General features: G+C 72.1%; 53 protein-coding genes, 1 pseudogene and 1 riboswitch (1 of these 55 running past the window's edge). Of the genes and pseudogenes, 33 read left to right on the forward strand and 21 right to left on the reverse strand.

The annotated features are described in order from the left end of the window. Nucleotides 1-90: 90 nt before the first annotated feature. Both ACWFR4_RS34535 and ACWFR4_RS34540 read right to left on the reverse strand, forming a co-directional pair. On the reverse strand, nt 91-1020 hold the full coding sequence (locus tag ACWFR4_RS34535) for an LLM class F420-dependent oxidoreductase (RefSeq protein WP_453466491.1): 930 nt from the start codon (nt 1018-1020) through the stop codon (nt 91-93). Between the two features lie 104 nt (nt 1021-1124). After that, on the reverse strand, nt 1125-1829 hold the full coding sequence (locus ACWFR4_RS34540) for a DUF5995 family protein (RefSeq protein ID WP_453466489.1): 705 nt from the start codon (nt 1827-1829) through the stop codon (nt 1125-1127). Nucleotides 1830-2009: 180 nt separating this feature from the next. On the opposite strand from ACWFR4_RS34540, the gene ACWFR4_RS34545 reads away from it, so the two are divergent. Continuing rightward, nucleotides 2010-3134 (forward strand): glycoside hydrolase family 6 protein, encoded by a 1125-nt coding sequence (locus ACWFR4_RS34545; RefSeq protein ID WP_453655998.1) that lies wholly within the window; start codon nt 2010-2012, stop codon nt 3132-3134. Here the strand turns inward: ACWFR4_RS34545 and ACWFR4_RS34550 are convergent. Then, nucleotides 3116-4522: a uracil-xanthine permease family protein gene (locus tag ACWFR4_RS34550; protein ID WP_453466487.1), complete on the reverse strand. Its 1407-nt coding sequence runs from the start codon at nt 4520-4522 to the stop codon at nt 3116-3118. The genes ACWFR4_RS34545 and ACWFR4_RS34550 overlap by 19 nt on opposite strands. 204 nt (nt 4523-4726) lie before the next feature. Here ACWFR4_RS34550 and ACWFR4_RS34555 point away from each other — a divergent pair, with 204 nt between their 5' ends. Both ACWFR4_RS34555 and ACWFR4_RS34560 read left to right on the forward strand, forming a co-directional pair. Continuing rightward, nucleotides 4727-6007: an alginate lyase family protein gene (locus ACWFR4_RS34555; protein ID WP_453655975.1), complete on the forward strand. Its 1281-nt coding sequence runs from the start codon at nt 4727-4729 to the stop codon at nt 6005-6007. 98 nt (nt 6008-6105) lie between these two features. Beyond that, a complete protein-coding gene (locus ACWFR4_RS34560; RefSeq protein WP_453466483.1) occupies nt 6106-6564 on the forward strand; it encodes an acyl-CoA thioesterase in 459 nt (152 codons plus the stop codon). Here the strand turns inward: ACWFR4_RS34560 and ACWFR4_RS34565 are convergent. Beyond that, nucleotides 6524-7744, reverse strand: coding sequence for an MFS transporter (locus tag ACWFR4_RS34565; protein WP_453466481.1), 1221 nt, complete (start codon nt 7742-7744; stop codon nt 6524-6526). The two genes, ACWFR4_RS34560 and ACWFR4_RS34565, sit on opposite strands and share 41 nt — an antisense overlap. A gap of 141 nt (nt 7745-7885) precedes the next feature. Between ACWFR4_RS34565 and ACWFR4_RS34570 the strand changes: the two genes are divergently transcribed. Further along, nucleotides 7886-9076: an ROK family transcriptional regulator gene (locus tag ACWFR4_RS34570; RefSeq protein WP_453655976.1), complete on the forward strand. Its 1191-nt coding sequence runs from the start codon at nt 7886-7888 to the stop codon at nt 9074-9076. A 19-nt stretch (nt 9077-9095) separates the two neighbouring features. Here the strand turns inward: ACWFR4_RS34570 and ACWFR4_RS34575 are convergent, their stop codons facing one another. After that, nucleotides 9096-9299, reverse strand: a complete 204-nt coding sequence (locus tag ACWFR4_RS34575) for a hypothetical protein (protein WP_453466477.1) — start codon at nt 9297-9299, stop codon at nt 9096-9098. Nucleotides 9300-9591: 292 nt separating this feature from the next. Further along, nucleotides 9592-9722: riboswitch (FMN riboswitch) on the forward strand. A 303-nt stretch (nt 9723-10025) separates the two neighbouring features. Between ACWFR4_RS34575 and ACWFR4_RS34580 the strand changes: the two genes are divergently transcribed. The 9 genes from ACWFR4_RS34580 to ACWFR4_RS34620 all read left to right on the forward strand — a co-directional run bounded on the left by ACWFR4_RS34580 (nt 10026) and on the right by ACWFR4_RS34620 (nt 17480). Beyond that, entirely contained in the window at nt 10026-10634 is a 609-nt protein-coding gene (locus ACWFR4_RS34580) for a riboflavin synthase (RefSeq protein ID WP_100597450.1), read from the forward strand. A gap of 2 nt (nt 10635-10636) precedes the next feature. Continuing rightward, nucleotides 10637-11281 carry a nicotinamide mononucleotide transporter family protein gene (locus tag ACWFR4_RS34585; RefSeq protein WP_326716168.1) on the forward strand — a complete coding sequence of 215 codons (645 nt, stop codon included), beginning with the start codon at nt 10637-10639 and terminating at the stop codon, nt 11279-11281. After that, nucleotides 11278-12576 carry a bifunctional 3,4-dihydroxy-2-butanone-4-phosphate synthase/GTP cyclohydrolase II gene (locus tag ACWFR4_RS34590; RefSeq protein WP_453466475.1) on the forward strand — a complete coding sequence of 433 codons (1299 nt, stop codon included), beginning with the start codon at nt 11278-11280 and terminating at the stop codon, nt 12574-12576. The genes ACWFR4_RS34585 and ACWFR4_RS34590 overlap by 4 nt, the downstream gene beginning before the upstream one ends. Before the next feature lie 66 nt (nt 12577-12642). Further along, nucleotides 12643-13128: a 6,7-dimethyl-8-ribityllumazine synthase gene (gene ribH, locus ACWFR4_RS34595; RefSeq protein ID WP_100597452.1), complete on the forward strand. Its 486-nt coding sequence runs from the start codon at nt 12643-12645 to the stop codon at nt 13126-13128. Between the two features lie 35 nt (nt 13129-13163). Continuing rightward, entirely contained in the window at nt 13164-13436 is a 273-nt protein-coding gene (locus ACWFR4_RS34600; RefSeq protein ID WP_453655977.1) for a phosphoribosyl-ATP diphosphatase, read from the forward strand. Nucleotides 13437-13498: 62 nt separating this feature from the next. After that, nucleotides 13499-14347: an ATP phosphoribosyltransferase gene (gene hisG, locus ACWFR4_RS34605; protein WP_453466473.1), complete on the forward strand. Its 849-nt coding sequence runs from the start codon at nt 13499-13501 to the stop codon at nt 14345-14347. An 11-nt stretch (nt 14348-14358) separates the two neighbouring features. Continuing rightward, a complete protein-coding gene (locus ACWFR4_RS34610) occupies nt 14359-14820 on the forward strand; it encodes a PH domain-containing protein (protein WP_453466471.1) in 462 nt (153 codons plus the stop codon). 231 nt (nt 14821-15051) lie between these two features. Continuing rightward, entirely contained in the window at nt 15052-16386 is a 1335-nt protein-coding gene (locus ACWFR4_RS34615) for a hemolysin family protein (RefSeq protein ID WP_453466469.1), read from the forward strand. After that, nucleotides 16383-17480, forward strand: coding sequence for a hemolysin family protein (locus ACWFR4_RS34620; RefSeq protein ID WP_327577027.1), 1098 nt, complete (start codon nt 16383-16385; stop codon nt 17478-17480). The genes ACWFR4_RS34615 and ACWFR4_RS34620 overlap by 4 nt, the downstream gene beginning before the upstream one ends. Before the next feature lie 54 nt (nt 17481-17534). Here the strand turns inward: ACWFR4_RS34620 and ACWFR4_RS34625 are convergent, their stop codons facing one another. Together ACWFR4_RS34625 and ACWFR4_RS34630 are read right to left on the reverse strand one after the other, a co-directional pair. Further along, nucleotides 17535-19409: an AAA family ATPase gene (locus ACWFR4_RS34625; RefSeq protein WP_453469045.1), complete on the reverse strand. Its 1875-nt coding sequence runs from the start codon at nt 19407-19409 to the stop codon at nt 17535-17537. Nucleotides 19410-19842: 433 nt separating this feature from the next. Beyond that, entirely contained in the window at nt 19843-20484 is a 642-nt protein-coding gene (locus ACWFR4_RS34630) for a uridine kinase family protein (RefSeq protein ID WP_453469044.1), read from the reverse strand. A gap of 201 nt (nt 20485-20685) precedes the next feature. Here ACWFR4_RS34630 and ACWFR4_RS34635 point away from each other — a divergent pair, with 201 nt between their 5' ends. Together ACWFR4_RS34635 and ACWFR4_RS34640 are read left to right on the forward strand one after the other, a co-directional pair. After that, nucleotides 20686-22047 carry a peptidase C39 family protein gene (locus ACWFR4_RS34635; RefSeq protein WP_453655978.1) on the forward strand — a complete coding sequence of 454 codons (1362 nt, stop codon included), beginning with the start codon at nt 20686-20688 and terminating at the stop codon, nt 22045-22047. A 281-nt stretch (nt 22048-22328) separates the two neighbouring features. Further along, nucleotides 22329-22475: an SCO1431 family membrane protein gene (locus ACWFR4_RS34640; RefSeq protein WP_116503494.1), complete on the forward strand. Its 147-nt coding sequence runs from the start codon at nt 22329-22331 to the stop codon at nt 22473-22475. Between the two features lie 138 nt (nt 22476-22613). Here the strand turns inward: ACWFR4_RS34640 and ACWFR4_RS34645 are convergent. After that, a pseudogene (locus ACWFR4_RS34645) lies at nt 22614-22754 on the reverse strand (DUF6230 family protein); the annotation flags it as partial. 268 nt (nt 22755-23022) lie between these two features. Between ACWFR4_RS34645 and ACWFR4_RS34650 the strand changes: the two are divergent. Beyond that, nucleotides 23023-23682 (forward strand): TetR/AcrR family transcriptional regulator, encoded by a 660-nt coding sequence (locus ACWFR4_RS34650; RefSeq protein WP_453655979.1) that lies wholly within the window; start codon nt 23023-23025, stop codon nt 23680-23682. Between the two features lie 61 nt (nt 23683-23743). On the opposite strand, the gene ACWFR4_RS34655 is transcribed toward ACWFR4_RS34650, so the two are convergent. Beyond that, nucleotides 23744-24985 carry a glycoside hydrolase family 18 protein gene (locus tag ACWFR4_RS34655; protein ID WP_453655980.1) on the reverse strand — a complete coding sequence of 414 codons (1242 nt, stop codon included), beginning with the start codon at nt 24983-24985 and terminating at the stop codon, nt 23744-23746. Nucleotides 24986-25452: 467 nt separating this feature from the next. Between ACWFR4_RS34655 and ACWFR4_RS34660 the strand changes: the two genes are divergently transcribed. From ACWFR4_RS34660 to ACWFR4_RS34670, 3 genes are all read left to right on the forward strand, one after another. Beyond that, complete coding sequence (locus ACWFR4_RS34660; RefSeq protein WP_453468065.1) at nt 25453-26625, forward strand: acyl-CoA dehydrogenase family protein; 1173 nt, start codon at nt 25453-25455, stop codon at nt 26623-26625. A gap of 469 nt (nt 26626-27094) precedes the next feature. After that, nucleotides 27095-28219 carry a hypothetical protein gene (locus ACWFR4_RS34665; protein ID WP_453468061.1) on the forward strand — a complete coding sequence of 375 codons (1125 nt, stop codon included), beginning with the start codon at nt 27095-27097 and terminating at the stop codon, nt 28217-28219. Nucleotides 28220-28231: 12 nt separating this feature from the next. Further along, complete coding sequence (locus ACWFR4_RS34670) at nt 28232-29326, forward strand: phosphotransferase family protein (protein ID WP_453655981.1); 1095 nt, start codon at nt 28232-28234, stop codon at nt 29324-29326. A gap of 7 nt (nt 29327-29333) precedes the next feature. Here the strand turns inward: ACWFR4_RS34670 and ACWFR4_RS34675 are convergent, their stop codons facing one another. Next, nucleotides 29334-29774 (reverse strand): hypothetical protein, encoded by a 441-nt coding sequence (locus ACWFR4_RS34675; protein ID WP_116503506.1) that lies wholly within the window; start codon nt 29772-29774, stop codon nt 29334-29336. A 245-nt stretch (nt 29775-30019) separates the two neighbouring features. Here ACWFR4_RS34675 and ACWFR4_RS34680 point away from each other — a divergent pair, with 245 nt between their 5' ends. The 4 genes from ACWFR4_RS34680 (at nt 30020) to fxsA (ending at nt 34101) form a co-directional block, all read left to right on the forward strand. Continuing rightward, nucleotides 30020-30460 (forward strand): Lrp/AsnC family transcriptional regulator, encoded by a 441-nt coding sequence (locus tag ACWFR4_RS34680; protein WP_100597468.1) that lies wholly within the window; start codon nt 30020-30022, stop codon nt 30458-30460. Nucleotides 30461-30529: 69 nt separating this feature from the next. Then, nucleotides 30530-32164: an amidohydrolase gene (locus ACWFR4_RS34685; protein ID WP_453468058.1), complete on the forward strand. Its 1635-nt coding sequence runs from the start codon at nt 30530-30532 to the stop codon at nt 32162-32164. A gap of 518 nt (nt 32165-32682) precedes the next feature. Next, a complete protein-coding gene (locus ACWFR4_RS34690; protein WP_227293592.1) occupies nt 32683-33450 on the forward strand; it encodes a polyprenol monophosphomannose synthase in 768 nt (255 codons plus the stop codon). Nucleotides 33451-33519: 69 nt separating this feature from the next. Then, a complete protein-coding gene (gene fxsA, locus ACWFR4_RS34695) occupies nt 33520-34101 on the forward strand; it encodes an FxsA family membrane protein (protein ID WP_453655982.1) in 582 nt (193 codons plus the stop codon). A 152-nt stretch (nt 34102-34253) separates the two neighbouring features. On the opposite strand, the gene ACWFR4_RS34700 is transcribed toward fxsA, so the two are convergent. The 4 genes from ACWFR4_RS34700 to yczE form a co-directional block, all read right to left on the reverse strand. Beyond that, entirely contained in the window at nt 34254-34628 is a 375-nt protein-coding gene (locus ACWFR4_RS34700; protein WP_003977404.1) for an RNA polymerase-binding protein RbpA, read from the reverse strand. Nucleotides 34629-34882: 254 nt separating this feature from the next. After that, nucleotides 34883-36241, reverse strand: a complete 1359-nt coding sequence (locus ACWFR4_RS34705; protein ID WP_453457512.1) for an MFS transporter — start codon at nt 36239-36241, stop codon at nt 34883-34885. Nucleotides 36242-36287: 46 nt separating this feature from the next. Further along, a complete protein-coding gene (locus ACWFR4_RS34710) occupies nt 36288-37055 on the reverse strand; it encodes a glycerophosphodiester phosphodiesterase (protein ID WP_453655983.1) in 768 nt (255 codons plus the stop codon). Continuing rightward, entirely contained in the window at nt 37052-37720 is a 669-nt protein-coding gene (gene yczE / locus ACWFR4_RS34715; protein ID WP_453655984.1) for a membrane protein YczE, read from the reverse strand. Before yczE ends, ACWFR4_RS34710 begins: the two co-directional genes overlap by 4 nt. A gap of 99 nt (nt 37721-37819) precedes the next feature. On the opposite strand from yczE, the gene ACWFR4_RS34720 reads away from it, so the two are divergent. Further along, the gene (locus ACWFR4_RS34720) at nt 37820-39319 is read left to right on the forward strand and encodes an SCO1417 family MocR-like transcription factor (protein ID WP_453457521.1); all 1500 of its coding nucleotides are present in this window, start codon (nt 37820-37822) and stop codon (nt 39317-39319) included. A gap of 18 nt (nt 39320-39337) precedes the next feature. Here ACWFR4_RS34720 and ACWFR4_RS34725 read toward each other — a convergent pair whose 3' ends face one another. Both ACWFR4_RS34725 and ACWFR4_RS34730 read right to left on the reverse strand, forming a co-directional pair. Next, nucleotides 39338-40960, reverse strand: a complete 1623-nt coding sequence (locus tag ACWFR4_RS34725) for a hypothetical protein (RefSeq protein WP_453457524.1) — start codon at nt 40958-40960, stop codon at nt 39338-39340. A gap of 36 nt (nt 40961-40996) precedes the next feature. Continuing rightward, nucleotides 40997-41191: a hypothetical protein gene (locus ACWFR4_RS34730; protein WP_372562330.1), complete on the reverse strand. Its 195-nt coding sequence runs from the start codon at nt 41189-41191 to the stop codon at nt 40997-40999. Nucleotides 41192-41473: 282 nt separating this feature from the next. On the opposite strand from ACWFR4_RS34730, the gene ACWFR4_RS34735 reads away from it, so the two are divergent. The 5 genes from ACWFR4_RS34735 (at nt 41474) to ACWFR4_RS34755 (ending at nt 46896) form a co-directional block, all read left to right on the forward strand. After that, the gene (locus ACWFR4_RS34735; protein ID WP_453457527.1) at nt 41474-41866 is read left to right on the forward strand and encodes an ankyrin repeat domain-containing protein; all 393 of its coding nucleotides are present in this window, start codon (nt 41474-41476) and stop codon (nt 41864-41866) included. Between the two features lie 278 nt (nt 41867-42144). Continuing rightward, on the forward strand, nt 42145-43563 hold the full coding sequence (locus ACWFR4_RS34740) for a HEAT repeat domain-containing protein (protein WP_453655985.1): 1419 nt from the start codon (nt 42145-42147) through the stop codon (nt 43561-43563). A 140-nt stretch (nt 43564-43703) separates the two neighbouring features. Next, nucleotides 43704-44828, forward strand: coding sequence for a glycosyltransferase family 4 protein (locus ACWFR4_RS34745; protein ID WP_453655986.1), 1125 nt, complete (start codon nt 43704-43706; stop codon nt 44826-44828). Beyond that, nucleotides 44825-46042, forward strand: a complete 1218-nt coding sequence (locus ACWFR4_RS34750) for a glycosyltransferase (protein WP_453457534.1) — start codon at nt 44825-44827, stop codon at nt 46040-46042. The genes ACWFR4_RS34745 and ACWFR4_RS34750 overlap by 4 nt, the downstream gene beginning before the upstream one ends. After that, nucleotides 46039-46896, forward strand: a complete 858-nt coding sequence (locus tag ACWFR4_RS34755; protein WP_453457536.1) for an SGNH/GDSL hydrolase family protein — start codon at nt 46039-46041, stop codon at nt 46894-46896. The genes ACWFR4_RS34750 and ACWFR4_RS34755 overlap by 4 nt, the downstream gene beginning before the upstream one ends. Nucleotides 46897-46975: 79 nt before the next feature. Here the strand turns inward: ACWFR4_RS34755 and ACWFR4_RS34760 are convergent, their stop codons facing one another. Genes ACWFR4_RS34760 through ACWFR4_RS34780 form a run of 5 tightly spaced genes read right to left on the reverse strand, consistent with a single transcriptional unit; the run spans nt 46976 to nt 51439 of the window. Beyond that, a complete protein-coding gene (locus ACWFR4_RS34760) occupies nt 46976-47845 on the reverse strand; it encodes a 5-oxoprolinase subunit C family protein (RefSeq protein WP_453457539.1) in 870 nt (289 codons plus the stop codon). After that, on the reverse strand, nt 47842-48462 hold the full coding sequence (locus ACWFR4_RS34765; RefSeq protein WP_453457542.1) for a 5-oxoprolinase subunit B family protein: 621 nt from the start codon (nt 48460-48462) through the stop codon (nt 47842-47844). Before ACWFR4_RS34765 ends, ACWFR4_RS34760 begins: the two co-directional genes overlap by 4 nt. Then, nucleotides 48459-49250 carry a LamB/YcsF family protein gene (locus ACWFR4_RS34770; RefSeq protein ID WP_453457544.1) on the reverse strand — a complete coding sequence of 264 codons (792 nt, stop codon included), beginning with the start codon at nt 49248-49250 and terminating at the stop codon, nt 48459-48461. The genes ACWFR4_RS34765 and ACWFR4_RS34770 overlap by 4 nt, the downstream gene beginning before the upstream one ends. Before the next feature lie 33 nt (nt 49251-49283). Next, nucleotides 49284-50141 carry a putative hydro-lyase gene (locus ACWFR4_RS34775; protein WP_453457547.1) on the reverse strand — a complete coding sequence of 286 codons (858 nt, stop codon included), beginning with the start codon at nt 50139-50141 and terminating at the stop codon, nt 49284-49286. Next, nucleotides 50138-51439 (reverse strand): MFS transporter, encoded by a 1302-nt coding sequence (locus ACWFR4_RS34780; protein ID WP_453457550.1) that lies wholly within the window; start codon nt 51437-51439, stop codon nt 50138-50140. The genes ACWFR4_RS34775 and ACWFR4_RS34780 overlap by 4 nt, the downstream gene beginning before the upstream one ends. Nucleotides 51440-51598: 159 nt before the next feature. Between ACWFR4_RS34780 and ACWFR4_RS34785 the strand changes: the two genes are divergently transcribed. The 4 genes from ACWFR4_RS34785 to ACWFR4_RS34800 form a co-directional block, all read left to right on the forward strand. Next, nucleotides 51599-52303 carry a GntR family transcriptional regulator gene (locus ACWFR4_RS34785; RefSeq protein WP_405482834.1) on the forward strand — a complete coding sequence of 235 codons (705 nt, stop codon included), beginning with the start codon at nt 51599-51601 and terminating at the stop codon, nt 52301-52303. A gap of 138 nt (nt 52304-52441) precedes the next feature. Then, nucleotides 52442-53968: a hypothetical protein gene (locus tag ACWFR4_RS34790; RefSeq protein ID WP_453457552.1), complete on the forward strand. Its 1527-nt coding sequence runs from the start codon at nt 52442-52444 to the stop codon at nt 53966-53968. A 91-nt stretch (nt 53969-54059) separates the two neighbouring features. Continuing rightward, entirely contained in the window at nt 54060-54953 is an 894-nt protein-coding gene (locus ACWFR4_RS34795; RefSeq protein ID WP_453457555.1) for a hypothetical protein, read from the forward strand. Between the two features lie 68 nt (nt 54954-55021). Continuing rightward, nucleotides 55022-56219, forward strand: the start of a protein-coding gene (locus ACWFR4_RS34800) for a hypothetical protein (RefSeq protein ID WP_453655987.1). Its footprint extends 3500 nt past the window's final position; 1198 of the gene's 4698 nt are visible here — the first part of the coding sequence; the start codon lies at nt 55022-55024; its stop codon lies off the right edge, out of view.

Genomic DNA, 56219 nt, shown 5'->3' on the forward strand with positions numbered 1-56219 from the left:
CCGGTCAGGTCAACCCCCTCCGCGCGCGGGTCGCGCCCCCCTACCACGGCCCGGCGGCCGGCCCCCGCCCCCCGCCGGGCCCCGCACGGCTCAGACTCCGGCCTCGCGCGCGGCCGTGAACACCTCGGCCGCGACATCCGTCAGCTCGTCCGCGTCGCGGACGAGACCCTGGAGGTCGATCAGGATCTCCTCGAGGCCCACCGCGTTGTGCGCGACCAGATCCTCGACGATCTGCGCGACGCTGCCCTGGAACGGGCGGCGGTCGTCGCCCTTGTACTCGTCCCGCGTGTAGATCGGGTTGACCCGCAGCACGCTCTGGATCGGCTCCTTGCGGCCGCGCTCCTCGGCCAGTTCCTGCAGATTCCGCCACTGCTCGGCGAGCTGCTCCGCGCCCGCGGCCCCCGGCATCCAGCCGTCCGCGCGGTCCACGAGCCGGCGCGCGGCCTTCGGGCTGTTCGCCGGCAGGAGCACCGGGATCGGCCCGGCGGGCTTCGGCCCCACCACGGACGGCGCGATGGTCGTCAGCTCGCCCTCGTAACTCACGGGGTCGGGGCCCCACACGGCCTCGAACACGTCGAGCAGCTCGTCCAGGACCTGGCCGCGCTTCTCGAACGGGGCCACGGAGGCGGCCGCGTACTCGTCGTGGGACCATCCCGTGCCGATGCCCGCGACGACGCGGCCGCCGCTGGCCGCGTCCAACGAGGCCAGCGCGCGCGCCAGTTGGAACGGTACGTGCAGCGGGGCGACAAGGACGCTCGTGCCGAGCCGGGCCCGCCCGGTGACGGCGGCGGCCAGGGTGAGGGAGACCAGCGGGTCGGCGACCGAGCGGTACTGGTCCGGCCAGGGGAGGCCGGGGACCCCGTACAGGCCCTGGCGGGCGGGCTCGGGGAACAGGATCCGCTCGAAGACCCACAGGCTCTCGTAACCGATCTCCTCGGCGGCGCGGGCCACCGCCGGGATGTCGCGCCCGATGTCGTACTGCTTCATCTGGGGGAGGCTGAGGCCGAGTCGGGTCGCCATGCCGGTGCTCCTTCGCGTTCGCATCAGGGATCGCTCGCGTAACTCCTCGTCAACGTACAGCGATCACACGGGAGTTCCGCGGCGAAGGCGGGCGCGTGGCCGGATCAGTCCGGCAGAGGTGTGAGCATCATGCGGCCGACCAGCCCGACAGAGGTGTCGAGGCGCCGGATGAACTCCTCGGTGACGTCCGGGAATTCACGCAGCACCCACAGGGCGCGGGCCGCCGCCCAGGCGCCGTCCCTGGCGCGCTCCAGGGTCCAGGAGCCGAGCAGATGGGTCAGCGGGTCGGCGATCTGGAGCAGATCGGGGCCCGGCATCAGATCTTCGCGGATGCGCTCCTCCAGCGAGACGAGGAGATCGCCCACGCGGTCGAACTCATCCTCCACGTCGGCCGGTTCGCAGCCGAGCGTACGGCAGGTGTCCACGACGGCGAGCGCAAGATCGTGGCCGATGTGCGCATTGATGCCCGAGAGGGCGAACTGCAGCGGGCGTACGCCTGGATGACGGCGGTACTGGAGCAGCGGACGCCAGCAGGCGGGCGGACGGTGGTCGGGGGAGCGGGATTCGACGGCCGCCAGATAGCGCCCGGCGAAGCGAACGTCCAGCGTGGTCGCGGCTTCGGCGTCGGCGAACCGGCCGCCGTCGATGTGCCGGTCGACCTCTTCCGTGACGGACAGATAGACCCGGTTGAAGACGGCCACACCGTCGCAGGCGGGCCAGGACGCGGCCAGCTCACGCATCCGGGCCACCACGGAGTCGACCCCGCGCGCGGCGGGCGTGCACTTCGCGAACCGTTCCAACTGCGCCATGGGGGCAGGTTCTCAAGCCTAGGCTGGCGCGGGTGCCGCCTGGCCGGGGGCTTCCCCAGAACGGGGGAACGGGCCGGGCGCCGTGAGTGGGGGGAAGGGGAGAACAGCGTGTCAGGCTTACGTGCGCAGCGACTGGCCGAGCGTCGCGCCGAACGCAGGGTCGCCGCCCGCCGGGGGGCCTTGGCGGCGGCCGCGTCACTGGTCGCAGCGGTCGGCACGGTCGCCGGGATGGTGTCGGCGCTCGACGGGTCCGAGGGCGGCGATGTGGCGCGGCCCCGCGTGACGCGGTCGCCCGACCTGTTTCCGCTGCCCGCCGTCCCGACCGCGACATCCGCCTCGGCCTCACCCGGCCCGTCGCCCTCCCCGTCGAATGCGAAGACGGCGAAGAAGAAGCCGCAGCCCACTCCGAGGGCGTCCACCGGGCGGCCCGTGGAGCCCGCCTCCACGCGCCTGTACCGGCACACCGACTCCCAGGTGCTCGACTGGGTCAGGGCCAACCGCTCGGACCCGCGGCGCCCCCTCATCGAGTCCCGGATCGCCGACCGGCCCGCCGCGGTCTGGTTCGCCGACTTCACGCCCGACACCATCACGTCCCGGGTACGCGCGGTGACGTCCACGGCGGCGCGCGAGGGCCGGGTGCCGGTGCTCGTGCCGTACGCGATACCTGAGCGCGACTGCGGGGGCGCGTCGGAGGGCGGGGCGCCGGACATCGCCGCGTACGACAGCTGGGCGCAGAAGTTCGCGGCGGGCCTCGGTTCCGGCGAGGTCGTCCTGATCCTCGAACCTGACGCGCTCTCCCAGACCGAGTGCCTCTCCGGCAGGCAGCTCGCCGACCGGTACGCGGCGCTGGCCCGCGCGGGCCGCGCCTTCAAGTCGGCGAACCCCAGGGCCAGGGTGTACTACGACGCCGGGCACTCCGACTGGAACCCCGCCGGTACCCAGGCGGCCCGGCTGCGAGCTGCGGGCGCCGCGTCGCCGGCCTCGTCCGACGGCGTCTTCACGAACGTCTCCAACTTCAACCGCACCTCCGCCGAAGTGGCCTACGCCCGCCGGGTCCTGGCGGCGATGGGCGGCCCGCCGTCCCTGGGCGCCGTGATCGACACCAGCCGCAACGGCAACGGCGCCCCGGCGAACGGCGCGTGGTGCGACCCCTCGGGCCGCAAACTGGGGCAGGCGCCGACCCTGCGCACCGGGGAGCGCGGGATCGACGCCTACTTGTGGGTGAAGCTGCCGGGGGAGTCGGACGGCTGCAAGGGCGAGCCGGGATCGTTCGCCCCCGACTACGCCTACGACTTGGCGGACTGACCGCCGTCGTCCGAGGACGGGTCGTCGTACGTCGAGGTCCCCGAGTCGAGGAGCGGCTCCTGCGTCTTGAGGTGCGCGGGGGCCATGGCGCGCAGCGCGTGGTAGCCGGTGATGACGACGATGGTACCCAGCGCGATGCCGCTCAGCGAGAAGTTGTCGGTGAACTTCAGGGACACGTTGCCGATGCCGATGATGATGCCCGCGGCGGCCGGGACGAGGTTCAGCGGGTTGCGCAGGTCGACCTTGGCGTTGATCCAGATCTGCGCGCCGAGCAGGCCGATCATGCCGTAGAGGATGACGGTGATGCCGCCGAGCACGCCGCCCGGGATGGCGGCCACGATCGCGCCGAACTTGGGGCACAGGCCGAAGAGCAGGGCGAAGCCGGCGGCGGCCCAGTACGCGGCCGTCGAGTAGACGCGGGTCGCGGCCATCACGCCGATGTTCTCGGAGTACGTCGTGTTGGGCGGGCCGCCGACCGCGGTGGAGAGCATGGAGCCGACGCCGTCGGCGGAGATCGCGGTGCCGAGCTTGTCGTCGAGGTCGTCTCCGGTCATCTCGCCGACGGCCTTCACGTGTCCGGCGTTCTCGGCGATCAGCGCGATCACGACGGGCAGCGCGACGAGGATCGCCGACCACTGGAACGACGGGGCGTGGAAGGAGGGCAGGCCGATCCAGTCGGCCTTGCCGACGCCGGACAGGTCCAGGCGCCAGTGGTCGACGGCCTCGGCGCCACCGGAGACGGAGTGGATCCGGCCGAAGATCCGGTCGAACACCCAGGAGATGCCGTAGCCGAAGAGCAGCCCGAGGAAGATCGCGATGCGGGACCAGAAACCGCGCAGGCACACCACGGCCAAACCGGTGAACAGCATCACGAGGAGCGCGGTCCACTGGTCCTGCGGCCAGTACGTCGACGCCGTCACCGGCGCGAGGTTGAAGCCGATCAGCATGACGACCGCGCCGGTGACGATCGGCGGCATCGCGGCGTGGATGATCCGCGCGCCGAACTTCTGCACCGCCAGCCCCACCAGGAACAGCGCGGCGCCGACCACGAACACCGCTCCGGTCACCGTGGCGCTGGTCCCGCCCTGCGCCCGGATCACCGCGGCGACGCCGACGAAGGAGAGCGAGCAGCCCAGATAGCTGGGCACGCGGCCGCGGGTGGCGAGCAGGAAGATCACGGTGGAGACGCCGGACATCATGATCGCGAGGTTCGGGTCGAGACCCATCAGGACGGGCGCCACGAAGGACGCGCCGAACATCGCGACGACGTGCTGGGCGCCGAGCCCGAGCGTGCGCGGCCAGGAGAGCCGCTCGTCCGGGCGCACGACGGCGCCTGGAGCCGGGGTGCGCCCGTCGCCGTGAATTTTCCAGCGCACACCGAGGTCCATATGAGTTCTGCTTTCTGTGGTGCTTTTGTGGCTCGAAATGATCGCCGCCATGTTAGTGCGCCGTAAGGCCCTATTCGCGCCACGGTCGACGGTCCCGATCCCATCCATGAATCCCTGCCGGAGGCATTGTCACGCCCACCTCGGCGCCCTACGCTCGCACGGCTCGATCCATGAACGTCATTCAGATATGTGATGGGAGTTGTGATGCGTGCCAGATCCCGTGTGCGTCTCGGTGCCCTGCTCACCGTGGCGGCGGCCCTCGCCGCCGTCGCCGCCGTCCCCGTGTCGGCCCAGTCCGCGACAGTCGGCGTGAGCGCCCCGCGCACCGCCGTCCTCGACGGCGAGCGCCTGCTGCGGACCAAGCAGCGCCTCGACCACGGCGACCCGCAACTCCAGCGCACCGTAAGGGACTTGACGGCCCGCGCCGACACCTGGCTGGACCAGGGCCCCTGGACCGTGGTCGACAAACCGAAGCCCGCGCCCGGCGGCGACGTCCACGACTACCTGAGCCAGGCCCCCTACTGGTGGCCCTCGCAGACGCCCACCGCCGACAACCCCTGGGGCTGCCCGTACGTCCAGCGCGACGGACAGCGCAACCCCGAGGTCGACACCGGGACCGACCGCCAGGACGTGGAGAAGGTCTTCGACTCGACGTACGACCTCGCCCTCGCCTGGTACTACACGGGCCGCAAGGAGTACGCGGAGAAGGCCGCCACGGTCCTGCGCACCTGGTTCCTCGACCCGGACACGCGCATGAACCCGAACCTGGACCACGCCCAGTTCATCCCCTGCAAGTACGACGGCCGGGCCATCGGCATCATCGACTTCTCGCAGTCGTACACGAGCGTCACCGACGCCGTCGCCCTCCTCGGCACGGGAGCCCCCGGCTGGTCGAAGGGCGACCGCTCGGCGATGGGGGAGTGGAACAAGGACTTCCTCGGCTGGCTCGTGAACAGCGACTTCGGCGCGCAGGAGGGCGCCGCCGAGAACAATCACGGCACGTTCTACGACCTCCAGGTTGCGGCCCTCGCCTACGCCACCGGCGACACCGCCCTCGCCCGGCGCACCGTCCTCGACGCCCGGACCAAGCGCATCGCCCCGCAGATCGCGGGCGACGGCAGCCAGCCGCAGGAGCTCGACAGGACCCGCAGCTGGCACTACTCGACCTTCGACCTGGTCGCCTACACCCGGCTCGCCGCGATCGGGCGGCATGTGGGCGTGGACCTGTGGTCGTACCGGGGCCCGGACGGGCAGAGCCTGTTCAAGGCCGTCGACTATCTGCTCCCCGCGGCCACCGGGTCGGCGGCGTGGCCGCACCCCGAGCTGGAGTTCCACCGGTTCGCGGCGAGTGACATCGTGCACGCTGCCGCCGATGCCGGGAGCGCCGCTGCGAAGCGGGCGGTCCCGCGTCTGGAGACGCCGCCCGGCGGGGATCTGTGGGCACTGCGCCCGGCGGCCGAACAGCTCGACTCGATCGCGGGCTGAACGGGGCGCGTCACGCCCCGACCTGGCCTGCTGAGCGTTTGCTTAGTCAAAGGTCGTACGATGGGGCTCTTGTACGTACCGCATCAGGAGCCCCACCCGTGACCGCCGAAGCCCTCGCCCGCCCTGCCCAGTCCCACGGACAGCTCGTCCCCGTCACCGTCCACTTCGACGACCTCGACGCGCTCGGCCTGCTCCACAACGCCCGCTACCCGGTGCTGGTCGAGCGCGCCTGGACCGCGCTGTGGGCGGAGCGCGGCCTCGTCTTCGAGGGCGACTGGGTGGCGGCCGGCGACTTCTGCAACGCGGTCAAGGAACTGCGCATCACGTACGACGCGCCGGTCGACCGCCCCGGCGCGTACGCCGTGCACCTCTGGCTCGACCGACTCGGCACCACCGGCCTGACGTACGGCTTCCGCTTCTGTTCGGCGGACGGTGGGACGACCTACGCCCACGGCACCCGCGTGCTCGTCCGCCTCGACCCGGCCACCCTGCGCCCCGCCCCTTGGAGCGAGATGTTCAGGACCCTTGGCCGTGAGCTCCTGCGGACGCAGGACTGACCTCGGCCTGCTGCGTCCGCGTGCGGTCCCCGGTGCGCAGCACCCCCGCGAACACCGCGAGCCCGCACGCCAGGAACGTCACCAGGCCGAACGACACCACCAGGCTCGTCGCGTCGGCGACCGTCCCGATCGCGGAGGGCGCGATGAGGCCCGAGGTGTACGTGATGGTGGCGACGCCCGCGATGGCCTGGCTCGGATTCGGTCCGCTGCGCCCCGCCGCCGCGAAGGCGAGCGGCACGACCACAGCGATCCCGAGGCCCATCAGGCCGAAACCGGCCATCGCGACCGCCGGGTTCGGCGCGACCACCACGAGCAGCCCGCCGAGCGCGGCGCCGACCCCGCCGACCCGCACGGTGCGCACCGCGCCGAACCGGTCCACGATCCTGTCGCCGGCGAGCCGCGCCACGGCCATCGTGAGCGTGAACGCGGTGGTGCACGCGGCCGCGAGCCCGGCGGAGGTGTCGAGGACGTCCCGCAGATAGACCGCCGACCAGTCCAGGCTCGCCCCCTCGGCGAAGACGGCGCAGAAGCCGACCGCGCCGATCAGCAGCGCCGACCTGGGTGGCAGCGCGAAGCGCGGCGGCGGCTCCTCGTCCTCCGCGGGGCGCAGATCGAGCACGCCGCCACAGGCGATGAAGCCCACGACCGTCAGGGTCGCCGCGGCGAGCAGATGGTGCAGACGCGCGTCGGAGCCGAGGTGCGCGGCCAGCGTGCCGGCCGCCGAACCGATGAGGGCGCCCACGCTCCACATGCCGTGCAGGCTCGACATGATCGACCGGTCGAGGCGGTTCTCGACCTCGACACCCAGCGCGTTCATCGCCACGTCCGACATGCCCGCCGACGCGCCGTACGCGAACAGCGCCACGCACAGCACCACCAGATTCGGCGCGAGTGAGGGCAGGATCAGCGCGAGCGTCCACAGGGCGAGCAGGCCACGCAGCGCCGTGCGCGCGCCGAACCGGTGGCTCACCCAGCCCGCGAGCGGCATCGCCACCGAGGCGCCGAGCGCGGGGAAGGCGAGCGCGATACCGAGCTGGCCCGCGCTGACCCCCGCGTGGTCCTGGATCCAGGGCACCCGGGTCGCGAAGGACCCGGTGACCGCTCCATGGACGCAGAAGACGGTCGCGACCGCATAGCGTGCTCGCTTCAACTCCCTTGCCCCGTAACCGACTTCGCTCATCCTGCGTGCCCCTCCCGATACCGTTCCCAGGCTGCTGGCGTAAACTATCAGGAACCCTGCCTGATAAATAGTCGGTTTCCCACCGGTCTCCCGGTGCGGCCCCGGTCCCGGCAGCGAAGGCGATCTGGAAGGATCCGCGCCATGCCCGCATCACCGAGTACCGCCAGGGCCATCAACGACCGGCTCGCGCTGCGCCTCCTCCAGAGCGAAGGGCCCCTGACGGCCGGGCAGTTGAAGGAGCTCACCGGCCTGTCCCGGCCCTCCGTCGCCGACCTCGTCGAGCGGCTCACGGCCCAGGGTCTGATCGAGGTCGTCGGCGAAGCCGGCGCCCGGCGCCGCGGCCCCAACGCCAAACTCCACGGGATCGTCTCCGGGCTCGCGCATCTCGCCGCGCTCGACGTCCGCACCGAGGGCGTCACCCTCACCGTCGCCGACCTCGTGGGCACCGTCCTCGCCGAGGCGTCCGCGCCCATCGACGACGAGGAGGGCACCGGCCCCGCCGTCGAACGGGCCGTCGCCCTGGTCGAGCGCACCGCGAAGGAGGCGGGCGCCGAGCCCCTGCACACCGTGGGAATCGGCGCCCCCGGCCTCATCGACCCCGTCACCGGTGAACTCCGCGACTCGTCGGGCCTGCCCGAGTGGCACCGCCGCCTTGTCGCCGCCCTCCACGAACGCCTGCCGGCCCGCGTCCTGGTGGAGAACGAGACCAACCTCGCCGCTCTCGCCGAACAGCGCGACGGCGCCGCCCGCGACCGCGACACGTTCGCGCTGCTCTGGCTGGGGCACGGCATCGGCGCCGCGATTGTCCTCGACGGCGTCCTGCGACGCGGGGCCTCCGGCGGCACCGGCGAGATCGGTTTCCTGCCCGTGCCGGGCACGGCCGGACTCCCGTCCGCGACCGGGTGCGACGGAGGCTTCCACTCGCTGGCCGGATCCGCCGCCATCGCCGAACTCGCCCGCGCCCACGGCCTGGTGGGCCCGACGACCGCACCGGGGGAGCCGGCCGCCGCGGCGCTCGTCCGCGAAGCGGTACGGGCGGAGCCCGGGACGCCCGCCGCCTGCTTCCTCGGCGCACTCGCCGACCGGCTCGTCCTCGGGGCCGCCTCCGTCGTCGCCGTCCTCGACCCCGGCTGCCTCGTCCTGGGCGGCGAGGTCGGCCGCGCGGGAGGCGACCGCCTCGCGACCCTGGTCGCCACCCGCCTCGCCGCCATGTCCCCCCTGCCCACGGAGGTGCGGGCCGGCGCCCTCGGCGGCGCCGCGGTGCTGCGAGGAGCGCTGCTGATGGCGCGGGACGGGGCGCAGGACGACCTCTTCGCGCCGACGGACCGCTGAACCCCGCGCACGGTCCGGGTCAGCTGCCGGGGAACCGCCGCGCGAGGAACTCCTCGAACGTGCCCTGGCCCGCCGCCCGTTCGGGCGTCAGATGCCCGCCGTCCCGCATGCCCTTGCACGCCTTCCCGGCCAGGCGGACCTCGAGGAACCGCCGGCGCCGACCGCTCGCCCGCAGGTAGGAGCGGGCCGGATCCGGCGCCGTCCGCACCGCGGGACCACCCATGTCCGCCACCGGCCCGCCGCGCCGTCTACGCGTCCTGCACCGTGTCCTCGGCCCCCTCGGCCCCCTCGGCCCCCTCGGCCGAACCGGGCATCCGATACGCGACCCTGAACAATGCGCGGACGGTGGGACTCGAACTCGTCGGCGGTTGCGATCGTCACGCTCTTTCTTACCCTGGCAGAGGTGACCGTCCGGAACGCTGCGCGAGTCCACGCACACGGCCTGTGAGCCAGCCCACAGTCGATCACCCGTTTGGTCCACGCGTGGACGTGGCACACTGGCCCTGTACCAGAAGCAGCGCACTCCGGGGTCGGTGAAAGTCCGAACCGGCGGTTACAGTCCGCGACCCGGTCGCTTCCAGCGGCCGGTTGACCAGGTGAAATTCCTGGACCGACGGTTAAAGTCCGGATGGGAGGCAGTGCGCGGCGGGCGGGCATTCGTGCGCGCCGCCGTCTGTTTCGACTTGTCCCCACGGACAGGTCTCATTCGGCGTCGGCCTCGGTGTCCTCGCCCGTACGTTCTGTCGCCCTATCGCGACAGTGCCCCGGAGTCCGTGCCCGAAGAGGCAGGAGGACCCGGTGGCCACCACTTCCGCAGTGCGCGCCCGGCGAGCAGCCGTGCGCCCGCACGCGTCCTTCGCTCCTTCAGGAATCCCCGCCGGCCCTGAGGCGTTGCGCCTCACCGCCACCCTTGTCGGCCCCGCGGCCCCTGCAGCGAAGGAGCACTGAAGTGTTCACCGGAATCGTCGAAGAGCTGGGCGAGATCACTGCCGTCGAGGAACTCGGCGACGCCTCCCGCTTCAGGCTGCGCGGCCCCGTCGTCACCGAAGGGGCCCGCCACGGCGACTCCATCGCCGTCAACGGCGTCTGTCTGACGGTCGTGGAGCACGAGGGCGACGAGTTCACCGCCGACGTCATGGCGGAGACCCTCGACCGGTCCAGCCTCGGCGCCCTCGCGGTCGGCTCCCGGGTCAACCTGGAGCGCCCCACCGCCGTTGGCGCGCGCCTGGGTGGACACATCGTGCAGGGACACGTCGACGGCACGGGCAGCATCGTCGAGCGCAAGCCGTCGGAGAACTGGGAGATCGTCAAGGTCTCGCTCCCGGCGCACCTCGCGCGCTACGTCGTCGAGAAGGGCTCCATCACCGTCGACGGAGTGAGCCTCACGGTCGTCGACGCGGGCCCCGACTACTTCACCATCAGTCTGATCCCCACCACCCTCGCCCTGACCACGCTCGGCCTGAAGCAGGCCGGCGACCCGGTCAACCTCGAGGTCGACGTCATCGCCAAGTACGTCGAGCGGCTGCTCGGCGACCGTGCCCAGGAGGCCACCAAGTGAGCCTGAACTGGCTGAACTCCGAGGCGTTCACGCTCTTCGGCCAGCACATCATGTGGTCCGACATGATCGGCAACACCGTCGGTCTGGTCGCCCTCGCGCTCGGCTGGCGCCGCTCGATCTGGACCTGGCCCGCGCAGCTCGTCTCCGGCCTCATCCTCCTCACGGCCTTCGCGACCGCCCACCTCTCGGGCAGTGCGGGCAAGCAGCTCGTGGTCATCGTCGTCGCCGTGTGGGGCTGGTGGCAGTGGAACCGCGGCAAGGGGCAGGCCCAGGACGGCTCCCTCGCCGTCCGGTTCGCCACCTGGCGCGAGCGCGGCTATCTGCTGGGCGCCGCGGCACTCGGCACCCTGGCGGTCGGCGGCCTGTTCACCGCTTTCCCCACGCTTTCGTGGGACCCCTGGCCGGACGCGTACATCTTCGTCGGCACGATCGTCGCCATGTACGCCCAGGCGCGCGGCATGGTCGAGTTCTGGTTCGCCTGGCTGCTCGTCGACCTGGTGGGCGTACCGCTGAACTTCGCCAACGGATTCGCCTTCTCCGGTTTCGTCTACGTGATCTACGGCGCGCTCGTCCTGTGGGGCATGCGCGACTGGTGGCTGCGGTCCCGCTCGGCCTCGCAGCCCGCCCTGGAAGGAGCACCGGCATGACCACGGCACCCGTCTGGTACAGCACCTCGCACGACGAGGACACCTCGGACCTGTCGCTCGACCCCGTCGAGCAGGCGATCCGCGACATCGCGAACGGCCGGCCCGTCGTGGTCGTCGACGACGAGGACCGTGAGAACGAGGGCGACCTCGTCATCGCGGCCGAGAAGGCCACCCCCGAGATCGTCGCCTTCATGATGAGCGAATGCCGCGGCCTGATCTGCGCTCCCATGGAGAACGACGAGCTGGAACGCCTCCAGCTGCCGCAAATGGTCGAGAACAACACCGAGTCGATGCGCACCGCCTTCACGGTCTCCGTGGACGCGGGCCCCGCGCACGGCGTGACCACCGGCATCTCCGCCGCCGACCGTGCCACCACGCTCCAGCTCCTGGCCGGCGGTACCGCCGAGGCCGGCGACTTCGTGCGGCCGGGCCATATCTTCCCGCTGCGCGCCAAGACCGGCGGCGTCCTGGTCAGGAACGGCCACACCGAGGCCGCCGTCGACCTCGCCCGGCTCGCGGGCCTGCGACCCGCCGGTGCGATCGTCGAGATCGCGGGCGAGGACGGCACGATGCTGCGCCTGCCCGAGCTCATCCCGTTCGCCCGCAAGCACGGCCTGACGATCATTTCCATCGAGGACCTGATCGCCTATCGCCGCTCCTCCGAGCCGACGGTCCGCCGCGAGGCCGAGGTCAATCTGCCCACCGCCTTCGGCGACTTCACCGCGTACGGCTACCGCTCCACGGTCGACGGCGTCGAGCATGTCGCCCTCGTCCACGGCGAGATCGGCGACGGCGACGACGTCCTCGTGCGGGTCCACTCCGAATGCCTCACCGGCGACGTCTTCCACTCGCTGCGCTGCGACTGCGGCCCCCAGCTGGAGGAGTCGATGCGGCGCATCACCGAGGAAGGGCGCGGCATCGTCGTCTACCTGCGCGGCCACGAGGGGCGCGGCATCGGCCTGCTCTCCAAGCTGCGCGCCTACGAGCTCCAGGAGCGCGGCCGCGACACGCTGGACGCCAACCTGGAACTGGGCCTTCCGGCCGACTCGCGGGACTACGCGGCGGGCGCCCAGATCCTTGAGGACCTCGGCGTGCGCGGCCTGCGCCTGCTGACCAACAACCCCGACAAGACCGACGCGCTCCTGCGGCACGGCCTCAAGGTCGTCGCCCGCGAGTCCATGCCGGTCCAGGCGGGCGAGCACAACCTCCGTTACCTGCGCACCAAGCGGGACCGGATGGGCCACGACCTGCCCTGGCTGGACGCCCCCGCGTCCACGACCTGCGCGAACCAGTAGCCCGTACCCCTTTCAGACGACACACCGCACACCGAACACAGCACCACACAAGCACTGAGGAGCAACGTGAGTGGCAAGGGCGCACCCGAACTGTCCGTACGCAACTGCGGTGACCTGCGCGTCGCCGTCATCGCGGCGCAGTGGCACGAGAAGGTGATGGACGGTCTCGTGGACGGCGCCCTGCGCGCCCTGCACGAGCTCGGCATCGACGAGCCGACCCTCCTTCGGGTGCCGGGCAGCTTCGAGCTCCCCGTCGTCGCCAAGGTCCTCGCGGGCCGCGGCTACGACGCGATCGTCGCTCTCGGCGTCGTCATCCGAGGCGGCACCCCGCACTTCGAGTACGTGTGCCAGGGCGTCACCATGGGGCTCACCCAGGTCACCATCGACACCGGCGTCCCCGTCGGCTTCGGCGTGCTGACCTGTGACACCGAGGAGCAAGCCCTCGACCGCGCCGGAATCGAGGGCTCGAACGAGGACAAGGGCCACGAGGCCGTCACGGCGGCTGTCGCCACGGCGGCCACACTGCGCTCGGTCAGCGAACCCTGGCGCTGAGTGGCCGGGCGTAACCCCGTAGTCTTAGGACCATCATGGCGAACAAAACCTTCGAAGAGCTCTTCGCCGAGCTTCAGCTCAAGGCCAAGAACGGCGACCCCGCGACGTCCCGCACCGCCGAACTGGTGGACAAGGGCCTCCATGCCATCGGCAAGAAGGTCGTCGAGGAGGCCGCCGAAGTCTGGATGGCCGCCGAGCACGAGGGCAAGGAGGCCGCTGCCGAGGAGATCTCGCAGCTGCTGTACCACGTCCAGGTGATGATGGTCGCCCGGGGAATCTCCCTCGACGACGTCTACGCCCACCTCTAGAGCCGGCGCCCGGTTCCCACTCGCACGTCACACCCCTCCTGAACGCAAAGGAATCCGACCTCATGCTGCGCATCGCCGTCCCCAACAAGGGTTCACTGTCCGGACCTGCGTCGGCGATGCTCCATGAGGCCGGATACCAGCAGCGCAAGGAGTCCAAGGAGCTCGTCCTCGTCGACCCGGTCAACGAGGTGGAGTTCTTCTACCTGCGGCCCAAGGACATCGCGATCTACGTGTCGTCGGGCAAGCTCGACATCGGCATCACCGGCGAGGACCTGCTGATCGACTCCGGCGTCAACGCCGAGGTCATCCTGCCGCTCGGCTTCGCCCGCTCCACGTTCCGCTTCGCGGCCAAGCCGGGCACCGTCTCCGGCCTCGAAGACCTCGCGGGCAAGACGATCGCCACCTCCTACGAGGGCATCGTCGGCAAGCACCTCGCCGAGTCCGGCGTCGACGCGTCCGTCGTCCACCTCGACGGCGCCGTCGAGACGGCCATCGAGCTGGGCGTCGCCCAGGTCATCGCGGACGTCGTCGAGACCGGCACCTCCCTGCGCAACGCGGGCCTCGAGGTCTTCGGCGAGCCCATCATGAAGTCCGAGGCCGTCGTGATCCGCCGCTCCGGCGCCGCTGCGGAAGAGCCCAAGGTCCAGCAGTTCCTGCGCCGCCTCCAGGGCGTCCTGGTCGCCAGGACGTACGTGATGATGGACTACGACTGCCGCGCCGAGCACCTGGAGCAGGCCGTCGCCCTCACCCCGGGTCTCGAGTCGCCCACGATCTCGCCCCTCCACAACGAGGGCTGGGTCGCCGTCCGCGCGATGGTCCCCGCCAAGGGCGCCCAGCGCATCATGGACGACCTGTACGAACTCGGCGCGCGGGCCATCCTGACCACGGCCATCCACGCCTGCCGCCTCTGAGGACCGCACTCATGTCCGAAGTCCCCACGCTGCCCGTCACCTTCCGGCCTGCCCGCACCCGGGCGGTCCTGCTCGGCCTCGGCGGCGCGATGTTCGTCACTCTCACTGCCATCGCCCTCATGCTGGGCGGCCTCAACCCGGGCGACCGTCTCACCTTCATCTTCACCGGGGCGCTCCTCGTCGGCGGGCTCGTCCTGCTCGCCCGGCCCAAGGTCGTGGCGGACGACGAGGGCGTCACCGTGGTGAACATCGCCCGCAGCCGCCGCCTGGCCTGGGCGGAGATCGTCCAGGTCACCCTGCGGCCCGGCGACCCCTGGGTGTTCCTCAACCTCAGCGACGGCACGAGCCTGGCCGCCATGGGCATCCAGCCCGCCATGGCCAAGGAGCGTGCCCTCGCCGACGCGCGTGCCCTGCGCGCCCTCACCGAGGCCCGTTCCGTAGTTTCCGGACGATCCGGGGAACTTCAGGGCTGACTCAGGGCCGCACGCCCTGACGCTTCCACCCCTGTCTTGATTAATCTGGTGGCGGGGCGCGCGCACATCGCCGCCCCGCTCCCGACTACGGGTCCGCCAGGGCCCCGGGGGTTTCCTGCTAACCGAGGAGTGACTCCCTCCGGCGATGGACGGTTCGTCCTGCAGTACATGCGCCGCCCCCTCCCGACATAGCGCGACCGAATTGCGCGTTGTGTGCGCGGAGGCGGCGGCATGACCATCCCCTTGTTGCTCCTCGGAGCGGCATTCCTGCTGATCCTGGCCAACGGCTTCTTCGTGGCGGCCGAGTTCGGCCTCGTCACGGTGGAGCGCGCCGACGCCGAGAAGGCCGCGGCCGACGGCGACCGACGGGCCCGTACCGTCGTGAACGCCCTCAAGGAGCTGTCCTTCCAGCTCTCCGGCACCCAACTCGGCATCACCATCACCTCACTGGTCGTCGGCATGCTCGCCGAACCGGCGCTCGCGACGCTGCTCGCGGGGCCCTTCACCGCCGTCGGTGTACCGGAAGGCGCCGTCGGCGGCGTCTCCGTCGTCTTCGGCATGCTCCTGGCCTCCGCCGTGCAGATGGTGATCGGCGAGCTGGTGCCGAAGAACTGGGCGGTGTCCAAGCCGCTCCAGGTCGCACGGTTCGTCGCGGGCCCCCAGCACGTGTTCTCGCGCCTCTTCAGGCCCGTGATCGCGCTGCTCAACGCCGTGGCCAACCGCGCGGTACGCGCCCTGGGCGTCGAGCCCGCCGACGAGCTGGCCTCGGCCCGCACCCCCGGTGAACTCGTCTCCCTGGCCAGGCACTCCGCGCAGGCGGGCACCCTGGAGCAGGACACGGCGGACCTGTTCGTCCGCACCCTGTCCCTCGGTGAGCTCACCGCCCAGCACGTCATGACGCCGCGCGTGAAGGTCAGCGCGCTCCAGTCCTCGGCGACCGCCGAGGACGTCGTCAACCTCACGCGCGCCACCGGCCTCTCCCGCTTCCCGGTCTACCGCGAGCGGATCGACGAGATCGTCGGCATGGTGCACCTCAAGGACGCCCTCGCGGTGTCCGCGCACGAGCGGCTGCGCACTCCCGTGAGCCGCATCGCCCAGGCCCCGCTGCTCGTCCCGGAGACGCTGCCCGTGCAGCCCCTCCTGGAGCGCCTGCGCAGTGAGCAGCCCATAGCCGTCGTCGTCGACGAGTACGGCGGCACGGCCGGGGTCGTCACCCTGGAGGACATCGTCGAGGAGCTCGTCGGCGAGGTCCGCGACGAGCACGACCGCTTCGACCTGCCCGAGCTCGCGGTCGCCCCGTCCGAGGACGGCCGCCCCGCGTGGGACGCCGACGGCAGCTGCCGGGTCGACATCCTGCGCCGCATAGGACTCGACGTACCGGAAGGCCCGTACGAGACCGTCGCAGGTCTCGTAGCCGATCTGCTGGGACGGATCCCCGCGCCCGGTGACCGGGCCGAGCTGCCCGGCTGGCGGCTCGCGGTGCGTCAGGTCGACCACTACCGCGCGGAGCGCGTCCGGATCGTACGGACCGCGGACGCCGCCCAGCTGGCGGAGGCCGCCCGATGAGCGCGCTCCAACTGTTCTTCGCCCTCCTCCTCGTGCTGGCCAACGGTTTCTTCGTGGGCGCGGAGTTTGCCCTCGTCTCCGTGCGCCGCAGCCAGATCGAGCCCCTGGACACCAAGCGGGCCCGCCAGGTCCTGTACGGCCTGGAGCACCTGCCGCAGATGATGGCGGCGGCCCAGTTCGGCATCACCGTCTGCTCTTTGACGCTCGGCGCGGTCGCCGAGCCGACGGTCGCCCATCTGCTGGAGCCGCTCTTCGAGGCGATGCACCTGCCCGAGGGAATGATCCACCCTCTCGGCTACGTCATCGCGCTCGCCGCCGTCGTCAGCCTCCACCTCGTCATCGGCGAGATGATCCCGAAGAACCTCGCGATGGCGGCGCCGGAGAAGACCGCCCTCTGGTTCAGCCCTGGCCTGGTCGCCTTCGCCCGGCTGTGCCGGCCGGTCACCGTCGCTCTCGGCGCCTGTGCCCGGCTCGTGCTGAAGCTGTTCGGGGTCGAGCCGAGGGACGAGGTCGAGGCGGTCTTCACCAGCGTGCAGCTCGGCCGTCTCGTCGAGGACTCCGGACAGGCGGGGCTGCTCGAACCCGAGGCGCAGGAGCGCCTGGAGGACGCCCTGGAGCTGGGCTCGCGCCCGGTCACCGACGTCCTGCTCGACCGGGCGTCCCTGGTCACGGTCGGCCCCTCGGTCACCCCCGGCCAGGTCATCGAGCTGACCGGCCGTACGGGCTACTCCCGCTTCCCGGTCTGCGCGGAGGGGGGCGCCTTCATGGGCTATCTGCATGTGAAGGACGTCCTCGACCTGATCGACTCCGCCGACCACGACCGCGCGGTGCCGCAGCAGATCTGGCGTCCCATGACGACGCTGCGCGCCGAACTCCCGCTCGACGACGCCCTGACGGTGATGCGCCGCGCCGCGACGCACCTCGCGCAGGTCGCCGACGCCTCGGGCCGGGTCCTCGGCCTGGTCGCCCTGGAAGACGTCCTGGAGATGCTCGTCGGCGAGGTCCGTGACCCCGCGCACCGGGACGCCCCGGCGCCCGGGGCGCGGGTGGCGGAGCCGCGGGCCGAGGCGCCGGAGGAGGCGCTGGCCGGCTGACAGGCGCACACGGCGAAGGGGCGGGTCCCGGATCGGGCCCGCCCCTTCGCCATGTCACATCGCGGACGGATCCTGGGGCCCGCGCCCCGAGAGGACCTCGCCGTACGCCTGCATCAGATCGGGCAGCCGCAGCGTCGACAGGTCGTCCCGCGTCGGAGTCGTCGTGTAGCCCGTCAGCCGCAGGTCCCGGTAGGCGCACGACTTCTCGTACAGCGTCCGCAGGAACCTTCCGTTGCCGAGCTCGTCGATCCAGCCCTGGTCGACGACGTGTCCGCTGATGGAGCGCAGTTCGTCGAGGGCCTCCTCGTCCCACACGTCCCCGTTCTCCGCGGCGAGCACCTCGCCGATCGCGGTGAGTTCGAGGGGCCGGTACGAGGGGAAGTCGACCCGCGTCGTGAAGCGCGAGGACAGTCCGGGGTTTGCCGCGAGGAGGCGGTCCATGCCCTCCGGGTAGCCCGCGAGGATCACCACGAGGTGGTCCCTGTTGTCCTCGGCGCGCTTCAGGAGGACCTGGAGCGCCTCGTCGCCGTACGCGTCGCCCTTGCCGTAGCCCGAGTTCGACAGGGCGTACGCTTCGTCGACGAACAGGACGCCGCCGATCGCCGAGTCGATCAGCTCGTTCGCCTTCACGGCCGTCTGGCCCAGATACTCGCCGACCAGGTCGGCCCGCTGGGCCTCCACGAGATGGTCGCCGCCGAGCAGCCCGAGCGCGTAGAAGACGCGGCCGAGGATGCGGGCCACGGTGGTCTTGCCGGTGCCGGAGGGGCCCGAGAAGACGAAGTGCCGTTTCGGCGGCTGCACGGGCAGGCCCTGCCCGGCCCGCAGGCGCGCCATGTTCAACTGCGCCGAGAGTGCCTTCACCTGCCGCTTCACGGGTTCCAGGCCGACCATCCGCTCCAGCTCGGCGAGGGCCTCCTCGAGCAGTGCGGGGTCGGCGGGGCCGGCGGGTAGTTGCGGCGTGATCGGTACGACGGCTTTCTCGCGGACCGCGTCGGTTTCGGCGGACACGGCGCCGGGCGGCGGCAGATCGGGCTCGCTCACCTTCAGGTCCCGGCCGTCGCCCTCGTACAGCGGGTCCATCGACTCGGAGCCGTCCAGCACGTCCTGGCCGAGCCCGGTCATCGTGAGGGGACTGAGGTCCGTGCCGTCGCCGAAGTCGCCGTACCCGTCGCTCTCGGCGATGGCCGCGAGGCGGGCCGAGGTGTCCATGAACGCGGGGTCCACGCGGTGCACGGCCCGGTACAGGGGGAGCGCGGCGGCGGAGCGGCCGGTGCCCTCGTGCGCGCGGGCCAGCCAGTAGCGCAGCTCCTTGCGCTGGGGCTGCTCGCTCCGGCAGCGCATCAGCGCGGCGGACAGGAGTGGCTCGGCCTGCCCGTACATCTCCAGGCGCACCCGGGCCATCCCGCCGAAGAGCCCGGCCTCGATGCCGAGGAGCCCGTCGTCGAGCAGCGGGTCCGTGTGCCGGACCAGCTGCTCCCAGTCCTTGACGAGGTAGGCGCGGCAGGCGTGCAGGAACCGCACCTGCGGATCGGCGTCCACTCGCGGCAGCGTCGCCAACGCCCCGTCCAGGTCCGGGACATGGCGCCCGTCGAGCCAGTGCGAGGCGTGGGCGAGCAGCAGATCGCGCGGCCGCTCCAGGACGGGCTGTACCCACCAGCCGAGCCAGTACCAGGAGTTCAAGGTGCGCCGGTGCCGGGTGCGCTGCTCGCCGAACCGGTCGCGGTGCCGGAACATGCGCAGCAGCGCCGTCGTCGTGTCGATGCGTAACGCGTGCAGCCCCAGCCAGCCGTCGGCCATGCCGGGATCCATCCGGACCGCGGCCCGGAACTCCTCCTCGGCCTGCGGATAGGCGCCCATGGTGTAGGCGTCCACGCCACGCACCCAGGCGAGGTCGGCCGGGCCGGGCGAGCCCTGTGTGCCGAAGTCCATCACGTCCCCCACAAACCGTGCCCCCGTGGTACGCCGCCGGGCCGGTGCCCGCCGGCTCCTGCGCCGAACCGATGTGCTGTGGACGGGAGTTGTCATGGTGCGGACCGCGAGCCGTCCGTAAGCCGCACCGAGAGGCATCGTACCTGCGCAGCAGTCGTCGGCCGAGGCCGCCGCAGGCCCGGATCCGAGGCGGACGGCGCAGGTGTGGGCGGGGCCGGACGGTGACCGAGGGTGAACGAATCAGGGCTCACCGCACCCCCGAAGGGGTGAACAGGGCAGAACGAAGCCCCCGATCACGGGGGAACAACCGGGGGCTTCGCGTCTGCCGGCGGCCCCGAAAGGCCGCACATTCAGAACGTAAGTCCTGTACGGCCCCTCGGTCAAGCCGAGTTGAGGCACTCGCGGAAACTGGCGAAAGGCACTTCTGGAAGGGTCAGCGCGCTGCCGACGGCCCTTCACGGTGAGTGACGGAAGGCGTCGAAAGTCCGGTCCCAGGAGGCATCTGACATGCCTCGTAGCCCTCAGGACACTCGCGTACCAATGTCTGGGCGAAGGGGCGCGAGGGGTCGTCGGCGAAGTGCGCGCGCTCCGCGCGGATCCAGCCGTCCCAGAACTCGCTCTGCGCCGGTCCGTCCCGTCGCTGCCCCCGTTCCCAGGACACCTCCTCGGGCGTGTCCATCCACAACAGGCACGCCAGGAACGGCCGTACCGCGCGCCGGCCCGCGCCCACGCCCTCCATCAGGACCACCGGCGCGGGCGCCAGGGCGCGCGGCGGGCAGAAGCGCCGGGCGTTCCAGTCGTACGGCTCGTACCGGGCGCTCTCGCCGCGGGAGAGCGGATCGATGACCTGCTCGCGCAGCCGCGCCGTCCAGCCGAAGAGGGCGTCGTGGCTGGCGAGATCGTCGAGGTGCAGGACGGGCGCCTGACCGAGCGCCTCGGCGAGCCGGGCGGCGAACGTCGACTTGCCGGAGCCCGCGTGGCCGTCGACGGCGATCAGCCGGACCGGGCCGCAGGAGGGCGGCAGGACGCGCAGTGTCGCGGCGAGCCGGGGGAGCGGCAGGTGCTGGAAGGTCATCGCCCGCAAGGGTACGGGAGGCGCCCGGCCGGTTTCCCGCGCGCCGCCGCAGGTCATGCCAGTGGTACAGGCCAATATTGGTAGCCACGACAGGGCCGGAAACGCTGGTGGAAGTCAGCGGGTACCGGCCATAGTTGGCGCACTGTCGTGCACCTCACCCGCCCCTTTACGGATATCTCGTCGACTGGGGGAGCCCCGCCCATGACCCGACCCGAACCTCTGTCCCGCAGAACCCTGCTCACCGCCGCCGCGGCCACCGCGGGCGCAGCGGCGCTCGCCACGTCCGCGGGTACCGCCGTCGCCGGCACCGGCGCACCGGCCCCCGCCGCCCCGCGCCTCGTGGACAACCACGCCTGGACCTCGCACTCGGACTGGCGCTCCGGAACGGCGGCCGGCACCCGCACGGTCGCCGGGTCCCGCCCTGGCCTGACGCTCGCGACCCCCGAGGGCCGCACCGACTACACGGATCCGCACACGGGCAAGACCGCCACCTGGGAGTACGGCCGGTGGACCTCCCCGGCCCATCGCCTCTCGGTGCCCGCCACCGAGGTCATCGCCTCCTGGAACGCGCGCACCCCGGCCGGTACCTGGATCCAGATCGAACTCCAGGGCACATACTCCGACGGGGCGGCGACGCCCTGGTACGTGATGGGCCGCTGGGCCGCGAGCGACCAGGACATCCGGCGGACCTCCGTCGACGACCAGTCGGACGGCAAGTCCAGTATCTGGACGGACACCTTCTCGATCGACGACGTGGCCTCGGGACTGCGCCTCGTCTCGTACCGCCTGCGGCTGACCCTGTACCGCGCGCCGGGCTCCAAGGCCTCGCCCCTCGTGTGGCGGCTCGGGGCCATGGGCTCCGACGTCCCCGACCGCTTCTCGGTCCCGGCCTCGGAGCCGGGGCTCGCCAAGGAGCTGTCCGTTCCGCGCTTCTCGCAGAGCATCCACGCGGGCCAGTACCCCGAGTATGACAACGGCGGCGAGGCCTGGTGCAGCCCCACGTCCTCGCAGATGATCATCGAGTACTGGGGCCGCGAGCCCTCGTCGGACGACCTCTCCTGGGTCAACCCGGACTACGCGGACCCGGAGGTCTGCCACGCGGCCCGCTTCACGTACGACTACCAGTACGAGGGCTGCGGCAACTGGCCCTTCAACGCGGCCTACGCGGCGACGTACAAGGACCTCCAGGGCGTCGTCACGCGGCTCGGCTCGCTCGGTGATCTGGAGACCCTGATCGCGGCGGGGATCCCGGCCATAACGTCGCAGTCGTTCCTCAAGGAGGAGCTGACGGGGGCGGGGTACGGGACGTCCGGACACCTCATGACGGTGATCGGCTTCACCGCGGACGGCGACGTGATCGCCAACGACCCGGCGTCGCCCAGCGACCCGGCCGTGCGCCGCGTCTACAAGCGGGCCGAGTGGGAGAAGATCTGGCTCCGTACCAAGAGGTACAACGCCACCGGCAAGGTCGTGTCCGGCACCGGTGGCGTCTGCTACCTGTACTTCCCGGCCCACCCGACCTCGAAGCAGCGCCGCGCGCTCGAGGCGGTCGGCGTCCGCTGAGGCACCTGCCGCGGCCCCTCCCGACGCGACCGGGAGGGGCCGCGGCATGCCCGCGACGACTCCACGAGCGGATCGGCTCGTGACCGGATCCACGCCCCGGTCCGGGGGGCCCGGCATCGGTGCCGGCGGCCTTCCCTCGCAGGTGTGTCACCGATGTGAGGCGCGCGACGCCGCAGGGTAGTTGTGCGTGACCAAGCTCTCGCCCACAACCGGCCGCGGCGGTGGCATCGTGGAAGGGTCAGTGGGGGGATGCCACTGCCGGACGACCTCAGCGAGATGCCATGACCGCGACCACCGTCACGAACCGCGCCGCCCGGACCCGCACCGGCGGTCCCAAGGACAACGGCCCCAAGATCCTGGAGCACGTTCTCGGCTGGACCTTCGTGGTGGTCCTCGCCATGTTCGTCACGCAGGCCGGCCTGATGTGACCCGGCTCTGCCCGGTGCCGGGCTCGACGCGCCGGTGCCGGTCCGGGAGCCCCGCGAGCCCGTAGAGCCACCGCACGGGAGATTGCTCGCGGTGACCTTGCCCGCGTCACCGCCCGCCGTCAGCTTGAACACCACTGTCCCGACGGGGGTCTTGACCTCCGCCGCCTGGCAGATGTCGCTCGGCGTCGCGTTCCCGATCCCGAGGAGCGCCACGGGGTGCCCCTCGTAGTCGGCGTCCGGGTCCGACTGGACGTACGACGAGAGCCCCTGGCTTTGCAGGTTGCCCGAGGAGACCTGGAAGCTGGTGCCCGGAGAGGGCGAACGGCGCGGCGAGCGCGTCCTGCGCCATCACTGAGGCCATCGTGCCGACCGCGGGCAGCGCCACAACTGCCGTCTTCTTCCGGTTCGTTGTGCCATGCCGGTGTGCTTCGCTCACTGTTCCTCCCGTACGTCGTCCGCATGCGCAAGGAGCGCGCGGGCAAGGGGGAGTGCGTGGGAAGGTTCAAACCGCGGATGTCCCGCCGGCAGTTGGAGACCAGGGCTGAAATTGAATAGTAGTCAACAGCGCGTATCGGGCTCCGGTCTCGGGCGCCCGCAGGCGCGCGGCACCGACCGGTCCGTGGCGCGCCGCGCCGAACTCATCACCATCGGGCGGAAGTTGTTCGCCGACACGTCCTACGACACGCTGTCGATGGACGACATCGCCCGGCACGCGGGCGTCGCCAAGGGGCTGATCTACTACTACTTCAAGTCGAAGCGCGGCTACTACCTCGCGATCGTCGAGGAGTCCGTCGCCGACCTGGTCGCGCGCGCGGGCGGCGTCGGCGACCTCACGCCCGTGGACCGCGTGCACCGCACCATCGACGGCTATCTCCGCTACGCCGAGCACCACCAGGCCGCGTACCGGACCATCATCAGCGGCGGCGTCGGCTTCGACGCCGAGGTGCACGCCATACGGGACGGGGTGCGCGAGACGATGATCGCCACCATCGCCGAGGGCGCGTACGGACGCCGCGACATTCCCCGGGTCGCGCGGATGGCGCTGCTCGGCTGGCTGTGCAGCGTCGAGGGGATCACGCTCGACTGGATCGGCGACCGCACCCCTGGCAGGGACACGGTGCGCGAACTCCTGGTGCGCCTGCTCGGCGAGACCCTGCGAGTGATCGAGCAGTTCGAGCCGGACTGCCCGGCGCCCGCGAGGCCCTGACGCGACGCGAAGGGGCGGGGGACGCCGCGCATCCCCCGCCCCAAGTGCCGTACTTGAGTGGCTAGTTGACCGCCTTGATCAGTTCGCCGTTCGTCGTGTCACCGCTGAGCTCCCAGAGGAAGGTGCCTCCGAGGCCCTGCTGGTTCTTGTAGTCCATCTTCCCGGCGATGGTGGCCGGGGTGTCGTAGCTCCACCAGTTGTTGCCGCAGTACGCGTAGGCGGTGCCGCCCACCGTGCCCGTCGCCGGGCACTTCGACTTGAGCTCCTTGTAGTCGTCGATGCCCTGCTCGTACTTGCCGGCCGCCGGGCCCGTGGCCGTGCCGCCGGGCGCCGACTGCGTGACGCCGGTCCAGCCGCGCCCGTAGAAGCCGATGCCGAGCAGCAGCTTCGAGGCCGGGACGCCGAGGCCCTTGAGCTTGGTGATGGTGGCGTCGGTGTTGTAGCCCGCCTTGGGGATGCCGCTGTACGAGGTCAGGGGCGAGTGTGGGGCGGTCGGCCCCTGCGCGTCCCAGGCCCCGAAGTAGTCGTACGTCATCGGGTTGTACCAGTCGACGTACTGGGCGGCGCCGGCGTAGTCGGTGGCGTCGATCTTGCCGCCGTCGGAGGCGTCGGCCGGGATCGCGGACGTGATCAGCGCGCTGGAGCCGAACTTCGAACGCAGCGCGCTCATCAGGTTCTTGTAGGCGTCGCGCCCGCTCGTGTCGCAGGACAGGCCACAGGCGTTGGGGTACTCCCAGTCGATGTCGATGCCGTCGAAGACATCGGCCCACTTGGAGTTCTCGACCAGGTCGTAGCAGGACTGCGCGAACCCGGCCGGGTCCTTGGCCGCGTCGGTGAACCCGCCCGACCAGGTCCAACCGCCGAAGGACCAGAGGATCTTGAGGTTCGGGTGCAGCTTCTTCAGCTTGAGCAGCTGGTTGAAGTTGCCGCGCAGCGGCTGGTCCCAGGTGTCGGCGACGCCGTCCACCGCCTGGTCGGCGGTGTACGCCTTGTCGGTGGCGGCGTACGAGTCGCCCATCGCGCACTTGCCGCCGGTGACGTTGCCGAAGGCGTAGTTGATGTGCGTGAGCTTGTCGGCCGAGCCGGACGTCTCGATGTTCTTGACGTGGTAGTTCCGGTCGTAGACACCCCATTCGGTGAAGTAGCCGACGACCTTCGAACCGGCCGCGGCTTCCTGGGGGCCGACGTCGTTCTGTGCCGCGGCGGTGCCCGCGGAGGCGAGCAGTCCGGCGCCGAGAACGGCGCAACACACGGCGGACAGGAGCGCCCGGAAGGAGGCGCGTGGACGGTGCGGTCTGAGCATCGTGTCTCCTCGTGGGGGAGGGGAGCGTGGGGGGATTTGCTGTGGACCTCGTGGGCGTCGTCACGCGAGATGCGCGCCATGAGTCTTTGGCATGAACGCGTTAAGACGTTGCAGGGAACCTTAGGAGGACTAGACCAGTGGGGTCAATGGTGCGGACCAATGCGCTCGGGGCTCGGCGGCTTTCGGTTCGGGCGACCGGCGGCTTCGGGGCGGGGATCCAGCGGCCTCCCGTGGGGGCTCCGGGCCGCTCCCGGCCGCCTCTCCGCCGTCTTTTCGGTATCTTTGAAGTAAGCGGTCGTTAACTGGTGACTGGCCGCCGTCGAACAGGCATACTCAACGGGCCGCAGCCGCTGGTCAGCGCCCGTCCGAGACCCGGAGGGGAGCCCTCGGTGGCGGCTCGAACACGGCGCCGCCGCACCACCCCGCGCGCGACCGCCGCAGTGCCCGACAGGGAGGAGAGCGTCGATATGCCCGACCGCGCCCCGCAGCCGGTGGACCGTCAACTGCCCACGGACGAGGCCCGGGATCTGTTCTCGCTCGTACGTGAGCTCGTGCAGCGCGAGATCGCTCCGAGCGCGGCCGAGGAGGAGGACGCCGGACGCTTCCCGCGCGAGACGTTCTCACTGCTCTCCGAGTCGGGTCTGCTCGGCCTCCCCTACGACTCCGACTTCGGTGGCGGCGACCAGCCGTACGAGGTCTACCTCCAGGTACTGGAGGAGCTCGCCGCCGCCCGGCTCACCGTCGGCCTCGGCGTCAGCGTCCACTCGCTGGCCTGTCACGCACTGGCCAATTTCGGCACCAAGGAGCAGCGGACCGAGCACCTGTCCGCCATGCTCGGCGGCGGCCTGCTCGGCGCGTACTGCCTCTCCGAGCCGTCCTCGGGATCGGACGCCGCCTCGCTGCGGACCAAGGCGGTCCGCGTGGGCGACGACTGGGTGATCACCGGCACCAAGGCCTGGATCACGCACGGCGGCGTCGCCGACTTCTACACCGTCCTGGCGCGCACCGGCGGAGAGGGGGCGCGTGGCATCACCGCGTTCCTGGTCCCGGGTGACGCCGAGGGGCTGAGCGCGGCGGCGCCCGAGAAGAAGATGGGGATGAAGGGCTCGCCCACGGCGCAGGTCCACTTCGACGGGGTGCGTGTGAGCGACGCGCGCCGGATCGGCGAAGAGGGACAGGGCTTCGCGATCGCGCTTTCCGCCCTCGATTCGGGGCGGCTCGGCATCGCCGCCTGCGCGATCGGCGTGGCTCAGGCGGCCCTTGACGAGGCCGTCTCGTACGCCACGGGTCGCGAGCAGTTCGGGCGGCCCATCGCCGACTTCCAGGGCCTGCGCTTCATGCTCGCCGACATGGCCACGCAGATCGAGGCCGGCCGTGCGCTCTATCTGACGGCGGCGCGCCTGCGCGACGCGGGCCGGCCCTTCTCCAAGCAGGCGGCCATGGCCAAGCTGATGTGCACGGACACGGCGATGAAGGTCACCACGGACGCCGTCCAGGTACTCGGGGGGTACGGCTACACGGCCGACTTCCCGGCCGAGCGCTACATGCGCGAGGCCAAGGTGCTGCAGATCGTGGAGGGCACCAATCAGATCCAGCGCATGGTCATCGCGCGGCACCTCGCCGGTCCTGAAACCCGCTGAACTGCCCGGTTCTGACCGGAGACGCCACCAGCCGGGCCCACTCCGGATCGTGGCGTCCCGGCAGGGTCTTGCCACGGTCGGCCCAGTGGCTGACCAGGGCGCGGTAGATCGGCGGGTCCTGGGGCGCGGGGCGCTCCGGGGGCGGCGGCTGCGGAACCGATTCTTCGGTGGTGGGGACCAGGAGGCGCCTGCGGCGGCCGGTGGCGGTCTGCGTAAGGGTCATGCCCAGGCCAACGCGCCCGCGGCGGGCAGGTCACCCTTCGGGGCATGGGGGCGTGCGTTCTAGGGCTCCCGTTCGGACCGGGCCGGATCACCGGCCCCGCGGGCTCGGCCTGATCCGGCCGTCCCCGCATCCGGGCCGGCGCACGCATCTGGCTCCGGCGGCTCAGCTGACGTACCGTCAACTCCGCCGCCGGGGGCCGCACCCCTCCGGGCGACGTCAACCGCCGTACGCCCAGGGAGGAAACGCGTGGCAGACGACCGCCCCGTCGCGCTCGACGAATACCCGGTCCACCAGGTCCCGCTGTCCATGAAGCATGTCGCGACCGGTGACCGCAACGCCTACGACCGGTGCATCTTCCACCTCGTCGACCCCACCGGGGAATTCCTGCTCATCCTCGGCCTCGGCGTCTACCCGAACCTCGGCGTCATCGACGCGTACGCGACCCTGCGCGTCGGCGACACCCTCCACGCGGTCCGCGCCTCCGACGCCCTGCGCGACGACACCCGCATGGAACTCGCCGTCGGCCCGCTCCGGATCCAGGTGGAACGTCCCCTGAAGGACTTCGTCCTGACCTGTGAGGCCGACCCGGACGACCCCGGCGGACTCTCGTACGAGATCAACTGGTCGGCGGCCTTTCCGGCGCTCTGGGAGCCCCACCACACGCAGCGGCGCGGCGGCCGCCTCACCCTTGAGGGCAGGCGCTTCGTGCAGGCCGGGCGCTGTGACGGCCGGCTCCGCGTCGGCGGGCGCGAGGTGTCCCTCGACGGCTGGACCGGCACCCGCGACCGCAGTTGGGGCGTGCGCCCGGTCCCCGGCGAGGAGGGCGGCCGGCTCGCCGAGGAGAACAGGACCGAGGGCTTCCACTGGATCTGGTCACCGGTCCGTTTCGACGACCGCTTCCTGATGGTGATCGTCCAGGAGGACGCCGACGGCTACCGCACCCTCAACGACGCCACCCTCGTCCGCGACGGTCACCCGGACCTCCAACTCGGCTGGCCCCAGGCCGACATCACCTACCGGACCGGCACCCGCCACCCCGAGAGCGCCGTCGTCCACCTCGCCGACCCGCTCTCCCGCAAACCCCTGGAACTCGGCGTCGAGATCCTCGCCTCGTCCCCGCTCGCCGTCGGCGCCGGCTACCCGCCCGCGGACGACTGGCAGCACGGCACCTGGCGCGGCCGCGACTGGACCGACCGCCGCAGCTACGACCTCTCCGACCCCGCCGCCCACCCACTGGCCGCCTACGGCGTCATCGACCACGCGGCGCGCTTCACCCTGGACGGCCAGGTCGGCCACGGCATCTTCGAGCACGGCAGCTTCGGCAGGCACGACCCGAGCGGCTTCACCGGCTACGACTCCGTGGCGCCCTGAAAGGAGCCTGCGATGGCGACAGCACCCCGACCGCGCACCAGTACCCGCGACCCGGAGGAGGTGGCCCGGAAGCTCACCTCGTGGCTGGCCGTCCGTCTACCGGGCGCCGAAGCGGTGAACGTGACCGTCCCCGAGTCCAACGGCATGTCCAGCGAGACCCTGCTCTTCGACATCGAACACCCCGAACCCCCGGTCCGCTCCTGCGCGTTGAGACTCGCCGCCGACCCGTCCGCGTACACGATCTTCCCCGACTACGACATGCCACGGCAGTACCGCACGATGCGGCTCGCCGCCGAGCGCACCGGGGTGCCGGTGCCGCGGGTTCTGTGGCTCGAGGAGGATCCCGGGCCGCTGGGCGCCCCGTTCTTCGTGATGGAGCGTGTCGAGGGCCGCGTACCGCCGGACGTCATGCCCTACACGTATGAAGGCAACTGGCTGCACTCCGCGACGGACGCCGAGCGCGCGCGGCTCCAGGACGCGACCGTAGGCCTCATCGCCCGCCTGCACGACGGAGTCGCGGCGTCCGAGGCCGAGTTCCTCGCCGCGCCCGGTCAGGGAAGCGCCCTGCGCCGCCACGTCGAGGCCCAACGCGCCTACTACGCCTGGGTGGTGGACGGTCTGCCGCCGTCACCGCTCATCGAGAGCGCCTTCGACCGGCTCGCCGAACTCTGGCCCGCCGACGAGGGCGAACCCGTCCTCAACTGGGGCGACGCCCGCATCGGGAACATCATCTACGACGGCTTCGAACCTGCCGCCGTGCTCGACTGGGAAATGGCGGCCCTGGCCCCGCGCGAGGTCGACCTCGGCTGGACCGTGTACCTGCACCGCTTCTTCCAGGACCTGACCGAGAGCTTCGGCCAGGCCGGTCTGCCCGGCTTCCTGCGTCGCGCGGACATCGAGCGGCGCTACGCCCAACTCACCGGCCACACACCGCGCGACATGGACTTCCACACCCTGTACGCCGCCCTGCGCCACGCCATCGTGATGCTGCGCGTCGCCTATCGGCAGGCGTACTTCGGGGAGGTGGCCGTGCCGGACGATCCGGACACACTGATCCTGCACCACGCCAGTCTGCGGGCCATGGTGCAGGGCAGTTACTGGAGTTGAGGCGTCGTCAGGCGGCCGTGCGGCGCACCTGCTCGGGGATGCGCAGCGGGCGCGAACCCGGGCCGGCCACGTGCGAGAAGGGCTGCATCCGCCAGTCAAGACCCTGAGGCAGCGTCAACAGAAGTGCGGCGTCCTGCTCCTGAGCCTCCGTCGAGTCGTCGGCGGGCCGGGCGTCGGCCGCCGCGCGGCCCGTACCGGCGCAGACCGTGAGACCGAACGGGTTCCACGGCGAGGCGCACAGCGCGTGCTCGGGCAGCACGTCCTCGTCGGCGAGCAGCGCGATCGGCTGCGCGCAGTCCGGGCAGAACACCCGGTACATCTCGAAGGTGTCGTACGCGTCGAACGCGTCGATTCCGGTGTCCTCCGGTTCGACACCCTCCGGCTCGGGCTCGATCACCGGCTGCTGCCGGCTGCGGGCAGGACGACCGGGACGCTTCACATTCTGCATGGGACTCTCCCCCTCGGGTGGGCCGACAAGGCGCTGCGGCCTCGACCACAGCAAGCACTTCCCGTCCCGTCGTGGGGGTAATCGTGGCACGCGCCTGGACACGGTTCGACAGGTGTGGTCTTCGTCACATGGTGATTGCGGATGCTCGGCGGCAGGTAGGCGTACCCGCCGCCATGGCCCGCTCGGGTATCCCCGGGGATCACTCGGGTATCCCCGGGGATCAAGGGCACTGTAGGTTCTGCGCCATGGAGGAGCTCGACCGACAGATCGTGCAGCTGCTCGTCAAGGACGGGCGGATGAGTTACACCGACCTGGGCAAGGCCACCGGCCTGTCCACGTCCGCGGTGCACCAGCGCGTGCGCCGCCTCGAACAGCGCGGGGTCATCCGCGGCTATGCCGCAGTTGTCGACCCCGAGGCGGTCGGCCTGTCGCTCACCGCCTTCATCTCGGTGAAACCGTTCGACCCCAGCGCCCCCGACGACATCGCGGAACGCCTGGCCGGCGTCCCCGAGATCGAGGCCTGCCACAGCGTCGCCGGCGACGAGAACTACATCCTCAAGGTCCGCGTGGAAACCCCGCACGACCTGGAGAACCTGCTCGCCCGGGTGCGCTCCCTGGCCGGCGTCTCCACCCGCACGACCGTGGTCCTCTCCACCCCGTACGAGGCACGGCCGCCCCGCGTCTGACCGGCACGGGTCCGACCGCTGCGGGCCCCCGGGTGCGGCTCGGGGGCACAAAGGCGGGAAACTGTCCCCATGAGTACGACCCCCACGCCCGCACCGGCAGAGTCCCGCACCGTCCTTCTGCGCGGTGGCGACGTCCACAGCCCCGCCGACCCCTTCGCCACGGCCATGGTCGTCGAGCGTGGGCATGTCGCCTGGGTCGGCTCCGAAGGCGCGGCCGACGCGTTCGCCGAGGGGGTCGACGAGGTCGTCGACCTCGAAGGCGCCCTCGTCACTCCCGCGTTCACCGACGCCCATGTCCACACCACGTCGACGGGGCTGGCCCTGACCGGCCTCGACCTCTCCGCGGCCCGCAGCCGGGGCGAGGCGCTCGCCCTCGTCCGCGCCCACGCGGCCGCCCGCCCCACGGACCGGATCCTCCTCGGCCACGGCTGGGACGCCGCCCGCTGGCCCGACGGCGAGCCCCTCACGCGCGCCGAGCTCGACGAGGCAACCGGCGGCCGCCCGCTCTACCTCTCCCGCATCGACGTCCACTCGGCCGCCGTCACCACGGCCCTGCTCGACCTCGTCCCCGGCCTCGCGGACCTCCCCGGATTCACCCCCGACGGGCCGCTCACCCGCGACGCCCACCACGCCGTGCGCGCCGCCGCCCACGCCGCCGTCACCCCCCAGCAGCGCACGGAGGCCCAGCGCGCGGCCCTGCGGCACGCGGCCTCCCTGGGGATCGGCTCCGTGCACGAGTGCGGTGGGCCCGACATCTCCTCCGAGGACGACTTCACGGGCCTGCTGCGCCTGGCCACCGAGGAGTCCGGCCCCCGGGTCGTCGGCTACTGGGCCGACCTGGACATCGAGCGGGCCCGCGCACTGGGCGCCGTCGGCGCCGCCGGCGACCTCTTCGTGGACGGCGCCCTCGGCTCCCACACGGCCTGTCTGCACGAGCCGTACGCAGACGCGGCCGCCGGGCACACCGGCACCTCCTACCTGGACGCCCACGCCGTCGCCGCCCACGTCGTCGCCTGCACCGAGGCGGGGCTCCAGGCGGGCTTCCACGCCATCGGGGACGCCGCGGTGACCGCCGTGGTGGACGGCGTGCGCGCCGCCGCCGAGAAGGTCGGCCTCGCCCGCGTCAGGGCCGCACGGCACCGCGTCGAGCACGCCGAGATGCTGTCGCCGGAGACCATCGCCTCCTTCGCCGAGTTCGGCCTCACCGCCTCCGTGCAGCCCGCCTTCGACGCCCTGTGGGGCGGCGAGGACGGCATGTACGCCGACCGTCTCGGCGTCGAACGGGCCCGCGCCCTCAACCCGTTCGCCGCCCTCCTGCGCGCCGGGGTCCCGCTGGCCTTCGGCTCCGACAGCCCGGTCACCCCGCTCGACCCGTGGGGCACGGTCCGCGCCGCGGCCTTCCACCGCACGCCCGAGCACCGGGTCTCCGTGCGGGCCGCGTTCACCGCGCACACCCGCGGCGGCTGGCGCGCCGTCGGCCGGGACGACGCGGGCATCCTGGTCCCGGGCGCCCCGGCGGACTACGCCGTGTGGCGCACCGAGGAGCTCGTCGTCCAGGCGCCGGACGACCGCGTCGCGCGCTGGTCGACCGACCCGCGCTCGGGGACTCCGGGCCTCCCGGATCTCACGCCGGGGGCCCAACTGCCGCTCTGCCTGCGCACGGTGGTCGGCGGGCGGACCGTGTACGTAGGGCCGGACGAGTGATGTCGGCGGTCGCCGTACCGCCGATTGCCGTCCGCCGCACGTTCGCGCGACCTGCGGATCCTCGGCACTGACCAGGCGGTTTCCCCAATCACCGCAGCTCAAACGGGTGTTGACAGCTGGGCGCGGTCGACGGGTAGGTTCTGCCGGGTCCACCACTGGACGTCCGGCCGGGGAACCTCCGCGCAGTCGATGAACGCCGCTGGGTCATGGGGCGGTGTGCCGCACCGGCGCACCGCCACTGGGAGCCAGGCCCAGCACCCGCGCCATGGGGCGCTGGAACGTTCCGGCCGGATGGCGGTCCCTCCCTGCTCCGCGGGAGCACGGGGGACGGTGCGACCCGGGTGGGGCCCGGAAGCTCAGTAGACAACGGCTCTCGGTAGACCCGCAGCCAGCGGGTCCCAGGTCGGCCCGAAGGGCACCGGGCCCCGATCCCGCACCTTCGTGCAGGGCGCCTTACCTGCGCCGACAAGCGGCCTCGCTATGGTGGTCCCCTCGTACAGGAGTCTTAAGGGGAAGCTGTGAACGACGGCGGTGGGCGGCAGTTCGGTCCTCTCGGTACGGCGCTGGTGATCATCCCGACCTACAACGAGGCGGAGAACATCAAGTCGATCGTCGGCCGGGTGCGCGCGTCCGTGCCCGAGGCGCATGTCCTCGTCGCCGACGACAACAGCCCCGACGGCACGGGAAAACTCGCCGACGAGCTCGCCTCGGCCGATGACCAGGTCCAGGTCCTGCACCGACAGGGCAAGGAAGGTCTCGGCGCGGCCTATCTCGCGGGTTTCCGCTGGGGCTTGGAGCACGGCTACGGCGTCCTGGTGGAGATGGACGCCGACGGCTCCCATCAGCCCGAGGAGCTGCCCCGGCTGCTGACCGCGCTGAAGGGCTCCGACCTCGTGCTCGGCTCGCGCTGGGTGCCGGGCGGACGGGTCGTCAACTGGCCCAAGTCGCGCGAGTTCCTCTCCCGCGGCGGCAGCACGTACTCGCGGCTGCTGCTCGACGTGCCGATCCGGGACGTCACCGGCGGCTTCCGCGCCTTCCGCCGCGAGACCCTCGAAGGCCTCGGGCTCGGCGAGGTCTCCTCCCAGGGCTACTGCTTCCAGGTCGACCTCGCGCGACGTGCGGTCAGGGCCGGCTATCACGTCGTCGAAGTGCCCATCACGTTCGTCGAGCGCGAGCTCGGCGACTCCAAGATGAGCCGTGACATCGTCGTCGAGGCGCTGTGGCGGGTCACCGCGTGGGGTGTGGGGGAGCGCATGGGACGTGTGATCGGCCGCAAGCAGCCCTGAGCCGCACCCTTTGTCGATCTTGATCTCCTGCTTACGCCACTCGTGCCGGGGCCCAGGCACACTGGGGGCATGACCACAGGCACACCGCCCCCTTCGCGCCCCGCCCCGCCCCGGCGTTCCCGGGTGCGCACGTTCCTGCCGCTCGGTATCGCCGCATGGCTGGTCCTGGAGATCTGGCTGCTGACCTTGGTGGCGGGCGCGGTCGGCGGGTTCACCGTCTTCCTGCTGCTGCTCGCCGGGATCGTGCTCGGTGCCGTCGTCATCAAGCGCGCCGGGCGTCGGGCCTTCAAGAATCTGAGCGAGACGCTGCAACAGCAGCAGAGCGGCGCGGTCCCGGCGGGTGAGCAGCGCTCCGGCGGCAACGGTCTGTTGATGCTGGCGGGCCTGCTCCTGATGATCCCCGGCCTCGCATCCGACGCTCTGGGCCTTCTCCTGCTCGTCCCGCCCGTCCGCACGGCGCTGAGCCACTACACGGAGCGGACCATCGAGCGGAAGATGCAGTCGGCCACCCCCGGGACCCTGGGCGACGCCTTCCAGCAGGCCCGGATGCACCGGCCCGACGGCACGGTCATCCAGGGCGAGGTGATCAAGAGCGACGAGCGGCCCGCACAGCGCCCCGAAGCGGGTCCCCGACCCCCGATCACTCCCTGAGCCCGCTCGGGGCTCAGAAGCTCACTGAGCCCCGCCCGGTGCGGGGCATGCGCAGATCGGCGCCGGACGCGCGAAAAGCCGTGGGCCGGACACACATGACGTGTGTCCGGCCCACGGCTTTTGTCAGTCGCGCTCCCGCTGCTCCCGAGGGATCAGGCGGACTTGCGGCTGTCGCGCGGATGCACCGCGATGTTCATGGCGCCCGATCGGAGAACGGCGAGCCGCTCCTCGAGGACCTCTTCGAGTTCCTCGCGGGTACGCCGCTCCATCAGCATGTCCCAATGCGTACGTGCCGGCTTGGCCTTCTTCTCCTCAGGGCCGTCGCCGTCCACGAGAAGTGCCTGGGCCCCGCAGACCTTGCACTCCCACTCCGGCGGAATTTCCGCCTCCACCGAGAAGGGCATCTCAAAGCGATGTCCCTTCTCGCATGCGTACTCCACGGCCTGGCGCGGGGCCAGGTCGATGCCGCGGTCCGTCTCGTAGCTTGTCACCACGAGGCGCGTGCCGCGAAGAGCTCGCTCACTCATGAATCGTGCCTCCCGGGCTTGTCGCCCACAGGACAGGTGTCGCTGTCGTCGTCATCCGGTCAACGTCCGGTCGGCGGTAAAGATTCCCGTTCCGGGTCATGCGTCGCCGTCGTAGCCGCCCCTTGTTGTACCCACCGGCGCCTGGTTTGTCACATCTGCCAGCAGATGTCACCCAGCGTTTTGCGATATTGACGTGCAGTAACGGTACGCCTGGCAGGCCAAACGCGTACACTACCGGCCTTTGGCTCCAGGTGCTAAATCCGGGTGGGTACGGGATTTCCCGCGTCGCGCACCGCCTGCCTCACCGGAACCCGGGCAAGCAGCACAAAGCCGATCACGAAGAACGCCACCAGGGACACGATGGCGTCCCTATAACTGCCGGTCAGCTGGTACGCGAGGCCGAAAACGAGCGGCCCGAGCCAGCTCATCCCCCGGTCGCTCATCTCGTATGCGGAGTAGTACTCGGCCTCCTTGCCGGCCGGCACCAGATGCGAGAAAAGGGAACGGGACAGCGCCTGCGTGCCGCCGAGCACGAGCCCGATCCCGGCCGCCAGCGCGAAGAACCACACCGGCGCCCCCGACGGCAGGAAGTAACCGGCCCCGATCGTGACCGTCCAGGCGATCAGCGAGCCGAGGATCGTGTTCTTCGCGCCGTACGTACGAGCGAGGCGCCCCATCGCGAGCGCACCCGCCACGGCAAGGACCTGGACCAGCAGCACCGCCACGATGAGCGTCGACTGGTCGAGGCCGAGCTCCTCCGAGCCGTACACGGATGCCTGCGAGATCACCGTCTGGATGCCGTCGTTGTAGACCAGATAGGCGAGCAGGAACGAGAGCGTCAGCGGGCGGCGGCGCATGTCGCGCACGGTCGAGGCCAGTTGACGCCAGCCGGGCACGGTGGCCGCTTCGTCACCGGCGGGTGCCGTGCGCCGGTCCCGTAGGCGCCGTAGCGGCACGAGCGTGAACGCGCCCCACCACACGCCCGCGGAGGCCAGGCAGATCCGTACCGCCGTCGACTCGGACACACCGAAGGAGTCGTGGCCGGAGTACAGGACGAGGTTCGCCACGAGGACGAGCGCCCCGGACGCGTAGCCGAACGCCCAGCCGCGCGAGGAGACCGCGTCGCGTTCCTCGGGGGGCGCGATCTGGGGCAGATACGAGTTGTAGAGGACCATCGACACCGCGAGTGAGGCATTGGCGACGACGAGCAGGAACCCGCCCAGCAGATAGCGGTCCCCGTCCAGGAAGAACATCCCGGCGGTCGCCGCGGCCCCCAGATACGCCGAGACCGCGAGCAGCGGCTTCTTGCGGCCCGTACGGTCGGCGGCCGCACCCGCGAGCGGCATCACCAGGATCGAGATGATCACCGAGGCGGAGACGGTGTACGCGAAGAAGGCGCCGGCCCGGACCGGTATCCCCAGCGGGTGCACGAAGCCGTCCGCGTCCGCCGCCGACTTGGCGACCGCCGTCAGATACGGCCCGAGGAACACCGTGAGGACGCTCGTCGAGTAGACCGAGCACGCCCAGTCGTAGAAGTACCAGCCGCGCTGCTCCCGGCGCCGCTGCGCCGCCTCGTCGTCCGCCGGCTCCGCCCGCACGGTGTCGCTGCCCACCCGCGCCCCCTCGCTGTCCCCGTGTCCGGACGCGGCCGGCGGGCCGTCAGGTCCAGGCTCCCCGGTCCTTGAGCACGTCACGCAGCGTCTCGATGTGATCGGTCATGATGCCATCCACGCCGAGGTCGAGGAGTTCACCCATCTGTGCGCGGTCGTTGACCGTCCACACGTGGACCTGGAGCCCGCGCGCGTGGGCCGCGCGGACGAAGCGCCGGTCGACGACGCGTATCCCCGATTGGGCCACGGGCACTTGGGCGCACACCGCCGAAGGGCGCAGCGCCGCGGGCAGCCCGAGGGACCGCAGCCGCAGGCCGAGCACGCCACGCGTGCCGTACGACGTGGCGAGGCGGGGGCCCGCGAGGGACTGCGCCCTGGCGACCCTGGCCTCCGAGAACGAGCCGACGCAGACCCGGTCCCACGCGTCCAGGCGGCCGATCAGACCGAGCAGCGGGAGCAGCGCGGATTCGGCCTTGACGTCCACGTTCCAGTGAACGTCGGGGAAGGTCTCCAGAAGTTCCTCGAAGAGCGGCACCGGTTCGCGGCCGGCCACGCGCGCGTGGCGCACATCGCTCCAAGGGAGGTCCGCTATCCGGCCCGCCGCGTCGGTGACCCGGTCGAGCGTCGCGTCGTGGAAGGCCACGAGCGTGCCGTCGGACGTGGCGTGCACATCGGTCTCGATGTAGCGGTAGCCGAGGTCCACGGAGCGCCGGAACGCCGCCATCGTGTTCTCCAGACCGTCGGCCGTCCCGCCGCGATGGGCGAAGGCCAGCGGTCCGGAACGGTCGAGATACGGATGGCGTACGCGCGTGGTCACCGCGGAAGTATCGCCCCTTCGGGTGACGCTCCGGCAACCGAGGCGGGTGCCTCGGGCGGCGCGGGGGCGGCGAAGACCTTCAGGAACACCTGGGCCAGCGGGCCGATCGCCACGGCGTACAGGACGGTGCCGACGCCGATGGTGCCGCCGAGGACGAAGCCCGTCACGACCACCGCGACCTCAATGGTCGTGCGCACCAGCCGGAGCGAGCGGCCGGTGCGCCGGTGCAGCCCCGTCATCAGGCCGTCGCGCGGGCCGGGCCCGAAGGAGGCGGCGATGTAGAGGCCCGTCGCCACGCCGTTCAGGACGATCGCCGCCACCATCAGCGGGATCCGGATCCCGAGGGCGTGCACATCGGGGACGACGGCCAGCGTGCCGTCCATCGCGATGCCGACCACGAAGACGTTCGAGACGGTGCCGAGGCCGGGGCGCTGCTTGATCGGGATCCACAGGAGCAGCACCAGGGCGCCCACGATGATCGACACGACGCCGATGGAGAGCCCCGTGAGTTCGGCGAGGCCCTGGTGGAGCACGTTCCACGGCTCCAGGCCGAGCCCCGCCTTCACGAGGAGGCCGGAACTCACGCCGTACAGCGCCAGGCCGACGTAGAGCTGGAGAAGGCGCCGGGTGAGACCCGGTCCGGGTGGCGTGGACGACGCGGACAAGTGGAGCCCCCTGTGGTGGTAGTGGCCTGTCGCATGACACTCTGTGGCTTGGGAACGCAGGCCAACCATGGCCAATTCGGGGAAGGTGGACTGGACTCCATGGCTCAGTGGACTTCGGCGGTCGGCGCGGCTCAGCTCGCCCGGCTGCTCACCTCCCAGCAGACGCGCCCTCCGGGCCCCGGGAGCCGCCGTCCGCCCGCCTACCGCGCCCTCGCCGACGGCATCCGTCTCCTCGTCCTCGAAGGGCGCGTGCCCGTCGCGGCGCGCCTGCCCGCCGAACGCGAGCTCGCCGTCTCCCTGGCCGTCAGCCGCACGACCGTCGCCGCCGCCTACGAGGCGCTGCGCGGCGAGGGGTTCCTCGAATCACGCAGGGGAGCGGGCAGCTGGACGGCCGTGCCGGCCGGGAACCCGCTGCCCGCGCGCGGCCTCGAGCCCCTGCCGCCCGAGGCCCTCGGCTCGATGATCGACCTCGGCACCGCGGCCCTGCCGGCCCCCGAGCCCTGGCTGACCCGCGCCGTCCAGGGCGCGCTCGGCGAACTCCCGCCCTACGCGCACACCCACGGCGACTACCCGGCGGGCCTGCCCGCGCTGCGCGAGATGCTGGCCGAGCGCTACACCGCCCGCGGCATTCCGACCATGCCCGAGCAGATCATGGTGACCACCGGCGCGATGGGCGCGATCGACGCGATCTGTCATCTGTTCGCGGGCCGCGGCGAGCGCATCGCCGTCGAGTCGCCCTCGTACGCCAACATCCTCCAGCTCATGCGCGAGGAGGGCGCCCGGCTCGTCCCGGTCGCCATGGCCGAGGGGCTCGCGGGATGGGACCTCGACCGCTGGCGGCAGGTCCTGCGCGACGCGGCGCCCCGCCTCGCCTACGTCGTCGCCGACTTCCACAACCCCACCGGGGCGCTCGCCGACGAGGACCAGCGCAGGCAGCTCGTCGAGGCGGCGCGCTCGGCCGGCACGGTGCTCGTCGTCGACGAGACCATGACCGAGCTCCACTTCGACCCCGACCTGGACATGCCCCGCCGCGTCTGCGCCTTCGACCCGGCGGGCTCCACCGTCATCACGGTCGGTTCGGCGAGCAAGGCCTTCTGGGCGGGCATGCGCATCGGCTGGGTGCGGGCGGCGCCCGATGTGATCCGCAGCCTCGTGGCCGCGCGCGCCTACGCCGACCTCGGCACGCCGGTCCTGGAGCAGTTGGCCGTGAACTGGCTGCTCAGTACGGGTGGTTGGGAGGAGGCCGTGGAGCTGCGCCGCAGCCAGGCGAGGGACAACAGTGCCGCGCTGATCGCCGCGCTGCGCCGCGAGGTGCCCGACTGGGAGTTCGACGTTCCGGTCGGCGGGCTGACGCTGTGGGTGCGCGCCGGAGGTCTGTCCGGGTCCCGCCTCGCGGAGGTCGGCGAACGCGTCGGCGTACGGGTTCCCTCGGGTCCTCGCTTCGGGGTGGACGGCGCCTTCGAGGGCTATGTGCGGCTGCCGTTCACCGTTTCCGGGGCGGTCGCCGACGAGGCGGCGGCGCGGCTCGCGGCGGCGGCGCGGCTCGTGCGGGAAGGCGGAGCGTCCGGGGCGGAGCCGCCGCGGACGCTCATCGCATAGGCCGTTGGGGCCCGGCCGTCACCCCTCGGCGGCGACCGTCCGCACCGTACCCACCGCTTCCACCGCTTCCACGGCTTCGACCGGCTCGGCCGCTTCGACGACCGGTTCGGCCTCCGGGCTGTCGTCGGCCGGCGTCGTCCGCTGCGGGAGGAGCGCGAGCACCGCCTGCCGGTCCGCGTCACTCGTCGCGTCGTCGTACGGGTCGGGGGTGGCCGGCACCTGGAGGCGGTGGACGGCTCCCGCGCCGAGGCGCGCGTAACCCCGTCCTGCCGGGACGTCCGGGGTGGGCGTCGTGTGGGGCGCGACCCCGAGGACGTCCTCGATCTGGTCGTACGTGGCCGGGCCGAGCACCACGCGCGCGCGTGTGTGCTGACAGACGGCGTCGGTCAGGGAGTCGAGGCTGTCGAACTGGTCGGCCACGACGACCGTGACGTTGGCCGCGCGCCCGTGCCGCAGAGGGACCTGGAGCAGGGTCTGCGGGTCCTTGCGCCCGTCGGCTGCGGCCAGATGACCGAGGACGCTGGGCCGGTCGAACAGGATCCACAGGGGGCGCCGGGTGTCTTCGGGCGCGGGGTGGCCGGCCTGGCGCGCCCGGTTCGCGGAGATCAGGCGCCTCTCCGTCTCGTGGGCCGCCCATTCCAGGCTGGCCAGCGCGCCGGCGAGCCCGCACTCGACGGCCAGGACACCGCTGCGTCCGGTCAGGCACGCGTAGTCGCCCGTTCCGTTGCCCTCCACGATGAGGACGTCACCGTGCTGGAGGGCCTGGAGAGCGATCGAGCGCAGGAGTGAGGTCGTCCCGCTGCCGGGGTGGCCGACGGCGAGGAGATGCGGCTCGGTGGAGCGCATGCCTGTACGCCAGACGACGGGCGGCACATCACGCTGCTCGTCGCCGTCACCGAGGGGGAGGGTCCGCTGGGTGCCGCTCTCGTCGGTGAAGCCGAGGACCGTTTCGCCGGGTGCCGTGACGAAGCGCTGGGCGGCGATGTCGGTGGGCAGCGGGGGCAGGACGGTGACCGCCAGCCGGTTGCCCTCCTCGTCCCACTCGAAGTGGTACTCGCGGCCCCGGCCCGACTTGGCGTGCAGGAGCTGTTCGATGCGGGCGCGGGAGTCGGCCTCGCCGTCCGTGAAATACGCCGGGTAGCGCACCACGATGCGTGAGACGCGCCCGTCGTCGTCGAAGTCGTACGACTCGAAGGCCTTCTCCCACTCGCCGCCGTGGGCGAAGAGTGGGCTCGGGTCCTCTGGGACGGAGAAGTACGGGACGAGTGCCTCGTAGAGCGCGGTGAGCCGCTCGACCTGGGACTCGTCGGGGCCGGTCGGCGCCGGCGGGGTGTGGTCCCGGCCCTTCCATGCGGCCGCTGCCATCAGGGTGATGAGCGCCAGCAGCGGCCCGTACGGAATCAGCACCACGACCAGGACCAGGGCTGCCACCAGGAACAACAGCGGTCCGCGCCGGTCCTTCGGGGTGTCGGCCCACTTGTGACGCCCGGCGGATGCCAGGCGGCCCAGGCCCTTGGTGATCGTGATCAGGGGATGGAGTACGTCGGTGGCCCCGTCGGCTGCCGTCCGTGCCAGTTCCCGGCTCCGGGCGATGGGGGCGCTGCCGTTGCTCAGAATGCGGGGGAGGGGGCGCCGAGCCACGTCTGTCTCCTGATGGTGCGTGCGAGGGCGAGGGGGTCAGAACTTGATCCCGCCGAGCAGGCCGGCCAGGCTCGCGCCGCCGGCCTTGATGCTCGGGGCGATGGCGGTGCCCGAGAGGTAGAACCCGAAGAGGGCGCAGGTCAGGCCGTGCGATGCCTTGAGTCCGTCTTTGCGGAAGAAGAGGAAGGCGATGATTCCGAGCAGCACCACGCCTGAGATGGACAGGATCATTTGAGTTCTCCTGGTCGATGGGGACAGTCACCATGAGTTCTTCCAGGCTCACAGCATGTATCTATACGATAAAAGGTGCAAATGGGTGGAATATTCTTGATTTCACCCGTTCGGCAGACGCCCGGTGAGCCTCCTGGGCGTGTGCCGTACCGCCGTCAGGGCTCTTCGTGATCTTTGCCTCGGTCGGCGCTGCTCATGTGCCGAACCGGGCAGTACTCTGTCGATTCACTCGTACGGCCGCACGGTCGTAGCACTCCGTATACGCAAAGGCGGTCTGTTCCGATGAGCGAAGTCCCCGACCCCGAGGTCGTGGAACTGGCTACCAAGATCTTCGATCTTGCGCGCCGGGGCGAGAGCGAACAGCTCGCCTCCTATGTCGACGCGGGTGTATCGGCGAACCTCACGAACGACCGTGGCGACTCCCTCGTGATGCTCGCCGCCTATCACGGGCACGCCGAGGCGGTCCGCGCGCTTCTCGCGCGCGGCGCCGACGCCGACCGCGCCAACGACCGGGGCCAGACCCCGCTCGCGGGCGCCGTCTTCAAGGGCGCGGACGAAGTGATCCGGGCACTGCTGGACGGCGGCGCCGACCCGGCGGCGGGGATCCCGTCGGCGGTCGACACCGCCCGGATGTTCGGCAAGGCGGAGCTTCTGGAGCTCTTCGGCACTTCCTGAGACGCCGGCTTTGACCAGCCAGAACGGGGGAGCAGGAAATGTGGTCGCGGCGGGAAGAACCGCTGGGTCATCATGACGACGTGATTTACGGACGCGACGGCGGGGCAGATGGTGCCACACCGCGTGGGCCGTGAACGGTCCGATTCGGGCCACAGACGAGAGGCAGAGGAAGATGGTCTACAGCAAGCAAGAGACGGCGGGCGCCCCGCAGTGTTGTCGCGCGGCCAGGTAGTGCAGTTCCCCCGGTTGCGTCGACGCTTGATGTGAGGCTGTTTCCCATGTTCGATCCGGTCATAGCGCCCAGCGGTACGCTGCTCGGCCTGCTGCAGAGGGGCCGCGGCGACGGCACCCTGCACGCGCTGACGGCGCCGCGCGCCGAAGCGCTCGCGGCTCTCAATCACTGTGTGCTGAGCGACCCCCGCCACGACTGGCAGGTGGAGAACCGCTCGCTCTACTACGCCCGTCTCTACCTCGACCTCCACGGAGAGCTCGGGGAGATCGAGCGGCACCTCTTCGACCCCGACGACGTCCTGAATACGGACGAGTCACGCACGGGCCTCGCGCTCGCGGTCCTCGGCCACCTCGCCTCGTACGGCAGGCGCGACGCCCTGGAGCTGCTGCGCCGCTACGCCGCCTTCGGGTCCAGCTGGGCCTGGGCGCTCGACGAGCTGGCCCTGCGCGACGACGACGCGGGGCTGCGCGTGCTCGCCGCCCCCGTCCTCGACAGATTCCCCGAGGACGCCGAGGGCGACGCCGAACTCGCCGCCGCCGTGCGCGACGCCTATGAACCGCGCCCCTGGCGGCTGTGGGCCGACGACCCCAGGGAAGCCATCGGCGCCCGCGTGCGCGCCGCCCAGGAACGCGGCTCCTTCGACCAGTGGCAGCGCCAGATGCGCCCCTCCGGGCCACGCCCCGGATGGAGCGTGCGGGCCGTCTTCGACTGGGCCCAGGAAGGCCTCGAACGGGGAGCCGTCCTGTACGTGCCCGCCGCGCGCTGCCTGACCGCCGTCGCCGGACCCGGCGACAGGGCCGAGATCGTCCAGGCCGCGCTCACCGGGCACGACGGCGCCCGCAGCACGGCCCTGCGCTATCTCGCCGACGCCCATGATCCCGACGTACTCGATCTGATCGAGGCCGCTGTGGAGAGCCCCTCGCACGCCGTCGTGGACGCCGCCCTCGACGCCTTCGAACGCATGCGGACGGTCGCCTCCCTGGAACGCGCCCGCCGCTGGGCCCCAAGGCCCGACGCCCTCGGCGCCGCCGCGGGACGCATGCTCGCGTGCCGAGGCGGCGCCCAGGACACCGAACTGGTCCTGGCCGCACTGCGCGAGGCGGTGCGCGGCGAAGGCGCCAACGCACCGACACTGTGGCCCCTGGTCGACGGGGCCGGACGCCTCGGCATCGCCTGCGCCGCCCCCGTCCTGCGTCACGTCTACAGAGAGACCGCCTCGTCCCATCTGCGCGGCCACGCCGCCAAGGCCCTGGCCGCCACCGACCCGTCCTTCGCCGCCGGATTCGCCGTCGAATGCCTGTGGGACTGCGAGGAATCGACCCGCGAGGTCGCCGCGCGCCACGCGGAGACGGGCGACGCGCGCGTCGTGGACCAGCTCCGCAGACTCGCCGCCGACCCGGCCGAGGAGGCCGAGGTGCAGACCGCGGTGCGCAGCAGAATAGGACCGGACGCGACGGCTTTGTGACCGGCGGCTTTCCGGGAGGCAACGCTCAAAGGACGCTGCCTCCCGGCCGTCGGCGGGCGAGGGCCAACGCTCATGGGACGTTCCTCGCCAGGAAAGATCCACGTTGACGTGCCCACGCTCGACGCGACGACAACACCGGTATGCGTGTCGTCATCGTCACCGAGTCCTTTCCCCCCGACATCAACGGTGTGGCTCACTGCGCCCTGCAGACCGCCCGGCATCTCGCCGCCCGCGGCCACGACCCCCTCGTCATCGCCCCGGCCACCGCGCCGGGTCCTGACACCGACACCGACGCCCCCTGCCCCGTCATACGGGTGCCGTCCCTGCCCCTGCCGGGCTACCCGCAGGTCAGGGTGGCGCTGCCGAGCCGCCGGGTCGCCGCCGCCGTGGCCGCGCACGGCGCCGAACTCGTCCATCTGGCCAGCCCTTTCATCCTCGGCGTGCGCGGCATGGCTGCCGCATCACGGCTGCGGATCCCCGCCGTCGCTGTCTACCAGACCGACCTCGCCGGTTACGCGCGTACGTACATGGGGGCCGGTGAGGCCACCGCGTGGCGGCGGATCCGCAGTGTCCACGGTGCCGCCGACCGCACACTCGCCCCGTCCAGCGCCGCGCTGCGCGACCTGGAGGTGCACGGGGTGCCGCGCGTGCGGCTCTGGCCGCGCGGGGTGGACACCGTCCGCTTCCGGCCCGACCTGCGCGACGAAGCCCTGCGGCGCGAACTCGCCCCCGACGGCGAGCTGATCGTCGGCTACGTGGGCCGGCTCGCCCCAGAGAAACAAATCGACTTGTTGGCAGGCGCGTGCGCCCTCGACGGTGTGCGCGTGGTCGTCGTCGGCGACGGTCCCAGCGAGCCCGGCCTGCGCGAGGCACTCCCCGGCGCCGTCTTCCTCGGCCGCCGCACCGGTGCCGAACTTGCCCGCATCTTCGCCTCGTTGGACATCTTCGCCCACACGGGCCCCTACGAGACGTTCTGCCAGACCGTGCAGGAGGCCATGGCCAGCGGCGTGCCGGTGATCGCGCCCGCCGCCGGCGGGCCGCTGGACCTCGTCGCGCACGGCCGGACCGGGCTCCTCGTCACACCCGGCGACGCGGCCGCCGTACGCGACGCCGTCTGGTCGCTCGCCGAGGACCCGCTGCGCCGCCTCGCCTATGGGGCAGCCGGCCGCAGCACGGTCGAAGGACGGACCTGGGAGGCCGTCGGCGACCAGCTCGTCGGCCACTACGAAGAGGTCCTCGACGCGCGGACGGCGGTGGCGGCATGAGCGGGCTGCGGATCGTGCGTCTCGCCAACTTCGTCGCGCCCGCTTCGGGCGGACTGCGGACCGCCTTGCGGGAGTTGGGGGCCGGTTACCGCGCCGCCGGGCACGAGCCCGTCCTGATCGTGCCGGGGGAGCGGGCCGGCGAGCACGAGAGTGCGCAGGGCCGCGTCATCACGTTGCCGGGGACGCCGCTTCCCGGCACCGGCGGCTACCGCGTCCTCACCGACCGGCGGCGCGTGGCCGAACTGCTCGAGCGTCTCGCCCCCGACCGGATCGAGGTGTCCGACCGAACGACCCTGAGGTGGACGGGGGAGTGGGCGCGGCGTGCCCGGGTGCCTGCCGTGATGGTGTCCCACGAGACGGCCGACGGTGTCCTGCGGACCTGGGGGCTGCCCGAGAAGGTCGCCCTGCGCGCCGCCGACGCGCTCAACTCCCGCACCGCGCACGCCTACGCGCGCGTGGTGTGCACGACCGAGTACGCCGAGCGTGAGTTCATCCGCATCGGGGCGCGCAACGTCGTACGCGCCCCGCTCGGCGTCGATCTGGAGCGCTGCCACCCAAGTCTGCGGGACCCTGCCGTGCGGGAGCGGTACGCGCGCGTGGGTGAGGTGCTGCTCGTCATGTGCTCGCGTCTGTCGGTGGAGAAGCGGCCCGGGACCGCGCTCGACGCGCTGGCCGCCCTGCGTCTCCGGGGGACGCAGGCGGTGCTTGTCGTCGCCGGGGACGGGCCGTTGCGGGCGCGGCTCGAACAGCAGGCGCGCGCGCGGAGGTTGCCGGTGAGGTTCCTCGGGCACGTCGCGGACCGCGGGCGGCTTGCGGCGTTGCAGGCCGCCGCCGACGTGTGCCTCGCGCCGGGTCCCGCGGAGACGTTCGGGCTCGCCGCGCTCGAGGCCATGGCCTGCGGCACACCCGTCGTCGCCAGCGCGTCGTCGGCGCTGCCCGAGGTCGTGGGCCCCGCCGGGGGAGTCGCACAGGACACCGGTGAGGCGTTCGCCGTCGCGGTGACGGAGCTCGTCTCACGGCCCCGGGACGAATGCCGCGAGGCGGCACGCGCGCGTGCGGAGTGCTTCGGGTGGGGCGCCGCGGTGGACGCCTTCCTGCAGGCGCATGACGCGGTACGGGTGAGGGCCGATGTGCCTCTGCGGGGGACGGCGGACGTGCCTCCCCGGGGGACGGTCGACGTGCCGATACGGGTGACCGGGCGGGATGCCGTATGAGCGCGGTCCTGCGGTTCGTCGCCCTCGGGGACTCCCTCACCGAAGGGGTCGGCGACCCGGTGGGCGACACCTGGCGCGGCTGGGCCGAGCTGCTCTCCGCCGGGCTCGCCCCGGAGGGCACAACCGTGGAGTTCCACAACTTCGCGGCGAGCGGCGCCCAGACATCGGACGTCCTCGCCCGTCAGATGCCCCAGGCGCTCGCCCTGCGGCCCGACATCGCCTCCGTCCTCGTCGGCGTCAACGACACCCTGCGCCGCACGTTCGACATCCACGCCGTGGCCGCCCGCCTCGACCACGTGTACGCGGCGTTCACGGAACAGGGCGCGGTCCTGCTCACGGCGTGCCTGCCCGACCCCGGCACGATGCTGGGGCTCCCCGGCCTGCTCGGCCGGCCTCTCGCGAGGCGCCAGCAGGCCGTGAACTCGGTCGTCCACGCCCTGTCCGAGCAATACGGCGCCGTGCATCTGCACGCGGCCGAGGGGGCATGGGTCGCCGACCGCTCCATGTGGAGCGCGGACCGGCTGCACCCCGGCGAACGGGGGCACCGGATGCTCGCCGCGCGGTTCCACGCCCTGCTCGCCGCCGACGGGCGCGCCCAGGGCACGCCGCCGTCGCCGCAGCCCGAACGGCCCGCGCCCACGCGCTCGGCGAGCTTGTTGTGGCTCGCCACGGCGGGCACGGGCTGGGTCGCGAGGCGGTGCACCGACCTGCTCCCCCAGCTCCTCACCCTCGCCGCGGACGAACTGCGCCACCGGGCGCGTGGCACCAGCGCCCGCCTCGACCTGCGGGCGTCCAGCTCGGTGGTCTCGGCGCTCGCGGCGCTGGCGGCCGTGGAACAGGCGGACGCGGCGTGAGGGGCGGACGGCGCGTGAGGGGGCGTGGCGATGGGCGGGTCCGGCCCCGGGGGGCCGGGGGTCGCTGTGCGGTCTCCCGTCAGCGGCCCGCCGCCGGGACGAAACGGATCGGTGTGCCCGGGGTCGCCTGCGCCGCGGCGGGCAGGTCTTCCTGGCGTACGACCGCGACCACGGGATAGCCGCCCGTCGTCGGGTGGTCGGCGAGGAACACGACCGGTCTGCCGTCCGGCGGTACCTGCACGGCCCCCAGGACCATTCCCTCACTGGGGAGTTCGCCCTCCGACGCCCTGAGCAGGGGCGGGCCCTCCGTTCGCAGGCCGATGCGATTGCTCGCCGACGACACGCGGTACGCGCGCGTGGTCAGCGTGCGCAGGGACGTCGCTGTGAACCAGTCCGCGCGTGGCCCGAGCGAGATCCGCAGCACCAACTCACGGGGCGGCCCCGGCTGCGGGGCCACGTCCACGCGCGCGTACGCCGACGGCACCGCGCCCAGGGGGAGCACCGCGCCGTCCGCGAGGGGGGCCGGGCCGAGCCCGGAGAGCAGGTCGGTCGACCGGCTGCCGAGGACCGGCTCGATGGCCACCCCACCGGCGAACGCCGCGTAACTGCGTACCCCGGAGAGTGCGGGTCCGAGGTCGAGGAGCGCCCCGGCCGGGACCCGTACGGGCGCGCCCCAGGCGACCGGCCGTCCGTCCACGGTCACCGTGCACGGCGCGCCCACCACCGCGACCGTCACCTCGCAACGCGGCCGTACGGCACACCCGTTGAGGGTGGTCTCCAGGACGGCGGCCCCGCGCGGGTTGCCGACGAGCCGGTTGGCGAGGCGGGCCGCGGGGAGGTCGAGCGCGCCGGAGTGCGGCACCCCGAGATGCGCGTGTCCGGGCCGGCCCTCGTCCTGCACGGTGGTCAGCGCTCCGGCCCGGACGACGGCCATGGCACGGTCCGTCACGCGGCCACCTCCGGTACGAAGCGGACCCGGGTCCCCGGGGCGAGCAGCGCGGCGGGCACGCGCGCGTGGTCCCACAGCACGGTGTCCGTCGTCCCGATCAGCTGCCAGCCGCCGGGCGACGAGCGCGGGTACACGCCCGTGTAAGGCCCCGCGAGCGCCACGGAGCCCGCCGGGACGGACGTGCGCGGCGTCGACCGGCGCGGCACGTCGAAGCGGGCCGGCAGCCCTGTCAGATAGCCGAAGCCGGGCGCGAACCCGCAGAAGGCGACCCGGAATTCGGCTGCCGCGTGGATGCGCGGCACCTCCTCCACGGCAACGCCCCACAGCGCGGCGACGTCCGCCAGGTCGGGGCCGTCGTAGCGGACGGGGATGTGCACGGCGTCGTCCTCGCGCGGGGGCAGCGGCGGCAGCTCCCAGTGGGGCAGCTGCGCGGCGAGGCGGCCCGCGGGCTCGTCGAGGCCGTCGAGGAGGACCGTGCGGGCCGCGGGCACGATCTCGCGTACGCGCAGTTCGCCGGCGGCGCGGCGGCGCAGCAGCTCGGCGTGGAGCGCGGCGGCCTCCTCGCCTCCGGAGACCTCGACGAGCAGCGCGCGGTCGCCGACCGGAAGGGCCTTCATGCGAAGGCCTCCACCCGGACGCCCGCCGACTCCAGTTGCGCCCGCACCCGTCGGGCGAGGTCCACCGCGCCCGGGGTGTCCCCGTGCAGGCACAGGGAACGCGCGCGTACCGCGATACGCGCCCCGTCGTGCGAGGTGACCGTTCCGAAGCGGGCCAGTCCGACGGACCGCTCGACCACGGACTCGGGGTCCGTCACCACGGCGCCCTCGCTGCCGCGCGGCACGAGCGTGCCCCGCGCGGTGTAGGCCCGGTCCGCGAACGCCTCGGTCACCACGGGCAGTCCGGCCTCGCCGGCCACCTCCAGGAAGCGTGATCCGGGAAGTCCGAGGACGGGCAGTGCGGCATCCGCGAGTCGGACACCGTCGACGACCGCGCGGGCTTGTTCCTCGTCGTGGACGACACGGTTGTAGAGCGCTCCGTGCGGCTTGACGTAGGCCACCCGCGTGCCCGCCGCGCGCGTGAAGACCTCCAAGGCGCCGATCTGGTAGGCCACTTCGGCCGCCAGCTCGTCGGGCGGCACGTCCATGGCGCGCCGCCCGAACCCCGCCAGATCCCGGTACGAGACCTGGGCGCCGACCCGGACACCGCGTTCGGCCGCGAGGGCGCACACGCGGCGCATCGTGGCCGCGTCCCCGGCGTGGAAGCCGCAGGCCACGTTGGCGCTCGTGACGACGGACAGGAGCTGCTCGTCGTCGGTGAGGCGCCAGCGGCCGAAGCCCTCGCCCAGGTCGGCGTTCAGGTCGATGGTCACCGCCGTCGGCGGGGCCTGCGTGGTCAGTGAGGTCATGGAACCCTCTTCTTCCGGTGGGGTGTTGCGGGATCAGGCGACGCGGTACTGCTCGTCGCGGGCGTCGGTCAGGAACATCCGGCCGGGCGCGTGCGTGATGGCGAACGGCGGCCGTGAGGCCATCACCGCGGCCTGGGGGGTGACACCGCACGCCCAGAACACCGGGATGTCGCCCGGCTGCGGCGCGACGGGGTCGCCGAAGTCCGGCTGCCCGAGATCCTCGATGCCGAGCCCGGACGGCTCACCGCAGTGCACGGGGCTGCCGTGCACGGCGGGCAGCAGTGCGCTCTCCCGGATCGCCGCCGCGAGATGTTCCGGCGGGACCGGGCGCATCGACACCACCATCGGCCCCCGGAGCCGCCCCGCGGGCCGGCACTGGCGACTGGTCGTGTACATCGCGACATTGCTGCCCTGTTCGATGTGGCGCATCGGCACACCGGCCTCAGACAGCGCCCACTCGAACGTGAAGCTGCACCCGATGAGGAACGACACGAGGTCGTCGCGCCAGTGGTCGACGACGTCCGTCGGCTCGTCGGTCAGCTCGCCGTGCTCCCACACCCGGTAGCGCGGCAGGTCGGTGCGCAGATCGGCGCCGGGAGCCAGTGGGGTGGTCCAGGCTCCCGCGTCCGTGACGTCGAGTACGGGACAGGGCTTGGGGTTGCGCTGGCAGAACAGCAGCATCTCGTAGGCCCAGTCGGCGGGAACCGAGATGAGGTTGGCCTGCGTGTGGCCGCGCGACCAGCCCGCGGTCGGCCCCGAGGCGCCGGCGCGGATGCGGGCGCGGGCCTCGGCCGGGCTCCACGCGTGCGCGTGGCTGTCGACGAGTTCCGTAACGTTCGCGGGCGAGTCGGGGGTGAGGGTCTCCGTGAGGCGGTCCTGCGTGCGGTTCACAGGAGCTCCCTTCCACGGGTCTCGGGCAGTCCGAAGAGGGCGATCACAGCGAGCGCGTACCCCACCGCACCGAAGATCAGGGCGCCGCCGACACCCCAACTGTCGGCGAGGTACCCGACGAGCGTGGGGAAGATGGCTCCGACAGCACGCCCGGTGTTGTACGTGAAGCCCTGTCCCGTGCCGCGCACGGCCGTCGGGTAGAGCTCGCTGAGGAACGAGCCGAAGCCGCTGAAAATGGCCGACATACAGAAGCCGAGCGGGAAACCGAGCACAAGGAGAAGGCTGTTGGCCCCGTCGGGGATGCTCGTATAGGCGGCGATGCTCACCGCGGACAGCAGCGCGAAGAGCGCGATGTTGCGCTTACGGCCGAGAAGGTCGGTGAGATATCCCCCGGCCAGATAGCCGGCGAAGGCGCCGGAGATCAGGAACGTGAGATAGCCGCCGGTGCCGACGACGGTCAGGCCGCGCTCCGTCTTGAGGTACGTGGGCACCCAGGTGGCGAGCGTGTAGTAGCCGCCCTGGACACCCGTCGACAGGAGGACGGCGAACAGGGTGACGCGCCGCAGGCCGGGAGCGAAGATGGCCGAGAAGGAGCCCTTCTGCGCGCTCGTGTCCAGCTGTTCGGTCGCCTTGGGGGCGTCCTGCACCCGGCGCCGTACCCACAGGACGAGGAGTGCGGGCAGCGCCCCGGTCCAGAACATCACGCGCCACGCGAGGTCGTCGCCGAGGAACTGGAACACCAGCGTGTAGACGACCACGGCGAGTGCCCAGCCGACGGCCCACGCGCTCTGCACCGCTCCCAGGGTGCGGCCGCGGTTCCTGGCCGTGGCGTACTCGGCGACGAGGATCGCGCCGACCGCCCACTCGCCGCCGAAGCCGAGCCCCTGGAGGGCACGGAAGACCAGCAGGGTCTCGTAGTTGGGGGCGAAACCGCAGGCCACGGTGAAGACCGCGTACGTGACGACCGTGATCAGCAGGGCCTTCACGCGGCCGATGCGGTCCGCCACGACGCCGGCGACGGCGCCGCCGATCGCGGAGACGACGAGCGTGACCGTGGTCAGCAGGCCGGTCTGGCCGCTGTCGAGCCCGAAGTACGCGGCCAGCGCGACCATGCTCAGCGGCAGCGTGAAGTAGTCGAACGAGTCGAGCGCATAGCCGCCGAAGGCGCCCCCGAAGGCACGTCGGCCGCGCGGGCCGAGATCGCGCAGCCAGCCGAACGCGCCCTCGGAGGGCGGGAGTTCACCATGGCGCGCGGGAGATGCGGTCGCTGTCGCGTCGGGCGGTGGGGTCGTGCTCATGGGCACCTCGCAGGAGGGGATGGGGGGCTTCCTGAGTGGGCTGAACCGATGGACGCGGAGCGTGGGGGGATCCGCGTCTGACCGCCAAGGTAGAGGATCGTTGAACGATCCCTCAATACCCATGTTGTTTCGTTCTGGTATCTGCGCTTGAATTCGGGCGTGGCCGAACTGAACGGACTGGCGGACGACCGCGCGCTCCTGGGGCGCACCAGCACCGCCGAGCGGGTCGCGGACATCCTCAGGAGCCGCATCGCGGAGGGGTACTTCCCGCCCGGGACGCGGCTGTCGGAGGACAGCATCGGCGGCGCGCTCGGCGTCTCGCGCAACACGCTGCGCGAGGCGTTCCGGCTGCTCACCCACGAGCGGCTCCTGGTGCACCAGCTCAACCGCGGCGTCTTCGTACGCGTGCTCACCGTCGAGGACGTCGAGGACATCTACCTCACACGCCGCCTCGTCGAGTGCGCCGTCGTACGCGGCCTCGGCCGGCCCCCGTACGACCTCGGTGCCGTGGCCGACGCGGTCGCCGACGGGCTCCGAGCCGCAAAGGCGCGGGAGTGGAAGGGCGTCTCCACCGCCAACATCCACTTCCACCGGGAGCTCGTGGCACTCGCGGGCAGCGCGCGGACCGACGAGCTGATGCGCAGCGTCTTCGCCGAACTGCGCCTCGCGTTCCACGTCGTGGACGACCCCCGCCGCCTGCACGAGCCCTATCTCGCCCGCAACAAGGAGATCCTCGAGACCCTGGAGGCGGGGCGCCGCGACGACGCCGAGCGGCTGCTCGCCCAGTACCTCGACGACTCCCGCGAGGGCCTGGTCGACGTGTACGGCCGACGGGTCGCCGAGGGCGAACAGCCAGACGGCTGACGGCCCGCGGAGGGCTCCGCACCCGGCGGCGCGGCGTCCGCGGGGCCTGCGGTGCGGGCGGTCGCAGGGCCTGAGGTGCGGGCGGTCGCTTCTGCGCCGTTTCGACCGTTGTCAGACCTAGGACCTAGTCTGTGCTCCGTGACTTCGCCTGCCACCACGGAATCCGTTCCGCCCCAGCTCAGCGCGGGGCCGCGGCCCGCACCGGGCCCGGCCGCCGACGAAGGGCTGGCGCGCCGCCTTCGCGCGCTCGCCTGCACCGCGCCGCTGCACGACCTCGACGTGCGCAAGGCCAATCTCGCGGGCGAGTACTCCGGATACGGCATGGCCGAGGTGGCGCTCTCCGCCATCGACCTCGTCACACTCAACATGGACTTCGACACGGGCGCCGACCACGAGCAGATAGTGGCCAGGCTCATCCCCCGCGTCGGCGCACAGGCCCCCCAGCGACCCGCCGCCGAGCACGAGCGCGTGGCCCGCTGGGTCCTGGAGAACCTGATCAACGTCGGCAGTGTCGACCGCGGCTTCCGCGCCGTGTACGGCACGTTCGCGCCCGACGGCTCCTATGTCCGCAGGGACTACGACTTCAAGCTGATCGAGGAGGTCCCCGGCTACGGGGGCAGCGTCTACCTCCGCACCACGGACGAAGCGGTCAACGTCCTGGTGGGTGCCCTCGACACCGACGTCACCAGCGCCCAGATCGCCGCCGAGGTGAAGCTGGAGGTGCTGATCAGCCGCGGCCGTCTCGCCGACGCCCAGCTCGCCGCCGAGCAGGCCAGGTACCGGACCGTGCAGTACTCCGAGACCCTGCGAAGGGCCCTGGACGCGACCCGGAGGAACGTCCGCGCGGTGGACTGGCTGAACGCCGTCCCGGACATGATCGCCGAGGCGCTCGACCACGTCGCCGACCGGTACCGCCACGAGAACGCGATCCTCACGAACATCCGCAAGGCCCGTGACGAGTCCGAGGACCCCGAGCACAAGCGGCGGGCCGCCGAGCTCGTCGACATCGTCAAGGACTGCATCCGCCGCCACACGCAGCTCCAGTCCCGCCTCCTCGAAGCGGGCCCGCTGTTCCGCGCCGAGCAGGACCGGCAGGCCTTCGCCGCGCCGTCCGCGCGCGCGGGCCTCGACCTGTACGGGCAGCTCGTCGCGCCCCTGCTGCCGCTGCCCGTCGAGCAGGCGAGCCGCGTCACCGACGCGTTCTTCGCGCGCGGCACGGGCATGCGGACGCCCGTGTCCGTACGGGTGGGGGACCTCATCGACATACTCCTTACGCCGCCCCAGGAGCGGGAGCATCTCGGCGTCGAAATGCCCGAGCCCGAGCTGATCGCGACGCCCGACGACAGCCGCTTCAGCGAGGAGCAGCTCGCGAGCGCCATGGAGCTGCTCGACCTCCCCTCCGACGCGCCGCGCAGGCTCTCCGGACTGCTCGCCGAGGCGCGCCGCCGTGACCCCGAACTGCCTTACCTGGTCGCCCTGCTGTCCGTTCACGCGGCCAGTCCGCCGGTCGGCACGGCCTACCGGCAGGGCGAGGAGAAGCTGCTGTTCGCCGTGGACGACGGCACCGAGCTCGACGACCCCGAGTTCGGCGGCGCCGACCTCATCGTCGGCACGGCCCTGCTGGACGCCGCGGGCATGGCGGCCGACCGGACGGAGGCCGCGTAGTGCCGATCACAGCGCACCGGGCCTCCGCGCCGCACGCTTCCACTGAACTACATCCGAGCCTCGCAGCAGACCTGACCAAGGAGCACCAGCCGTGACCGACCACCCCGCAGAGCACGCCGCGTGGGGCGAGACGGAGCCTGCCGAGGCTCCGGTGGCCGGCGCGCCCGTCACCCCGGCCGACGCCGCCGACGCGGCCCGGCTCGTGGCCTTCGGCCTCCAGCCCAAGCTGCAGCCCGCCCGCGACCAGGAGTACGCCGACCTGCTGCGGCGCTACCGCGAGGACCCGCCGTTCGCGCGGCTCGCCGACGCCGTCGCCGCCGGGCTCGGCCTCGTCGTCCTGGAGGTCTCCACGAGAGCGGGGATGGCCGTGACCGCCGCCGAGGACTCCGTCTTCGCCGTCCGCATGGGCGACTACGCGCGCCGCACCTCCGCCGACGGAACCGACCGCTTCCTGCACGGCCTCGCGCACCTCGCCGTCGCCGCCCTGGCGTTCCCGCGCCCCGAGGACCTCGCCGACGACGGGTACATCGGCCGCGTCACGGTCAACGGCGTGGACGCCTTCGTCCGCCAGGCCTGCCGCCGCCTGGAGGAGCGCGCCGAGGAGCAGGGCGAGAACACCGACCCGGCCTCCGACGCTCCGGGCCTCGAGGCCGCGTGGCGCATCTGGGCCCGGCGCAGCTCGACCGGCGCCACGAAGGACGCGCGCCGCCTCGCCGGATCCACCACCGGCATCGTCGCCAAGGCCGTCGCGTTCCTCACCGACTCCGGGTTCCTGCAGAGAACCGGCGACGACTCGGGCGGCACCTACCGCACCACGGCCCGCTACCAGCTCCAGGTCCGCGATCTGGCCGGCACCGCCGCCCTCTCCGAACTGGCGGACCTCGGCATCGTGCCCGTCACGGACGGCTCCGCGAGCCTCCTGCCTCCCGCGGACGAGGACGACGGGGAGCTCGTGGCCGACGCAGGACTCCCCTTCCACTCCTGACCGGCCACGCGCACCACCGCCCCACGACGTACCGCCTTACCGACTTACTACGACGAGAGTCCGCCGCCATGTACGAGCTGTCCCGGATTCGCCTCTACTCCATCGGGCCCGCCGGTGCGCGCTACGCCGACACCGTCCTGGACCTGCGGGGCGTCGGCGAGCCCGTGCCCGACCCCGCGCCCACCCAGGCGGAGTTCTTCGAGGACGAGCCCGTCGGGCCGCCGCGCCGCCCCGCGCCCGCCGGCGTGCTCTTCCTGGAGAACGGTGGCGGCAAGTCGGTCCTCCTCAAGCTGATCTTCTCCGTGATGCTGCCGGGCCACCGGAACACGCTCGGCGGCGCCAGCTCCGGCGTCCTGCGCAAGTTCCTGCTCGCCGACGACTGCGGGCACGTGGCCCTGGAGTGGCAGCACACCCTCACGGGCGAGTGCGTCGTCGTCGGCAAGGTCAGCGAGTGGCGGGGGCGGCAGGTCTCGAACGACCCGCGGAAGTTCGCCGAGGCCTGGTACTCACTGCGGCCCGGGCCCGGCATGAGCCTGGACTCGCTGCCCGTCGCCGAGTCCTCCGCCGTACGGGCCTCTGCCGAGGGCGTCTCGGGCGCGCAGGGGCGGCGGCGCACCATGAAGGGCTTCCGGGACGCACTCACGGACGCGGGCAAGACGTACCCGCACCTCGAAGTGCACTGGGAGGAGATCCACGACCGGTGGAACGAGCACCTGGGCGACCTCGGCCTCGACCCCGAACTCTTCCGCTACCAGCGCGAGATGAACGCGGACGAGGGTGAGGCCGCCGGTCTCTTCGCCGTCAAGAAGGACTCCGACTTCACCGACCTGCTCCTGCGCGCCGTCACCGACACCCGGGACACGGACGGGCTCGCCGACCTGGTCGGCGGCTTCGGCAACAAGCTGGGGCGGCGCGCCGAGCTGATCGCCGAACGCGAGTTCACGGCCGGCTCCGTGGACCTCCTCGGCCGCATCGTGGACGCCGCGGACACCCGGGCACGCGCGCGTGACGTGCACGCCGGGGCCGAGCGCCGCACCCGCACCCTGGCCCGCAGGCTCGCCGCCCGCGCCGCCCTGGAGAGCGGCCGCGCCGCCGACCTCGCCCAGCAGGTCACCGCCGCCGCGCACACCGTCGGCGAGGCGGAGCAGGCCCGCGGCCGCAGCGCCCTCATCGCCTCAGAACTGGCGTACCGGCACGCCTCGTTGGCGCTCGCCGGAGCCGAGAAGGCCGCCGCCGCACAGAAGCGCGAGCTGGCCGACGCGCGCA

It is taken from the genome of Streptomyces sp. NPDC055140 (assembly GCF_053607285.1).

Bases quoted from the DNA above. Each gene is read 5' to 3' on its own strand.
- ACWFR4_RS34780 (WP_453457550.1), bottom strand. From the start codon at position 51,439: ATGAGCACGACCCCACCGCCCGACGCGACAGCGACCGCATCTCCCGCG.
- ACWFR4_RS34770 (WP_453457544.1), bottom strand. From the start codon at position 49,250: ATGACCTCACTGACCACGCAGGCCCCGCCGACGGCGGTGACCATCGAC.
- fxsA (WP_453655982.1), top strand. From the start codon at position 33,520: ATGACCACAGGCACACCGCCCCCTTCGCGCCCCGCCCCGCCCCGGCGT.
- ACWFR4_RS34540 (WP_453466489.1), bottom strand. From the start codon at position 1,829: ATGGCGCAGTTGGAACGGTTCGCGAAGTGCACGCCCGCCGCGCGCGGG.
- ACWFR4_RS34600 (WP_453655977.1), top strand. From the start codon at position 13,164: ATGGCGAACAAAACCTTCGAAGAGCTCTTCGCCGAGCTTCAGCTCAAG.
- ACWFR4_RS34750 (WP_453457534.1), top strand. From the start codon at position 44,825: ATGAGCGGGCTGCGGATCGTGCGTCTCGCCAACTTCGTCGCGCCCGCT.
- ACWFR4_RS34640 (WP_116503494.1), top strand. From the start codon at position 22,329: ATGACCGCGACCACCGTCACGAACCGCGCCGCCCGGACCCGCACCGGC.
- hisG (WP_453466473.1), top strand. From the start codon at position 13,499: ATGCTGCGCATCGCCGTCCCCAACAAGGGTTCACTGTCCGGACCTGCG.
- ACWFR4_RS34720 (WP_453457521.1), top strand. From the start codon at position 37,820: ATGGCTCAGTGGACTTCGGCGGTCGGCGCGGCTCAGCTCGCCCGGCTG.
- ACWFR4_RS34765 (WP_453457542.1), bottom strand. From the start codon at position 48,462: ATGAAGGCCCTTCCGGTCGGCGACCGCGCGCTGCTCGTCGAGGTCTCC.
- ACWFR4_RS34570 (WP_453655976.1), top strand. From the start codon at position 7,886: ATGCCCGCATCACCGAGTACCGCCAGGGCCATCAACGACCGGCTCGCG.
- ACWFR4_RS34680 (WP_100597468.1), top strand. From the start codon at position 30,020: ATGGAGGAGCTCGACCGACAGATCGTGCAGCTGCTCGTCAAGGACGGG.
- ACWFR4_RS34625 (WP_453469045.1), bottom strand. From the start codon at position 19,409: ATGGACTTCGGCACACAGGGCTCGCCCGGCCCGGCCGACCTCGCCTGG.
- ACWFR4_RS34590 (WP_453466475.1), top strand. From the start codon at position 11,278: ATGACCACGGCACCCGTCTGGTACAGCACCTCGCACGACGAGGACACC.
- ACWFR4_RS34550 (WP_453466487.1), bottom strand. From the start codon at position 4,522: ATGGACCTCGGTGTGCGCTGGAAAATTCACGGCGACGGGCGCACCCCG.
- ACWFR4_RS34620 (WP_327577027.1), top strand. From the start codon at position 16,383: ATGAGCGCGCTCCAACTGTTCTTCGCCCTCCTCCTCGTGCTGGCCAAC.
- ACWFR4_RS34635 (WP_453655978.1), top strand. From the start codon at position 20,686: ATGACCCGACCCGAACCTCTGTCCCGCAGAACCCTGCTCACCGCCGCC.
- ACWFR4_RS34745 (WP_453655986.1), top strand. From the start codon at position 43,704: ATGCGTGTCGTCATCGTCACCGAGTCCTTTCCCCCCGACATCAACGGT.
- ACWFR4_RS34730 (WP_372562330.1), bottom strand. From the start codon at position 41,191: ATGATCCTGTCCATCTCAGGCGTGGTGCTGCTCGGAATCATCGCCTTC.
- ACWFR4_RS34700 (WP_003977404.1), bottom strand. From the start codon at position 34,628: ATGAGTGAGCGAGCTCTTCGCGGCACGCGCCTCGTGGTGACAAGCTAC.
- ACWFR4_RS34555 (WP_453655975.1), top strand. From the start codon at position 4,727: ATGCGTGCCAGATCCCGTGTGCGTCTCGGTGCCCTGCTCACCGTGGCG.
- ACWFR4_RS34740 (WP_453655985.1), top strand. From the start codon at position 42,145: ATGTTCGATCCGGTCATAGCGCCCAGCGGTACGCTGCTCGGCCTGCTG.
- ACWFR4_RS34735 (WP_453457527.1), top strand. From the start codon at position 41,474: ATGAGCGAAGTCCCCGACCCCGAGGTCGTGGAACTGGCTACCAAGATC.
- ACWFR4_RS34565 (WP_453466481.1), bottom strand. From the start codon at position 7,744: ATGAGCGAAGTCGGTTACGGGGCAAGGGAGTTGAAGCGAGCACGCTAT.
- ACWFR4_RS34630 (WP_453469044.1), bottom strand. From the start codon at position 20,484: ATGACCTTCCAGCACCTGCCGCTCCCCCGGCTCGCCGCGACACTGCGC.
- ACWFR4_RS34610 (WP_453466471.1), top strand. From the start codon at position 14,359: ATGTCCGAAGTCCCCACGCTGCCCGTCACCTTCCGGCCTGCCCGCACC.
- ACWFR4_RS34615 (WP_453466469.1), top strand. From the start codon at position 15,052: ATGACCATCCCCTTGTTGCTCCTCGGAGCGGCATTCCTGCTGATCCTG.
- ACWFR4_RS34685 (WP_453468058.1), top strand. From the start codon at position 30,530: ATGAGTACGACCCCCACGCCCGCACCGGCAGAGTCCCGCACCGTCCTT.
- ACWFR4_RS34655 (WP_453655980.1), bottom strand. From the start codon at position 24,985: ATGCTCAGACCGCACCGTCCACGCGCCTCCTTCCGGGCGCTCCTGTCC.
- ACWFR4_RS34535 (WP_453466491.1), bottom strand. From the start codon at position 1,020: ATGGCGACCCGACTCGGCCTCAGCCTCCCCCAGATGAAGCAGTACGAC.
- ACWFR4_RS34675 (WP_116503506.1), bottom strand. From the start codon at position 29,774: ATGCAGAATGTGAAGCGTCCCGGTCGTCCTGCCCGCAGCCGGCAGCAG.
- ACWFR4_RS34575 (WP_453466477.1), bottom strand. From the start codon at position 9,299: ATGGGTGGTCCCGCGGTGCGGACGGCGCCGGATCCGGCCCGCTCCTAC.
- ACWFR4_RS34660 (WP_453468065.1), top strand. From the start codon at position 25,453: ATGCCCGACCGCGCCCCGCAGCCGGTGGACCGTCAACTGCCCACGGAC.
- ACWFR4_RS34670 (WP_453655981.1), top strand. From the start codon at position 28,232: ATGGCGACAGCACCCCGACCGCGCACCAGTACCCGCGACCCGGAGGAG.
- ACWFR4_RS34755 (WP_453457536.1), top strand. From the start codon at position 46,039: ATGAGCGCGGTCCTGCGGTTCGTCGCCCTCGGGGACTCCCTCACCGAA.